At 52.1% G+C, this 57671-nt stretch carries 53 protein-coding genes and 1 pseudogene (2 of these 54 cut by a window edge); 42 read left to right on the top strand and 12 right to left on the bottom strand.

What is annotated here, in order from left to right:
- Positions 1–1012: the start of an ATP-binding protein gene (locus AB1I67_RS00750; RefSeq protein ID WP_367027908.1), read on the bottom strand. Its footprint begins 1160 nt before the window's first position; 1012 of the gene's 2172 nt are visible here — the first part of the coding sequence; its start codon is at positions 1010–1012; its stop codon lies beyond the left edge, outside the window.
- A gap of 89 nt (positions 1013–1101) precedes the next feature.
- On the opposite strand from AB1I67_RS00750, the gene AB1I67_RS00745 reads away from it, so the two are divergent.
- The 4 genes from AB1I67_RS00745 (at position 1102) to AB1I67_RS00730 (ending at position 3909) form a co-directional block, all read left to right on the top strand.
- Entirely contained in the window at positions 1102–1785 is a 684-nt protein-coding gene (locus AB1I67_RS00745; RefSeq protein WP_367027907.1) for a response regulator transcription factor, read from the top strand.
- 43 nt (positions 1786–1828) lie between these two features.
- The gene (locus AB1I67_RS00740) at positions 1829–2404 is read left to right on the top strand and encodes a hypothetical protein (RefSeq protein WP_367027906.1); all 576 of its coding nucleotides are present in this window, start codon (positions 1829–1831) and stop codon (positions 2402–2404) included.
- 106 nt (positions 2405–2510) lie between these two features.
- Positions 2511–3029, top strand: coding sequence for a peptidylprolyl isomerase (locus AB1I67_RS00735; protein WP_367027905.1), 519 nt, complete (start codon positions 2511–2513; stop codon positions 3027–3029).
- 1 nt (position 3030) lies between these two features.
- Positions 3031–3909: a GNAT family N-acetyltransferase gene (locus AB1I67_RS00730; RefSeq protein WP_367027904.1), complete on the top strand. Its 879-nt coding sequence runs from the start codon at positions 3031–3033 to the stop codon at positions 3907–3909.
- Here the strand turns inward: AB1I67_RS00730 and AB1I67_RS00725 are convergent.
- The gene (locus tag AB1I67_RS00725; protein WP_367027903.1) at positions 3845–4603 is read right to left on the bottom strand and encodes a hypothetical protein; all 759 of its coding nucleotides are present in this window, start codon (positions 4601–4603) and stop codon (positions 3845–3847) included. The two genes, AB1I67_RS00730 and AB1I67_RS00725, sit on opposite strands and share 65 nt — an antisense overlap.
- A 239-nt stretch (positions 4604–4842) precedes the next feature.
- On the opposite strand from AB1I67_RS00725, the gene AB1I67_RS00720 reads away from it, so the two are divergent.
- A complete protein-coding gene (locus AB1I67_RS00720) occupies positions 4843–5532 on the top strand; it encodes a YesL family protein (protein ID WP_367027902.1) in 690 nt (229 codons plus the stop codon).
- A 102-nt stretch (positions 5533–5634) separates the two neighbouring features.
- On the opposite strand, the gene AB1I67_RS00715 is transcribed toward AB1I67_RS00720, so the two are convergent.
- On the bottom strand, positions 5635–6309 hold the full coding sequence (locus tag AB1I67_RS00715; protein ID WP_367027901.1) for a GntR family transcriptional regulator: 675 nt from the start codon (positions 6307–6309) through the stop codon (positions 5635–5637).
- Positions 6287–7216, bottom strand: a complete 930-nt coding sequence (gene ispE, locus AB1I67_RS00710) for a 4-(cytidine 5'-diphospho)-2-C-methyl-D-erythritol kinase (protein ID WP_367027900.1) — start codon at positions 7214–7216, stop codon at positions 6287–6289. Before ispE ends, AB1I67_RS00715 begins: the two co-directional genes overlap by 23 nt.
- A 199-nt stretch (positions 7217–7415) precedes the next feature.
- Here ispE and AB1I67_RS00705 point away from each other — a divergent pair, with 199 nt between their 5' ends.
- From AB1I67_RS00705 to AB1I67_RS00695, 3 genes are read left to right on the top strand one after another with little or no spacing between them, the layout of a single operon-like run.
- On the top strand, positions 7416–8783 hold the full coding sequence (locus tag AB1I67_RS00705) for an MATE family efflux transporter (protein WP_367027899.1): 1368 nt from the start codon (positions 7416–7418) through the stop codon (positions 8781–8783).
- A gap of 22 nt (positions 8784–8805) precedes the next feature.
- Positions 8806–10746 (top strand): PrpR N-terminal domain-containing protein, encoded by a 1941-nt coding sequence (locus AB1I67_RS00700; protein WP_367027898.1) that lies wholly within the window; start codon positions 8806–8808, stop codon positions 10744–10746.
- Complete coding sequence (locus AB1I67_RS00695; RefSeq protein WP_367029128.1) at positions 10747–11109, top strand: GNAT family N-acetyltransferase; 363 nt, start codon at positions 10747–10749, stop codon at positions 11107–11109.
- Here AB1I67_RS00695 and AB1I67_RS00690 read toward each other — a convergent pair.
- Positions 11106–13052, bottom strand: coding sequence for a PrpR N-terminal domain-containing protein (locus AB1I67_RS00690; protein ID WP_367027897.1), 1947 nt, complete (start codon positions 13050–13052; stop codon positions 11106–11108). The genes AB1I67_RS00695 and AB1I67_RS00690 overlap by 4 nt on opposite strands.
- Before the next feature lie 221 nt (positions 13053–13273).
- Here AB1I67_RS00690 and AB1I67_RS00685 point away from each other — a divergent pair, with 221 nt between their 5' ends.
- The 10 genes and pseudogenes from AB1I67_RS00685 to AB1I67_RS00640 all read left to right on the top strand — a co-directional run bounded on the left by AB1I67_RS00685 (position 13274) and on the right by AB1I67_RS00640 (position 24720).
- A complete protein-coding gene (locus AB1I67_RS00685) occupies positions 13274–14551 on the top strand; it encodes an SLC13 family permease (protein WP_367027896.1) in 1278 nt (425 codons plus the stop codon).
- Positions 14552–14598: 47 nt separating this feature from the next.
- On the top strand, positions 14599–15567 hold the full coding sequence (locus AB1I67_RS00680; protein WP_367027895.1) for a mannonate dehydratase: 969 nt from the start codon (positions 14599–14601) through the stop codon (positions 15565–15567).
- 158 nt (positions 15568–15725) lie between these two features.
- Positions 15726–16658, top strand: coding sequence for a 2-hydroxy-3-oxopropionate reductase (garR, locus tag AB1I67_RS00675; RefSeq protein ID WP_367029127.1), 933 nt, complete (start codon positions 15726–15728; stop codon positions 16656–16658).
- 34 nt (positions 16659–16692) lie between these two features.
- Complete coding sequence (locus AB1I67_RS00670; protein WP_367027894.1) at positions 16693–17592, top strand: dihydrodipicolinate synthase family protein; 900 nt, start codon at positions 16693–16695, stop codon at positions 17590–17592.
- Positions 17593–17742: 150 nt separating this feature from the next.
- Positions 17743–18896, top strand: a pseudogene (locus AB1I67_RS00665) (glycerate kinase).
- A gap of 64 nt (positions 18897–18960) precedes the next feature.
- Positions 18961–19815 (top strand): aldo/keto reductase, encoded by an 855-nt coding sequence (locus AB1I67_RS00660; RefSeq protein WP_367027893.1) that lies wholly within the window; start codon positions 18961–18963, stop codon positions 19813–19815.
- Positions 19816–19932: 117 nt separating this feature from the next.
- The gene (locus AB1I67_RS00655) at positions 19933–20907 is read left to right on the top strand and encodes a hydroxyacid dehydrogenase (RefSeq protein WP_367027892.1); all 975 of its coding nucleotides are present in this window, start codon (positions 19933–19935) and stop codon (positions 20905–20907) included.
- Positions 20908–20991: 84 nt separating this feature from the next.
- Positions 20992–21969: an AEC family transporter gene (locus tag AB1I67_RS00650; protein WP_367027891.1), complete on the top strand. Its 978-nt coding sequence runs from the start codon at positions 20992–20994 to the stop codon at positions 21967–21969.
- A gap of 802 nt (positions 21970–22771) precedes the next feature.
- Positions 22772–24025 carry an NAD(P)-dependent oxidoreductase gene (locus AB1I67_RS00645; protein ID WP_367027890.1) on the top strand — a complete coding sequence of 418 codons (1254 nt, stop codon included), beginning with the start codon at positions 22772–22774 and terminating at the stop codon, positions 24023–24025.
- A 14-nt stretch (positions 24026–24039) separates the two neighbouring features.
- A complete protein-coding gene (locus AB1I67_RS00640) occupies positions 24040–24720 on the top strand; it encodes a DUF554 domain-containing protein (RefSeq protein ID WP_367027889.1) in 681 nt (226 codons plus the stop codon).
- Positions 24721–24777: 57 nt separating this feature from the next.
- Here AB1I67_RS00640 and AB1I67_RS00635 read toward each other — a convergent pair whose 3' ends face one another.
- Positions 24778–25710 carry a LysR family transcriptional regulator gene (locus AB1I67_RS00635; protein ID WP_367027888.1) on the bottom strand — a complete coding sequence of 311 codons (933 nt, stop codon included), beginning with the start codon at positions 25708–25710 and terminating at the stop codon, positions 24778–24780.
- Positions 25711–25910: 200 nt separating this feature from the next.
- Here AB1I67_RS00635 and AB1I67_RS00630 point away from each other — a divergent pair, with 200 nt between their 5' ends.
- From AB1I67_RS00630 to AB1I67_RS00620, 3 genes are read left to right on the top strand one after another with little or no spacing between them, the layout of a single operon-like run.
- Positions 25911–27242: an enolase C-terminal domain-like protein gene (locus AB1I67_RS00630; protein WP_367027887.1), complete on the top strand. Its 1332-nt coding sequence runs from the start codon at positions 25911–25913 to the stop codon at positions 27240–27242.
- Positions 27243–27270: 28 nt separating this feature from the next.
- Positions 27271–28647, top strand: coding sequence for a gluconate:H+ symporter (locus tag AB1I67_RS00625; protein WP_367027886.1), 1377 nt, complete (start codon positions 27271–27273; stop codon positions 28645–28647).
- A gap of 41 nt (positions 28648–28688) precedes the next feature.
- Positions 28689–29777 (top strand): iron-containing alcohol dehydrogenase family protein, encoded by a 1089-nt coding sequence (locus AB1I67_RS00620; RefSeq protein ID WP_367027885.1) that lies wholly within the window; start codon positions 28689–28691, stop codon positions 29775–29777.
- 286 nt (positions 29778–30063) lie between these two features.
- On the opposite strand, the gene AB1I67_RS00615 is transcribed toward AB1I67_RS00620, so the two are convergent.
- Complete coding sequence (locus tag AB1I67_RS00615; RefSeq protein WP_367027884.1) at positions 30064–31977, bottom strand: LysR family transcriptional regulator; 1914 nt, start codon at positions 31975–31977, stop codon at positions 30064–30066.
- Positions 31978–32213: 236 nt separating this feature from the next.
- Between AB1I67_RS00615 and AB1I67_RS00610 the strand changes: the two genes are divergently transcribed.
- From AB1I67_RS00610 to AB1I67_RS00580, 7 genes are all read left to right on the top strand, one after another.
- Positions 32214–33293, top strand: coding sequence for a tripartite tricarboxylate transporter substrate binding protein (locus tag AB1I67_RS00610; protein WP_367027883.1), 1080 nt, complete (start codon positions 32214–32216; stop codon positions 33291–33293).
- 82 nt (positions 33294–33375) lie between these two features.
- Positions 33376–33843, top strand: coding sequence for a tripartite tricarboxylate transporter TctB family protein (locus AB1I67_RS00605; RefSeq protein WP_367027882.1), 468 nt, complete (start codon positions 33376–33378; stop codon positions 33841–33843).
- Positions 33844–33863: 20 nt separating this feature from the next.
- Complete coding sequence (locus AB1I67_RS00600; protein WP_367027881.1) at positions 33864–35387, top strand: tripartite tricarboxylate transporter permease; 1524 nt, start codon at positions 33864–33866, stop codon at positions 35385–35387.
- Positions 35380–36513, top strand: a complete 1134-nt coding sequence (locus AB1I67_RS00595) for an alpha/beta hydrolase family protein (RefSeq protein ID WP_367027880.1) — start codon at positions 35380–35382, stop codon at positions 36511–36513. The genes AB1I67_RS00600 and AB1I67_RS00595 overlap by 8 nt, the downstream gene beginning before the upstream one ends.
- Complete coding sequence (locus tag AB1I67_RS00590; protein WP_367027879.1) at positions 36506–38581, top strand: glycoside hydrolase family 28 protein; 2076 nt, start codon at positions 36506–36508, stop codon at positions 38579–38581. The genes AB1I67_RS00595 and AB1I67_RS00590 overlap by 8 nt, the downstream gene beginning before the upstream one ends.
- Positions 38582–38666: 85 nt before the next feature.
- Entirely contained in the window at positions 38667–39803 is a 1137-nt protein-coding gene (locus AB1I67_RS00585; RefSeq protein ID WP_367029126.1) for a glycoside hydrolase family 88 protein, read from the top strand.
- A complete protein-coding gene (locus AB1I67_RS00580; RefSeq protein ID WP_367027878.1) occupies positions 39791–40636 on the top strand; it encodes a sugar phosphate isomerase/epimerase family protein in 846 nt (281 codons plus the stop codon). The genes AB1I67_RS00585 and AB1I67_RS00580 overlap by 13 nt, the downstream gene beginning before the upstream one ends.
- Positions 40637–40667: 31 nt before the next feature.
- On the opposite strand, the gene AB1I67_RS00575 is transcribed toward AB1I67_RS00580, so the two are convergent.
- Complete coding sequence (locus tag AB1I67_RS00575; protein WP_367027877.1) at positions 40668–41570, bottom strand: LysR family transcriptional regulator; 903 nt, start codon at positions 41568–41570, stop codon at positions 40668–40670.
- 160 nt (positions 41571–41730) lie between these two features.
- Between AB1I67_RS00575 and garD the strand changes: the two genes are divergently transcribed.
- The gene (gene garD, locus AB1I67_RS00570; protein ID WP_367027876.1) at positions 41731–43245 is read left to right on the top strand and encodes a galactarate dehydratase; all 1515 of its coding nucleotides are present in this window, start codon (positions 41731–41733) and stop codon (positions 43243–43245) included.
- A gap of 597 nt (positions 43246–43842) precedes the next feature.
- Here the strand turns inward: garD and AB1I67_RS00565 are convergent.
- Positions 43843–44064 (bottom strand): TetR-like C-terminal domain-containing protein, encoded by a 222-nt coding sequence (locus AB1I67_RS00565; protein ID WP_367029125.1) that lies wholly within the window; start codon positions 44062–44064, stop codon positions 43843–43845.
- Here AB1I67_RS00565 and AB1I67_RS00560 point away from each other — a divergent pair.
- From AB1I67_RS00560 to AB1I67_RS00545, 4 genes are all read left to right on the top strand, one after another.
- The gene (locus AB1I67_RS00560) at positions 43978–44256 is read left to right on the top strand and encodes a hypothetical protein (protein WP_367027875.1); all 279 of its coding nucleotides are present in this window, start codon (positions 43978–43980) and stop codon (positions 44254–44256) included. The two genes, AB1I67_RS00565 and AB1I67_RS00560, sit on opposite strands and share 87 nt — an antisense overlap.
- A gap of 372 nt (positions 44257–44628) precedes the next feature.
- The gene (locus AB1I67_RS00555) at positions 44629–45531 is read left to right on the top strand and encodes a hypothetical protein (RefSeq protein ID WP_367027874.1); all 903 of its coding nucleotides are present in this window, start codon (positions 44629–44631) and stop codon (positions 45529–45531) included.
- Positions 45532–46080: 549 nt separating this feature from the next.
- Complete coding sequence (locus AB1I67_RS00550) at positions 46081–46509, top strand: hypothetical protein (protein WP_367027873.1); 429 nt, start codon at positions 46081–46083, stop codon at positions 46507–46509.
- A gap of 100 nt (positions 46510–46609) precedes the next feature.
- Entirely contained in the window at positions 46610–47035 is a 426-nt protein-coding gene (locus tag AB1I67_RS00545; protein WP_367027872.1) for a bacteriohemerythrin, read from the top strand.
- Positions 47036–47116: 81 nt separating this feature from the next.
- Here the strand turns inward: AB1I67_RS00545 and AB1I67_RS00540 are convergent, their stop codons facing one another.
- Entirely contained in the window at positions 47117–48058 is a 942-nt protein-coding gene (locus AB1I67_RS00540) for a LysR family transcriptional regulator (RefSeq protein WP_367027871.1), read from the bottom strand.
- Positions 48059–48272: 214 nt separating this feature from the next.
- Here AB1I67_RS00540 and AB1I67_RS00535 point away from each other — a divergent pair, with 214 nt between their 5' ends.
- The 5 genes from AB1I67_RS00535 to AB1I67_RS00515 are packed head-to-tail and all read left to right on the top strand — an operon-like array spanning position 48273 to position 52131.
- A complete protein-coding gene (locus AB1I67_RS00535) occupies positions 48273–48539 on the top strand; it encodes a hypothetical protein (protein ID WP_367027870.1) in 267 nt (88 codons plus the stop codon).
- Positions 48511–49260: a tripartite tricarboxylate transporter substrate-binding protein gene (locus AB1I67_RS00530; protein WP_367027869.1), complete on the top strand. Its 750-nt coding sequence runs from the start codon at positions 48511–48513 to the stop codon at positions 49258–49260. The genes AB1I67_RS00535 and AB1I67_RS00530 overlap by 29 nt, the downstream gene beginning before the upstream one ends.
- An 18-nt stretch (positions 49261–49278) precedes the next feature.
- Positions 49279–49743: a tripartite tricarboxylate transporter TctB family protein gene (locus AB1I67_RS00525; RefSeq protein ID WP_367027868.1), complete on the top strand. Its 465-nt coding sequence runs from the start codon at positions 49279–49281 to the stop codon at positions 49741–49743.
- A gap of 45 nt (positions 49744–49788) precedes the next feature.
- The gene (locus tag AB1I67_RS00520) at positions 49789–51276 is read left to right on the top strand and encodes a tripartite tricarboxylate transporter permease (RefSeq protein WP_367027867.1); all 1488 of its coding nucleotides are present in this window, start codon (positions 49789–49791) and stop codon (positions 51274–51276) included.
- A gap of 18 nt (positions 51277–51294) precedes the next feature.
- Positions 51295–52131, top strand: a complete 837-nt coding sequence (locus AB1I67_RS00515) for an MBL fold metallo-hydrolase (RefSeq protein WP_367027866.1) — start codon at positions 51295–51297, stop codon at positions 52129–52131.
- 66 nt (positions 52132–52197) lie between these two features.
- Here AB1I67_RS00515 and AB1I67_RS00510 read toward each other — a convergent pair whose 3' ends face one another.
- Complete coding sequence (locus tag AB1I67_RS00510) at positions 52198–53124, bottom strand: LysR family transcriptional regulator (protein ID WP_367027865.1); 927 nt, start codon at positions 53122–53124, stop codon at positions 52198–52200.
- 158 nt (positions 53125–53282) lie between these two features.
- Here AB1I67_RS00510 and AB1I67_RS00505 point away from each other — a divergent pair, with 158 nt between their 5' ends.
- Genes AB1I67_RS00505 through AB1I67_RS00490 form a run of 4 tightly spaced genes read left to right on the top strand, consistent with a single transcriptional unit; the run spans position 53283 to position 57349 of the window.
- Positions 53283–53777 carry a TRAP transporter small permease gene (locus AB1I67_RS00505; protein ID WP_367027864.1) on the top strand — a complete coding sequence of 165 codons (495 nt, stop codon included), beginning with the start codon at positions 53283–53285 and terminating at the stop codon, positions 53775–53777.
- Complete coding sequence (locus AB1I67_RS00500; RefSeq protein ID WP_367027863.1) at positions 53777–55078, top strand: TRAP transporter large permease; 1302 nt, start codon at positions 53777–53779, stop codon at positions 55076–55078. Before AB1I67_RS00505 ends, AB1I67_RS00500 begins: the two co-directional genes overlap by 1 nt.
- Before the next feature lie 43 nt (positions 55079–55121).
- Complete coding sequence (locus tag AB1I67_RS00495) at positions 55122–56207, top strand: TRAP transporter substrate-binding protein (RefSeq protein ID WP_367027862.1); 1086 nt, start codon at positions 55122–55124, stop codon at positions 56205–56207.
- Positions 56208–56218: 11 nt separating this feature from the next.
- Positions 56219–57349 (top strand): metallo-dependent hydrolase, encoded by a 1131-nt coding sequence (locus AB1I67_RS00490; RefSeq protein ID WP_367027861.1) that lies wholly within the window; start codon positions 56219–56221, stop codon positions 57347–57349.
- An 88-nt stretch (positions 57350–57437) separates the two neighbouring features.
- Here the strand turns inward: AB1I67_RS00490 and AB1I67_RS00485 are convergent, their stop codons facing one another.
- Positions 57438–57671: the final stretch of a LysR family transcriptional regulator gene (locus AB1I67_RS00485; protein WP_367027860.1), read on the bottom strand. 675 nt of this gene lie beyond the right edge of the window; only the last 234 of its 909 coding nucleotides appear in the window; its start codon lies off the right edge, out of view — the gene reads right to left on this strand; the stop codon is at positions 57438–57440.

The raw sequence follows: 57671 nt of genomic DNA, 5'->3' as shown, positions 1-57671 counted from the left end.
GCTCAAGAATACCGTTCAGCTCTTTTAAGTAGGCGATCTCTTCTGTATCCTTCTGCCTCTGCAGCAGCATACGGACGTAAATTCCGGCGGCGCACATGACTGCGAGGAACATTAGAAGCAGAAGGAAAATGATATGACTGTATCCCTCGGCGATCGGCACAAAAATGTCATCGTAATCTGTGACGGCGCTGATGATCAGAAAATCATCCCCCACATTTGCGGGAGTGTACGCGGAAATCTTCTTTACCCGGGGGAGGTTTTCATCTGTCCACCAATAGGAGATGTATTCGGAGACGCCGGTATTGCCCTGGTACTGGTCCCTGAGCATATCTTCCAGACTGTCCAGATCAACGCTATGATACATTTCCTTTCGGTCATGCAGGGCGTTGATGCCCCATTGGCTCCTGGCCGGATGCATCAGAATGATACCGCTTGAGTTCTTAACCATGATATAGCCGTTTGTTCCCAACCGGATATCGGAGATCAGTTTGTTAAAATACCATGCGGCATCGATCACCTGGCTGACGCGCCCGCCGGTGGACAGGTCCGCGCCCAGCAGGAAATAGATTTGGCCGTCGTCTGCCTGGCACTGGGTCAATTGGATGCCGCCGCCCATGTCGATGGAACCGAATTCCCTGCGGACATGGAATCCGTCGGGCGGGGAGACGCTGGTCTCGTCGCTGCCGTCCAAAAGAAATCCTGTGACAAAATTTTCCTGCTCGTCAATGTATTTCTGGAAGATCTGGTCCCGGATCGTGTCCAGGGCAGGGTTTGCCGCAGCCTCTTCCGCTGCTATGCACTGCAGGCGCAGGTCGGATGCGTTCCGGTTCAGGAAGATCTCCATGGTCCGCGCCACGGTTTCGGAAGTCAGGAGCATCTGCTCCTTATGGCGGTCTATTACTGTCATTTTATAGTTATTCCAGCTGCTGATGCCGATGATAATAAGGCCGGTGTTGATCAACAGAAGAAGCAGGAGGACTGCCGCAACCGTTTTTTTGTCTTTTAATTTCATAATTTCCACCTATGGGTTTGACTTGTTTATTTCTACCGATTATAATACTATTGTAGAACGAAAAGCAGAGAATGCAAGGATAAAATACTATGGCTGATAAAGTTTTAATCGTGGACGATGACCCTGCTATCCGCAGAATGCTGGAAAAAGTAATGCGCAGCAATGAACTGGAGTGCGCTGCCGCCGCAAGTGGTCAGGAAGCGCTGAAGCTGCTGGACGCAGAACTGTTTGATATTATTCTGATGGATATTATGCTCGGGGATATGGAAGGCTTTGAGGTGATTAAAAAGCTGAGAGGACAGGGGATATCCACGCCGGTGATCATCATCAGCGGGCGGGATGAAGATTATGATACTTTGTACGGGCTGTCTCTGGGTGCGGATGATTATATTACAAAACCCTTTCGGCCTGTGATCATTGGGGCAAAGGTAAAAGCGCTGATCCGCAGGGATAAGACGCATATGATGGGAGTTGGGATGGTTTCATGCGGTTCCTTTGGATATGATACATCTGCCATGCGGTTTTATAAAAAAGGCGTGGAGCTTAACCTTTCTTCAAAAGAGGGCAGCCTGCTGCTCTTATTCCTCCAGAACCCGAACCAGGTGTTCTCAAAAGAAAACATCTATGAGCATGTTTGGGGGAATCTGGTGGCGGTGGACGATAATGCGATCATGGTTTATATTAACCGGGTGCGCAGCAAGATTGAGGAGGATCCGGCCCACCCGAAGCATGTGGTTACGGTGCGGGGGCTGGGTTACCGGTTTGTGCCGTAGTTACAATGGATCTGTAAAGCAAACGGACTGAGAAGGAGATAACATGATGAAGAAAAAAATAGGAATTGCAGTATCCGCATTAGCGCTCACCCTCTGTATGAGCATTCCGGCATTTGCGGGCCAATGGCAGCATAACACAGGCGGATGGAGGTACCAGAATGATGATGGAGGTTATCCGGCTGACACCTGGCAATGGATAGAGGGAAAGTGTTATTATTTCGGCGGCGATGGTTATATGCTGTCTGATACGGCTACTCCGGACGGACATACCGTAGATGCCACCGGAGCCTGGACTGTGGACGGTGTTGTGCAGACACAGCAGAATGCAGCAGTTGAAACAGCAAAAGCTGCCAGTTATGACGGGGTATTTGCAGGGCCGTTTTATAATGATGATGGGACAACTTATACCGGGTATATCACGGTTGAGACATCAGCCGATGGAAGCATCACTCTCACGAGTCAATTCGGCACCTTTCATTATCAGTATTCAGGACCGTTTTATGGAGAGGGCGGCGGAGAAGTGTATGCGATTGAAAACGAGGAGATGAAGGAGAGCGTTATATTCAGGGGATTTGATAAGTGTATCCTTGGCGGCTCGGAGTTTGTGCGTGTTCAATAATGCAAAGGTTTTTTCAGGAGAGGCCAATAGAACTTTGACATACACCTGAGCAGATGGTATAGTATAACATAGCAAAATGCAATCAAGCCGAAGGGAGAAAGATACAATGAAAAATCCAGAAATTACAATCACCATGGAAGACGGCAGCGTGATCCGCGCCGAGTTATACCCGGAGATCGCGCCGAACACCGTGAAGAATTTTATCAGCCTGGCGAAGAAGGGCTATTATGACGGCCTGATCTTCCACAGAGTCATCGAAGGGTTCATGATCCAGGGCGGTTGCCCGCAGGGAACCGGCATGGGCGGCCCGGGCTACTCCATCAAGGGTGAGTTTTCCCAGAATGGATTTACCAATAACTTAAAGCATGGGCCGGGCGTGCTGTCCATGGCGCGTTCTATGATGCCGGATTCCGCAGGTTCCCAGTTCTTTATCATGCACAAGAATTCCCCGCACTTAGACGGCGCTTATGCGGCGTTCGGAAAAGTGGTGGACGGCATGGATGTGGTGAACACGATCGCACAGACCCGCACCGACTACAACGACAGGCCGCTGAAGGAACAGAAGATAAAGAGCGTCACGGTGGATACTTTTGGCGAGGAATACGGCGAGCCGGAGAAGTGCTAGTATGACGGAAGAACGGGATGTCCTTGTAGAAGGCAATTTATACTGCGTGGTTATCTCGGATGAACAGGAGGCTCTCCTTGCCGCGAAAGCGGCTGGGAGGGCCTTTGTCGGTGTGTGGAAGGGCTGTAGCGGAACGGAAGCAGTCGGAACGGAAGCAGCCGGAACGAAAGCAGTCGGAGCGCATACGGTTGGATCGGATGCCGCCGACAGCCGGGAATGGCTGTGGAAAGCAGACTATCTGATCGGTTCGCCGGAGCAGGCGGACGAACGCTTTTTGGAGCGGGTGGTGCGCCGCAAGCTGGGCCTGCCCTGGGTGATCGCGGAGTCGGACCGGATCTGTGTCCGGGAATTTACGCCGGAGGATGCGGTGCAGCTGGCACAGCTGCCGGAAAACGAACTGGTGGGAACTGCGGAAACTCTTTTTTCTGAGCCGGACAGGTTCCATGCGTATATCGAAAATCAGTATGGTCTCTATGAGTACGGGATGTGGGCGGTTGTGAGAAGAGCGGATAGAAAGCTTGTGGGGATAGCCGGGGTGTCGGACTGTGATACCGGAAGCCGGGGGCGGGAGGATGCAGAGCTGCAGCTGGAGCTGGGGTACCACATATTTGATCCGTACCGTCGGCAGGGCTTCGCAGAGGAAGCCTGCCGTCTGATCCTTAACTATGTGGAGCAGGAATATGCCTGTCCTGTTTATGCCGTAGTGGAGGCGGGAAATATTGCCTCAGCCCGGCTGCTTGACAAGCTGGGATTCTGCCTGTGCGGCAGTCAGAAGGCTTCATTGCCGGACAGAGCGGGAGACAGAAGGGAACCGGTCACGGCTCAAAAATATAGCGGATCAGCGCCTCGGCGGTATCGATATGTTCGGTATTGGCAATGATCCCCAGAAGCGGCGTGTCCTGCGCCAGATTGGATTCTTCTGCAAATCCGGTGCCGCTTAAGTCGATGGCGCAGGGATATTCCGTGCCATCCTCGCCTTTGGCATAATAGAGCCTGTCCTCTGCAAGGGCCAGCAGCTCCGGGGAAAGACTGGTTTCCAGATCCATAAACGCATTCAGAGAAGCATAGTGGTCGGTGCTTTCCTGGTCGCCAATGAGGACGTCCAGTTCCTGGGAGGCCACCAGAGCGGTTATTTTTGCCATGGATGCGTAGCTGTAATCGGTTGCGCTGTCGTCAAATGAGATGAAGGCGGACTCTGTGGTAACGGAATGTTTCTGATCCAGCTCAAGGTAAGCTGCAAAATCCTGTTCCAGGGGAGCGGCGTTGACCCCTTCTGTGCCGCGGCTGTTTAAATAAACACAGTAAAGGACTGTGTCAAAGGTGCTGCGGTAAATGGCGGCGCCGATATTGCAGACCAGCACCACTGCCACGATGACAGCAAGGATATGGAACTTATAATAGGCCCAGATATACCATGCCCGGTCTTTCCCGGACATGGATCTCAGCTTTTCTTTTTCACTCCTGGGCGCTTTGGGCAGGGGCGCCTCGGGTAAGGGAGCCTGCGGCTGGCTGCCGGCGGTCCCGGTTTCCTGCGGATTGGTCTGATGCTTCATAGATTCTTCTGTGATCTTCATATCATATAGTCCTTTGTTTGATGGATTTGGTATTCCTATTCTACCACATCCACCGGTCCGGGACTATAAAATATTTCTGAAATCTGCCGCACCTGAAATATGCTCCGGAATTCCTGAAAACTTCCGGTAAAGGAACAAAGCAAATTGCATTTTGACAAAATATTCGCTATAATGGTTCATAAGGCGAAAGCAGGCCCTGCACAGGGGCGAGAATACAGCGTGGAATTGGGGGAAGGATAATGCTTTCTGGAATTTTTAATTATGACAATCCGGTTTGGCGGTTTATTGGTAAGTTTTTTGATGTGATGATCCTGAATTTGTTGTGGGTGCTGTGCAGCATCCCGATCGTTACGATGGGCGCGTCCACTACAGCGGTCTATTATGTGACGCTGAAGCTGGTTCGGGATGAAGAAGGCTCTACGGTAAAGTCCTTTTTTAAATCCTTCAAGGAGAATTTTAAACAGGCCACAGTGATCTGGCTGATCCTGCTGGCTGCCGGGGCGGTGATCGGGTTTGACCTGTATTTCTTCCTGATGATGCAGACGGAGAGCTCCACCTTCCGAACGGTGATGCTGGCGTTGTTTATGGGATTTGCCATCGTGTACCTGGGGATCAGCCTGTTTGTGTTCCCATTGCAGTCGAGGTTCTACAATCCGGTCAAGAAGACCCTGTTCAATGCGCTTTTCATGTCCATCCGCCATTTTTTCCAGACTCTGGGCATCCTGGCGATCGATGTAGGGCTGATCGCGCTGGCGCTGTTTGTGCTGCCGATGCTGCAGGCAGTGTTCTTCCTGTTTGGGTTCCCGCTTCTGGCGTTTTTCAATTCCTATGTGTTTGTGGGGATTTTTGAAAAATATATGCCGAAAGAGCCGGACCCGGAAGAGGAAGGGGACCCTGGACCTGAAAGCAATCAATGCGGCAAGCAGTAAATAAAGCAAACGAGAATCCCCCGGCTGCCGGGTCTGCACTCTCAGAGAGAAATGCGGATCAGACAGCCGGGGGATTTATAGTTTGGCTCGTTTACAGAGAATTTACTGCTGTTCCTTGATATTTTTGGAGACGGTGATCTCCTGATTATCGATGTGTTCCCGGATGGCTGTTTTGGCCTCCGCCACATGACGGTTTTTGATGGCTTTCAGGATGTGGTCGTGTTCTACCACCAGGATCTGGCGTTTGTCGGCGTCCTTGATATATTCCAGCCGGTAACGGTACATCTGCTCCCGCAGGTTATTTAAGATCTGGACCAGACGGTTGTTGCCGGTGCCGTTGTAAATGATATCGTGATAGTGCTCATCGCTCTCAGCGATCGTCATGGCGTCCGCAGTCTGCACGGCATGACGGAATGCCTCCTGGGTCTCCTCCAGCTCCCGGATGTCACTGTCGGTCATGCGCTGGCAGGCAAGCTCGATAGCCAGTTCTTCGAGGGAACGCCGTACCTCCAGAACATCCCGCAGGCTCTTTTCGGAGATCTTTGCCACCTCGGCGCCCTTGCGCGGGATCATTAGGACAAGCCCTTCCAGCTCCAGTTTGCGGATGGCCTCACGGATGGGGGTGCGGCTGACGCCCAGCCGGTCAGCCAGCTGGATCTCCATCAGGCGCTCGCCCGGTTCCAGCTCTCCCTTTAAGATGGCCTGGCGCAGGGTGTTGAAAACCACATCCCGCAGCGGCAGATATTCGTTCATGTTAACCTTCAGTTCGTGTTCCATGTATATTCTCCTTCTGATTTTCTTTCTGGTTATAGAAATTCGTTAAGTACACCTGCTTGGCAAGATTTGAGGCGGAGCCATAGCGAAGCTCCTCGTAGGCGTCCTGCGCCGCTTTCGGGCTGGTGAACAGTCCGAATACGGTAGGGCCGCTGCCGCTCATCAGGGAGCCGATGGCTCCGTATTCCAGCATTTTTTCCTTAAGCTCCCGGATCACGGGATATTCCTTTATGGTGACTGTCTCCAGAACATTCCCCAGATTGTCCGCGATCCCGTAGATATCATTCTTCCGGATGGAGTCAATGATGGCGTCGATGTCCGGGTGCTGCCCGGGAAGCAGGTCATTGGCATGCAGGTTCTCATATACAAATTTGGTGGAAACGTTGATGGCTGGTTTGGCGATCAGCACCTGGCACTGGGGAACCGGCGGCAGAGGAGTCAAAACCTCGCCGATGCCTTCCGACAGAGCCGTCCCGCGCAGGATGCAGTAGGGAACATCCGCGCCTATTTTGACACCGCGCTCCATGAGCTGCGGGATCGTCAGACCCAGGCGGAACATCTTGTTGACGCCGAACAGGACGGCGGCTGCGTCGCTGCTCCCACCGGCCATTCCGGCTGCTACGGGGATAAATTTCTTAAGCTTGATGGTCACGCCGTCAGTCACTCCAAACTCGTCCATCAAAAGTTTGGCGGCTTTGTATACCAGGTTGTTTTCGTTGGTGGGAAGGTAGTAGAGATTGGTCTCCACCTGGATGCCGGGCTCTTCCTTCCATATGATGTCCACCCGGTCGAAGATCCCAACGGTCTGCATGATCATGCGGACCTCGTGGTAGCCGTCCTCCCTCCTGCGCAGAACGTCCAGGCCTAAGTTGATCTTTCCGTAGGCTTTCAGTCCGAGATGTTTGATCATAGTAGTTCTCCTTTGTGCGAGCTGAAAATGCATTGTATTTTTAAATTATTTTGTATACAGTATATTATAAAGGGGGCGGGAGAAATGTGCAAGTGATTTTTACATAACTTGTTTTACCAGATTCTCTGTGCTACAATAAAAGGAAGTGTGTGCAGACGATTGAGGACTGCCGCATTTTTCGTGAAGGAGGAAATCTGAAATGGCAGATAATCAAAAGACAATCCTGTTTGAGGAGATGCCGATACCGAAAGCGGTCATGCAGCTGTCGATCCCTACCGTGCTCAGTTCATTGGTCATGGTGATCTACAATCTGGCGGACACTTATTTTGTAGGAATGCTGAATGACCCGGTGCAGAATGCGGCGGTGACGCTGGCGGCTCCGGTGCTTTTGGCGTTCAATGCAGTCAACAACCTGTTTGGCGTGGGAAGCTCCAGTATGATGAGCCGTGCCTTGGGACGCAAAGATTACGATGCGGTCAGCAAAAGTTCGGCGTTTGGATTCTACTGTGCGCTGTTTTCAGGTCTGCTGTTCTCTTTTTTGTGTATATCTTTCCGCAGCCCGCTGCTGACTGTGCTGGGGGCGGATGCCAATACGGCGGAGGCGACCCTGGGATATCTGCGCTGGACCGTGATGTGCGGGGCGGCCCCGGCTATTTTAAATGTGGTGATGGCCTATATGGTGCGGGCGGAGGGCGCGTCCCTCCATGCCAGTGTTGGAACCATGAGCGGCTGTCTTTTAAATATCATACTGGACCCGATCTTTATCCTGCCATGGGGCTTTAACATGGGCGCGGCAGGGGCAGGTCTGGCTACCTTCCTGTCCAACTGTGTGGCCTGCTGTTATTTCTTCGTGCTGCTGTATGTGCGCAGAAAGAGCACGGTAGTCTGCATTTCTCCAAAGAAATTCGGGTTCCAGAGGGGAATCGTTCTTGGAATCTGCGGCGTGGGGATTCCTGCGGCGATCCAGAACCTGCTCAATGTGACAGGTATGACGATCTTAAACAATTTCACATCGCCGTTTGGCGCTCATGCGGTGGCGGCTATGGGGATCGCCCAGAAGGTCAATATGGTGCCGTTACAGGTAGCTATGGGATTCTCCCAGGGGATCATGCCGCTCATCAGTTATAACTATGCCAGCGGGAACCGGAAGCGGATGAAGGATTCTATTATGTTTACGATCAAGACGATCGTGCCGCTTATGATCGCAGTGCTTTTGCTGTTCAGCGTGGGCGCGGGCACGGTCATCCATGCATTTATGAGAAATGAGAGCATTATCGAATATGGGACCAGGTTCCTGCGGGGATTCTGCCTCTGCCTGCCGTTCCTCTGCATGGATTTCATCGCAGTGGGCGTGTTCCAGGCGGTGGGCCATGGGAAATCGGCTCTTGCTTTTGCGATCCTGCGGAAGATCCTTTTGGAGATCCCGGCGCTGTATGTGCTGAATTTCCTGTTCCCGCTTTACGGGCTTCCATATGCTCAGTTTGTGGCGGAGTTTGTGCTGTCGATCGCGGCGGTGGTAATGCTGAACCGGATCTTTAAGTCGGGGGAAGCGCCTGCGGCACGGTAAGATACAGAAAGGAATGCGGTCTATGGGGAAAATCGCGCTTTTGGTGTCCAGGGAGGAAATGCTCCATCAGGCACACAATATTTTGCAGGAAAAGAAGTTTCAGATCCAGGAAATGCGTGTGATCGAGACGGAACATACCGTGATGGAGGCGCGCCGGTCGATTGCGGACGGCGCGTCCATCATCATTGCCCGCGGGCTTCAGGCATCCCTGATCAAACAGTATACGGACATCCCGGTGGTGGAGATCGTGCTGACGGCCCAGGAGATGGCTCTTTTGGTCATGCGCGCAAAGCAGATCGCGGCGAAGGCAAGACCGGTGGTCGCAGTGGTGGGATTTAAGAACATGTTCTGCGACATGTCTTTTTTTGATGAGCTCTATGAGATTGAACTGCGGACATACTACGCCAGTCAGGGCGCCGGACTCTCTGAAGCGGCGCGCCGGGCGGTGGAGGACCGGGTGGATGTGATCATTGGCGGGGATACGGCGGTCTCTGTGGCTACGGAAGCGGGGGTGCCGTCCCTGTTCCTTTCTATGACGGAGGATTCCATGCGCCAGGCATTTTCCATGGCAGAGAGCATGGAGTATGCCATGAGCGTGGAGAAGAAGACTGCGGCGCAGATGGAGACGCTTCTTGATTATTCGTTCAGCGGGGTGATCCGGCTGGATGGTGAGGGGCAGGTGACGGCGGTCAATCCGATGATGGAGGACATGATCGGACGCGGACAGGCGGAGCTTAAGGGTAAGGATATCCGGAGTATTGCGCCGATGATGGGAAGCGAGGCGCTCCACCGGGTATTTGACGAGGGAAAAGAGTATTCCCTGTTCCTGGAGTGGAACCAGACGCCGGTATTTGCGGTGATCGCTCCGGTGCTGATCGAGGGGCGGGTGGACGGAGCGATCATCACCTGTCACAAGATGCGAAAGAAGGCTGCGGCTTCGGGGAAAACCGGACAGTCCGGACAATCCGGACGGGATATCGGGCGGGGATCCGGGCGCGGCGCGGATGCCAGAGGTCTTCCCCCGCTGATGCGGTTCGAGGATATTTTACAGAATTCAAAGGCCATGCAGGAGTGCGTGAGGATGGCAAGTCTCTATGCATTGTCGGAGCAGCCGGTCGTCCTTAAGGGGGAACCGGGCACGGAGAAACGGATGCTGGCGGAGAGTATCCACAACAGCAGCAGCCGGGGCAACGGGCCGTTTTTGGATGTGCCCTGTGAAGGTCTCTCGGAGGATGAGCAGAGGAACATGATCTTCGGCGAGCGGGGAGCGGTGCTTCAGGCCCAGGGCGGCACGCTGCTGTTGCGGGATGTGGAGGAGCTGACGGCAGCCAACCAGTACCGCCTGTATCAGCTGATCCGTTTCCGGGTCTGCCATGGTGCGGATATCGCAAGGCTCAGGAAGGTGGACGTGCGGGTGATGGTGACGGTGCGCAGCCCGCTGATCCGGCTTATGGATCAGGGGAAGATCAGCCAGGATCTCTACTATCTTCTGTCGGGGCTGGAGCTGTCCGTGCCGCCGCTCAGGGAGCGGAGTGAGGACTTGCAGCAGAAGCTTGAGGATACGCTGAGGGACTGCTGTGAGCGGTACGGGCGTTACCATGTACTGACGGCGGGAGCGAAGGAGCTGCTTCTTTCCTATCCATGGTATGGCAATCTGTTTCAGATTGAAAGCTTTTGCGAGCGTCTGATCCTGACGGCAGGGAAACGGTCTATTGATGAGATTGTTGTGAGAAAACTTTTGGAGGAGCTGTATCCGGAACTGAATGGGGAGGCGAAAAGCAGGAGGTCTGGTGAAGACTCAGATAAAGAGATTACCTGGGATTATGCCGAACAGGAAGCAGAGCGGATCATCGAGGTTCTGAAAAAGCACGGCGGAAGCCGGGAGAAGTCGGCAAAGGAGCTGGGGATCAGCAAGGCGACGTTATGGAGGCGGATGAAAAAGTATGGGATCGAGTTATCATAAATTCACCGCGGCGGGACCGGAGGATACAGCCGGTCTGCGTTCTCTGGCAAACCATGCGGAAGCGCCTGGGGGTACGATCCGGAGGCGTTCTGGGGGCTTAAGCGGGATGGGGACGGCTGGGAACTGGAGTATTTCTATGTGGCTGAAGCTGCTTTGGGCAAGGGCCTGGGGCGGCAGATGTGGGACCATCTGAACGCCTGGTGCAGGGAAAACCAGGTCAGCGCCTTTCATTTTGTCACCAGCCCCCAGGCGGTGGGATTTTATGAAAAAATGGGGGCAGTGCAGGATGGAGTGACCCGGTCTTCGATCGATGGGCGGTTGATCCCGCATTTCCGGAGCATTGTTCCGATGATGGGGAATTAGTTAGAACATGTTTTACCTTCCGTCTTGGAGATACGGTATTTTTTCATCTGCCTCCAGAGTGTCGTGGTGCTGATACCCAGTTCCGCAGCGGCAGCAGACCGGTTTCCTCCGTTTTTGCGCAGCGCTTCCGTGATGCGGGCGGCCTGTTCGGCCTCCGGGAGATAGAAAGCGGGCGGAGCACAGGCCAGGTTTTCTTGCTTCTGCCCAGTATCGCTCTGTGTAATGTCGTGGAGCCAGATTCCGATATCTGCGGAATCAACCATATATTTTTGGCAGTTGACGAAAATGCGTTTGCAAACGGTCTTGAGTTCGGTCAGATTGCCCGGCCATGAATAGGAGAGCAGGGCATCCTGGGCGCTTTTTGTAAACTTGATATAGCGGCCGTAGCGTTTTTGCAGGGAACCTATGTAAAAATCTGTCCATCCCATGATGTCTTCACGGCGATTTTTCAGGGGAGGAAGTTCCAGGCACATGACGGACAGGGCGTAATAGGTGTCACTGCGGAACTGGCCGTTTTGGACCAGTTCTTTAAGATCCCGGCTGCTGGAAGCAATGATGCGGATACACCGGTGACGGGCAGGCATATCGGAATGGATCGTGTCGGCGGCATATCTCTGCATCAGCATAAGGAGACGGTACTGTTCTAACGGGGTGAGCAGAGAGACCTCGTGCAGATACAGGGTAAATGGGGTTCCCATATCAAATGCGGCGTCAGTGGCCTGGCCCTCCTCATCCCCGGGGGAGAGCAGCAGCTGAAAGCTGGCCCTGGTTTCTGTTCCGCAGTTATAGCGCAGAAACGGAGCCTGATGAAAATCCCCGGCATTGTGGATGCACTCTGCGATGATCTGTTTTTCGGTTCCGTCCGGTCCGGTGATCAGTACTGGAAATGGAAACCTGGAAAAATGCCTGGCCTGCCTGATCAATTCCTGCATGACCGGGCTGCGGGCGATCACTGCGTCAAATGTGTGAGTAGCCCGGAATCCGCAGTCTAACAGCTTCTGTGTCAGCGGGTGATGCTGAGCGGCGGTAACCGGCAGCATTTCATGAAAGCTCAGGATGGCGCCGGAAGCACGGTTGTCCACCAGTACTGGTGCGATACTGATCAAAAATTCTGAATTCTGAATGCGGACAGCGGCAGAGCGCACTTCTTTATGCCTGGTCAATGCTGTTTTCAGGAGTTGATTGCTTATGCCGGGCAAGATTCGCTGGACAGGAAGCCCTTTTAAGCTGCGGCTGTCCATCATGAGCAGATGTTCAACAAACTGATTGACACGGAGGATCGCCCCCTGCCCGTCTATTTCGATGATCCCGCTGGAAACGCGGTCAAGAAGCATGTTTAAGCTGGCGGCATGCTGTTTTTCCTGATCTAAGGCCTCACTCAGGAGGCTTGCCATGCGGCATGCTTCTAAAACGCTCTCTTCGCCGGAGAAGGTGCGGAGCGCAGTGATGTTCATGTCCTGGCAGTACTGGCAGACGACCCGCCCTCCGATGATGATATCAGCTCCGTCTCCGATCGCGTTTTGAGCGGCAGCCTCCATCTCTTCGGGTGCGTCAAACAGGAACAGCTTCAGATGAATCCGGTAAGCATCTTCAAATGCGGAGGTATTGATAGGAACAAACATGTTGCGGGGGCCGGTGAGTGCGATTGTGGGATATGCTTTACCGGAAAGCTTTTTCGCTTTTTGCAGCATCAACCCGATCTCAAATGTGGTGATCTTGATATCGATGACGGGTATTTGCAGTTTTTGGTGGATGTCGGCAGCATAACCGCCCCGGGATATAATGATGTCAGTGCCGTTCTGCGCAATGGTTTCGGCTATTTCCTGAAAATTACCCCGGTCTATGATCGATATGCCGATCAAGTCCAGATGGTACAGCTTCGCGGCATTCAGCGCAAGGGTGAGCATTGCGGAATCGGGGAGCAGAATTGTGATCTTTGCCATCGGTTTTTCTCCAGTTTTCTTTTTTGTTTGAAAATTTTTTCAAAAATCGAAATAAATTTTTAATTACATTTCAATTATATTACATAAAATGCAATTTTGCCATTAGGAATAAAAAAATTCCGCTTTTTTGTCGATTATATAAATTGTATTCCATAAGAAAATACGGTAAATTCTTATCAGACAACGGAGTGCACACCGAAAAGTCAATAAGGAGGTTTCGTATGGAATTATATATTGTACTGGCTATCATGGCATTTATGATTTTTGGTTTCATCCTGAATAAATGGCCTTTTGGTGTTACAACGATGGTTTGCTGTGTTCTGCTGGCTCTGTCAGGGGTATTTACCATACCGCAGGCGTTTTCCGGTCTTTCCAATAAGACCACGATCATGATCGCAGGTATGTTCGCCATTGTGGCGGCCTTTGGGAAGACAAGCCTGCTGACAAAGATCCAGGATCAAATGATCCATCTAAAAGGGAAAAGCGGTCTGGCTCTGCTGCTGGCAATGTATGGCGTCATCATACTGTTTGCCTGTTTCCTGCCCACAACGGCCAATATGACGATCATGCTGATGTTTTTGGTGGCACTTGGCAATACCGGCGATATCACGCCGTCCCGCATGACAATACCGATCCTTGCCATGATCAGTATCTGGGGAACAAAGCTGCCGCTTGGCATGGGAGCGACACAGTATGCAACATTAAATGCGTTTTATGAAGGCGTGGCAGCTTCAGAAAATCAGCTGCTGAGCATTCTCGATATGTTTAAGGTGTCCATTCTTCCGTGCGTATTAATGACGGTATATTGCCTGTTTGCCTATAAGTGGCTGCCCAATGACCCGTTTGACCAGACCAGGCTAAAGGAGCAGAAGAAAAAAGAAAAAATATCAAAGCGCGATGAAAATATGATCTATGCAGTGTTTTTGATCGTAGTCATCTCTCTGTTTTTCAACACACAGCTTGGTGATGTGATGTATCTGATGCCAGTGATGGGTGTGCTGGTACTGTATTTCACAAAGGCGATGAATCTGAAAGAGATTGTCGGAGCATTGACCGGAGACCCGGTGTGGATGATCGCGGGAGTTCTGGTAATGGCAGATGCACTGGGGGCGACCGGGGCAGGTGAAGCGATCGGCAATGTGATCCTGACCATCCTGGGCGGGAAGCCAAGCGGACTGTTTGTCATGTTTGTCTTTGCGGCGGTTTCCGTGGTCATGACGACATTTATGTCCAATTCAGCAACCAGGAATGTGCTGGTACCGATTGCGGCCAGTACCTGTATTGCGGCCGGCTGGGATCCAAGGGGCGTCGTGCTGATCGTTGCCTTCTGCGCCAATGTGGCAATCGCCTTTCCGTCCGGAAGCCCTGCCTGCGGAATTGCCTATGCAGCCTGTGGATATAAGCTGACGGATACGTTTAAGTTCACGATACCGTTTATCCTGATAGCTGTAATATCGATCGTGCTGAGTGCAAACCTGTGTTTCCCGATCGCGGGATAGTAGAAAAAAAGCAACCGCATGGTTGAGAAGTGAGGGAGAATATGTCTATGAAACCACAAATCCCGGTTCGTATCGTAGAATCGGATGATACCCTGTCTTTTATCAGGCAGATGGGAATTGAATATGTAAGCCTGTCGTTGAAACCGGAGGAACTGAATGCAGCGGATATCCGCGCCCAGCAGGAACGGCTGGCCAAATTCGGGCTGCATGTATCGGATGCAACATGCAATGAGCTTCAGAAAAATAAAAGTATCCATTTAAACCTGCCGGACCGGGACCGCCAGATTGACCGTTTTGTGCATATGCTGGAGGTCTTTGGGGAAACCCGGATCCCATTTACCTCCATTGCGTGGCAGCCCAATGGGATTCTCAGGACAGATCACAGGGTTGGAAAGCATACGCGGGGAGGTGTTTCTTCTTACTGCGACCAGAATGAGATTCTGAAAAGGCCCAATGCAGAGGATCGGGTCTACGGTGAGGAGGAGATCTGGGATAATTTTCAATATTTTCTTGATCAGGTGATACCGGCAGCGGAGGCGGCAGGCGTGCGTATGGCGCTGCATCCCAATGACCCGCCGCTGGCGTGTATGGCGGGAATCCCGAGCCTGATCTATAATACGGAGTGCTATCGCAGGGCGTTTCGGATGGCAAAAGGCAGCCATGCCCTGGGGATGAAGCTTTGTGTGGGATGCTGGCTTGAGGGAGGCGATGCATTTGGGGATCTGATGAGGGATATTCAGGAGTTCTGTGAAGATGACCGGATTCTCTGTGTGCATTTCCGGAATGTTGACAGCCCTCTGCCGGTATTTGAGGAAACGCTTGCGGAGGATGGGTATGCTGATATGTATGCGATCATGAAGCAGCTGATCAGATTCAACTGCAATGCCGTGATCTCCATCGATCATGGGTTTAAGCCCATGGAGGGGTTTGGCGGTCTGGCGGGATCGTTCTGTTATCCGACCGGATTTATGAAGGGGCTGATGTGGGCAGCTCAAAAGGAACTTGAAATAAAATAAGACAAAATGAAAGACAAGGTGAAATGATATTGAAACCTTGTCTTTTTTGTATAAAAACCGGCTCTGTATTTGGCAATCCCGCCGATTGTTATTGGCGGTGGATTTCCCTATAATGCAGACATAAGCAGCAACGAAGACGGCACAGGAGCCGGACCAGAATCCGGAGCATGTGCGGCAATGCAGAAAAGAAAGACGAGGTAAGAATGATGAAAGTTGGATTTATTGGATTAGGTATTATGGGAAGACCGATGGCAAAGAATCTGTGCAAGGCAGGCCATGAGCTGGTTGTTTTTGATTTTAATAAAGATGCGGTGGCGGACCTGGTATCCTGCGGCGCAACGGCATCAGACAGCGGCAAGGCAGTAGCTTCCCAGGTAGATGTAGTCATCACCATGGTTCCCAACTCTCCTCACGTGAGAGCGGCAGTTCTGGGCGAGAACGGTGTGGCAGAGGGCGCAAAGCCGGGCACCGTAGTGATCGACATGAGCTCCATCGACCCAACCGAGAGCAAGGCCATCGGTGCAGAGCTTGCGAAGCTGGGCATCGATATGATGGACTGTCCGGTATCCGGCGGCGAGCCGAAGGCCATCGACGGGACCCTGTCTGTTATGTGCGGCGGCAAGAGAGAGTTGTTTGACAAATACTATGACATGCTGATGGTGATGGCTGGTTCCGTTGTATATGTTGGCGAACTGGGTTCCGGCAACGTGGCAAAGCTTGCAAACCAGATGGTGGTTGCCATCAACATCGCGGCTGTATCTGAGGCGCTGACCTTCGCAAAGAAGGCAGGCACCGATCCGGAGCTGGTATACCAGGCGATCCGCGGCGGCCTGGCAGGTTCCACCGTTATGGATGCCAAGGCTCCAATGATGCTGGCAGGCAACTACAAGCCGGGCTTTCGGATCGAGCTGCACATCAAGGATCTGACCAACGCCCTGAATGCGGCCCATGCGATCAGCGCTCCTTCACCGCTGACTGCACAGCTGATGGAGATCATGCAGTTCTTAAGAGCCGACGGCTGCGACAAGGACGACCATGCGGGCATCGTGAAATATTACGAGAAGATCTCCGGCGCAAGCATTGTTAAATAAGATGGCGCAGAACAGACGCCGGAAGGAGCAGAGCATGAACACAGATTTTATTAAGGGCGTGGTCGTCCCGATTCTCACGCCGATCGATGAGAATGAGATGATCAACGAGAAGAAACTGAGAGAACAGGTTGACTATGTGATCGAAGGCGGTGTGCTGGGCATCCTTGCCTTCGGCAGCAACGGCGAGTTCTATGTGATCGAGGAAGATGAGATGGAGCGCGGTCTTAAGATCATGGTAGATCAGGCTGCGGGCCGTGTGCCGGTATACTTTGGCATCGGCGCCATCAGCACGAAGAAATGCTGCCGCCTGGCGAAGATGGCAGCGGCAAACGGTGCGGCGGGTATTTCCATCCTGCAGCCCATGTTTTTAAAACCGACGGAAACCGAGCTGTTTGAGCATTTTAAGGCGATCGCGGAGTCGGTGCCGGAAATTCCGGTACTCCTCTACAACAATCCGGGCCGTGTAAACTATACCATGTCCGCCAATCTGGTGGAGCGTCTCGCCCATGAGGTGGAGAACATTGTGGGCATGAAGGATACCAGCGGCGATATAACCCAGACCTCCGAGTTCATCCGCAGGACCAGGGATGTGAACTTCAAGGTGTTCGGCGGAAAAGACACCCTGCTGTACGCTTCCATGTGCCACGGCGCTGTGGGCGGTGTCTGCACGGCGGCAAACTTTATGCCGGAGCTGATCACTGACGTCTACAACAAGTTTGTGGCGGGGGATCTGCAGGGTTCCTTAGAGGCCCAGTTCAAGTTAAATCCGGTGCGCCTGTCCATGGACGGAGCCAGCTTCCCGGTAGCTGCAAAAGACATGGCAAATCTGCGGGGCCGCAATATCGGCGTGCCGTACAGACCTAATCTTGCCACCCCGGAAGGTCCGGTGTTAGACAAGATCAAAGCTGAGATGAAAAACGCAGGACTGATTTAGCCAGCTACAATTACTACCATATATCGTTATGCAATGGACCGGCATTCCTCCTAATTTTGCCGGTCCATTGTGCTACTTTTATTGTGCTGTTATTTATTGCGCTATCCATGTAAAAAAGATAAAATATGAAAAAGAGAGAAGGAGGGGCTTATGAAATTATTATTTGCTTCGGATTCATTTAAGGGGACCTTGTCATCGGAGCAGATCATCCGGCTGCTGACTGATTCCGCCAACCGGATCTTTCCGGGCTGTGAGACCGTGGGCGTACCTATTGCGGACGGCGGGGAAGGCACGGTGGATGCGGTGATCGCGGTGACGAAGGGATGTCTTCGCACGGTGAAGGTACACGGCCCGCTGATGGAGGAGGCCAGCGCTTCCTACGGGGTATTCCACGGGGACAGCGCTATCATTGAGATGGCGGCGGCATCGGGACTGCCCATGGTACCTGCACAGAAGCGCAATCCGCTTCATACGACTACGTTTGGGACCGGCGAGCTGATAAAGGATGCCCTGGACAACGGTTACCGCAGACTGTCCATCGCCATCGGCGGCAGCGCCACCAACGACGGCGGCATGGGAGCCATGCGGGCGCTGGGGATCAAGTTTATGGATCAGGATGGGAAGGAGCTTTCCGGTATCGGAGAGGATCTTGGGAAAGTTGCGGATATCGATGTGAGCGGTCTTCATCCTGCGGTAAAGGACGCCAGCATTACGGTGATGTGTGATGTGAACAACCCGCTGACGGGGCCGGACGGAGCCACCTACACCTTTGGAAAACAAAAAGGCGGCACACACGAGATCTTAGACGAGCTGGAAGCAGGGATGAAGCAGTACGCCGCGGTGATGCGGGATAAACTGGGCCTGGATGTGGAAAACCTGGCCGGAGCCGGGCAGCCGGTGGATTAGGAGCGGCGCTCTGCGGTTATCTGAACGCGGAGCTGAAGTCCGGTATTGAGACGGTACTGGATCTGATCGATTTTGACGGGCTTTTAGAGGGGACGGACCTGGTGGTGACCGGGGAAGGCCGGATCGACTGGCAGTCCGCCTTCGGAAAGGTGCCCAGCGGAGTGGGGATGCGCTGTAAGGCAAAGCAGATTCCTGCTGTGGCGATCGTGGGCGGCATGGGAAACGGAGCCGAAAAGATCTATGAATTTGGCGTGGACAGTATCGTCCCGACCATCAACGGGGCTATGGATATTGAGGAGGCTCTGGAGCGGGCGGAGGAGCTGTATATTTCCGCGGCGGACAGGGCTTTCCGTATGATCCGTGCCGGGATGCAGGTGGCGGGAGTGAAGCATTCCTGATTGGCAGATTGATTATCTGAGTGTTCTAATATTGTGTTAACGTTACAGGAAGGGAGCAGTGCATATGGAGAGATATGTTACATTGCCGGACGGGGCTTCGGTTCCGGCCATCGGACAGGGTACCTGGTTTTTGGGAGAGCAGAGATCACGGATGGAGCAGGAAAAAGAAGCCCTGACCGCCGGTGTGAAAGCAGGCATGACGCTGATCGATACGGCGGAGATGTATGGGAGCGGCAAGGCGGAGTCTTTGATCGGAAGGACCATTGCCGGGATGGACAGAAGCAGCCTGTTCCTGGTCTCGAAGGTATATCCTCACAACGCAGGGAGGAAAAATATCTTCAAAAGCTGTTTGGCGAGCCTGGAGCGGATGGGTACGGATTATCTGGATTTGTACCTGCTCCACTGGCGCGGCGGGATTCCTCTGGAAGAGACCGTGGAATGTATGGAGCAGCTTAAAAAAGAAGGGAAGATCCGGCGCTGGGGCGTGTCCAATTTTGATACCTCTGACATGGAGGAGCTGTGGAGTGTGCCGGGCGGCAAAAATTGTGCGGTCAATCAGGTCCTCTACCATGCGGCTTCCCGCGGGATCGAGTACGATCTTCTCCCCTGGATGCGGGAGCATCATGTGCCGCTGATGGCATACTGCCCGCTGGCCCAGGGCGGTGATCTTCGCAGAGGGCTTTATGAAAATGCGGTCTTGAAAAATATCGCTGCAGCCCATGGAGCAAGTATCTCCCAGGTACTGCTGGCTTTTGTTGTGCGCGACGGAAGTACCATCGCGATTCCGCGCAGCAGCAGGAAGGAACATACGCTGGATAATGCAGGTGCGGATGGGCTGGCGCTGACGGAGGCGGAGCTTTCAGCGATCGATCAGGAGTTCCCGGCGCCCAGGAACAAGGTTTATCTGGATATCGTGTAACTCTGAGTAATGGATGATCCCGGACAGTATGTAAGCTTGTACAGCGTATAACCTTGGATCGTAACAGGATCCGGATCAAGCGCCGGTCCATAAAATAGACAGGAAGGAGTGAGGAGCTTGGCGTACAGGATTTTGATCCCTCAGGATATTGCGGAGGAGGGAAAAGCATTTCTGCGGGAACGCGGTTATGAGATAAAATATGGAAATGGCTTTACAGAGCAGGACCTGATCCGGGATGTGGAGGATTGCGACGCGGTGCTTTTGCGGACGGCAGAATTCCCGCGTTCTGTGATGGAAGCGGGCAGGAACTTGAAGATCATCGCCAGGCATGGGGCGGGATATAACAATGTGGACCTGCAGGCGGCAGACGAACTTGGAATCCTGGTGACCAACACGCCCGACGCTACGACGGAAACTGTGGCGGAGTATGCGCTGGGGGGGATCCTGATGGCAGCAAAACGGATGGCAGAACACCGGGATAAGCTGAAGCAGGGTGATTTTCTCTATAAAAACAGCCACAAGGGGACGGATCTGATGGGAAAGACCCTGGGGATCGTCGGGATTGGACGCATCGGTATGGCAGTGGCAAAAAAAGCGCATTTTGGTTTTGACATGGATGTGATCGCATACAGTCCCCGCAAAAAGCAGGGGCAGATGCCAGAATATGTCCGGCTGGTTTCCTGGGAGACGCTGTTTGAACAGTCGGATTTTATCACCGTCCATGTGCCGTTGACCGCAGAGACTAAGGGATTTATCGGCAGGGAAGAATTTGGCCGGATGAAATCCTCCGCATATCTGATCAACTGCTCCCGTGGCGGCGTGGCAGATGAGGCGGAGTTGATAGAAGCGCTTGAGAAAAAGCAGATCGCGGGATTATTTACCGATGTGATGGATCAGGAACCGCCGGATGCCGATCATCCGTTTTTCCGGATGGATCAGGTGACGGTGATGCCCCACATGGCGTCCAATACGGAGGAGTGCATGGCGCGTATGGCGCTTCAGGCGGCAATGCAGATCGACCTGGTTCTTAGCGGGAGAAATCCGGACTGGGTGGTAAACCATCCGGAGGCCGGGAAATGTTTGCCTGGCTGAAGGCTGCTGTAAAGCGCACAAATGCAATGTAATTACTCAAAATCACTCAAAATCAGAGGAAAGACAAAAGGGCAGGAGCGTAAAATGGATATCAGTGGATTATGGACATTGCAGTGTATGATGTTTTTACTGGTGGCGGCCGGGGCATTACTCAAAAAGAAAGGAATCCTGAAAGAGGAGGGGAAATCAGTGCTGACGGATGCGGTGCTGTATTTTTTCCTTCCCTGCAATATCATCAATTCCTTCCGCATGGAATTTGATATCAGTATCCTGCGGAAATTTGCCGTGATCCTGATCGTTTCCGTGCTGGTGCAGGCGGTCAGCTACGGTCTCAGCAAATTGCTGTACAACCACAAATCCATGGAAGTCAAACGGGTCATGCAGTACTGCACGATCGTGTCTAATTCAGGTTTTCTGGGCCTTCCGATCGCGGAAGGCATCTATGGTGCGGAGGGCATGATGTACGCCTCGATCTTCATCATACCTATGCGGATCATGATGTGGTCTGCGGGGATTGCCTGTTTTACGGACAGCCCTGACTTTAGATCTGTAGTGAAAAAAATCGCAGTCCATCCATGCATCATTGCGGTCTATATCGGGTTGGGCCTGATGTTCTTCCAGGCGCCGCTTGCCGGGCTGTATGGTGGGATCATAAGCGGCTCCGCTCCTGCGGTCTCGGCAGTGGTGACAGTGATTGTGACCGCTCTCGATAAAGCAGTGCGCTCCGCTGGCGGATGCACCACGGCTCTGACAATGGTGCTGATCGGAATGATGCTGGCGGACGTAAAGGCAGGCAGTATGCTTGATAAAGACGCCATGTTCATCTCCGCCCTGCGCCTGGTCCTCCTTCCGGCGCTGGTGCTGGCAGGCTGCCGCCTTGCCGGGGTAAATCCGTTCCTGACCGGCGTCTGCGTCCTGATCACCGGAATGCCGGCTGGAAGTACGTCGGCGATCCTGGCGGCGAAGTATGGCTGTGATTATACCTTTGCGACGAAATGCATTGTGGTCTCGACTCTGCTTTCCATGTTGTCTATTCCTGTGTGGGGGATGGTTTTGGGGTGAGAGAAGAGGTACGCGCACCGTGGCGTTTTGCCGGGGGACGGCGGGGGTGGGAGTGTGGGACCGTCGAATGTTTGGATGGGAATGAAGAGATTCAAATATGTATTACGGATAAGAAATGAAAAAAGGAAGTTGGGTAATTGTAAAGCGAATATCCATATGCTAAAATAAATATCAGGAAAGCACTCACGACAGGAGTGGTAGCCTCCTAAATCTGTAGGCCCGGGTTACCGGAGTACATAGAAAGGAGGTAGCGCCCATGACAGCTTATGAGATTATTTCAATCTTTATAGGGATATTGGCATTATTGATGTCCTTTGGCAGCTTGATTGTAGCGATTATCGCCTTTCTCGATAAGAGAAATAAGCGAAAATAAAATGCCCACCCTGTCTGACCACAGGATGGGCGGCGTCCGTAAGGACGTGTAACCTTTAACTTTGGGAGCATCCACTTTTGGAGCGGGTGCTTTTTTTTACATTTTCATTATAATCAATTAATCCCAAAGATTCAAGTGTTTTTTGTTTTTAGATTGAGTGAGATTTTAGTTCATCATAAAAGGCATCAAGTAGTAACTCTTAATTTTTCTCGGTGAAGGTTTTTTCAGTGGCGGTCAGAGGACAGTCTTTGCAGATGCGGGGGATGCCGCCCTGTCTGCAAGGACGTACCCTCTGCCAAGATTGTATTTTATCAAAAAATTCTCGTTGCATTTTTAACTTTTCTTGTATACAAAATGCGCATGTAGTAAGATAGTGAAAAAGAAAATTTGACACAGTATAGCAGAATTTTGAAAAAGAGGGAGAGCGCGATGGCAGTACATGTAATTGATGAGGCAAACCGGTGTTTGAATTGTAAGAATCCCATGTGTATGAAGGGATGTCCGATCCACACACCGATTCCCATGGTGATCAAGGCATTTAAAGAAGGGAATCTGAACGGAGCAGGGGAGATGTTATTTGAAAATAACCCCATGTCCATGATCTGTTCTCTTGTGTGCAATCATGAGAATCAGTGCGAGGGCCACTGTATCCTGGGAAGGAAGGGCGAGCCGGTCCATATCAGCAGCATAGAAAATTATATCTCTGATACTTATTTTGACAAGATGCAGATTCCCTGTGAGCCGAAAAACGGCAAAAAGGTGGCGGTCATCGGCGCCGGTCCGGCGGGGATCACCATTGCGATCCTTTTGACGAAGAAAGGCTACAGCGTGACGATCTTCGATTCGCGGGATAAGATCGGTGGAGTCTTACAGTACGGGATTCCGGAGTTCAGGCTCCCCAAGACCATATTGGAGCGGTACAAGAAGAAGCTGCGCCAGATCGGGATCAAGATCCGTCCCAACACGACCATTGGCGGCGCGCTGGAGATCAAGGATCTGTTCCGGGATGGCTATCAGAGCATCTTTATCGGCACCGGCGTGTGGCGTCCGAAGACCCTGGGGGTGAAGGGGGAATCTTTGGGAAATGTACATTTTGCCATCGATTATCTGGCAAATCCCGACGCCTATGAGCTGGGTGAAACCCTGGCGATCATAGGGATGGGCAATTCCGCCATGGATGTGGCGCGCACGGCTCTGCGCAAGGGCGTACGGAAGGTGACGCTGTATGCCCGCGGACTAAACAGCACAGCCAGCGGACATGAGACCGCCTATGCGAAGCTGGATGGAGCGGAGCTGGAGTTTGGCAAACAGATCCTGGAGATCAACGACGACGGCCCGGTATTCCGGGAGATTTATTTTGATGAGGAGGGCAACAAGACCGGGGAGGCAGAGGAGCCGATGCAGGTCTATGCGGATTCCACGGTTATTTCCATCAGCCAGGGGCCAAAGAGCAAGCTGGTCAATACCACAGAAGGGCTTAAGGCGTCTAAGAATGGTCTTCTGATGACCAACAGCTTTGGTGAGACGACCCATCCGGGAATATTTGCGGCGGGTGACGTGGTGCTGGGGGCAAAGACTGTTGTGGAGGCCACGGCTTACTCCAAGCTGGTGGCAGAAGCCATGGATAAATACATGAGGGGCGAGCTGCCGGAGGAAGAAGGCGGGGAGACGGACAAAAGATAAGAGGAGTGTAGAGTATGCCATACGGAGTGATCGTAAACTGCGGCGCAGTGCTGCTTGGAGGATTTATCGGAGCATTTTTAAAGAGTCATTTTTCGGAGAAGCTTAAGGAGGCGCTGCCCAATGTGTTCGGGCTATCCGCCATCACCATGGGGATCACGCTGATCACGAAGATGGAGAGCCTTTCGGCAGTGATCCTGGCGATGATCATAGGGACGGTGATCGGGGAGCTTCTCATGCTGGAAGAACGGCTGCTGCATGGTCTAAAGGGACTGGAGGCAAAGCTGCCGTTCAGCCTGGATGAGAAGCAGCTGGACGTGCTGATCAGCATGATCATCCTGTTCTGCTTCAGCGGCACCGGGATCTTCGGCGCTATGAATTCGGCTATGACCGGGGACCACTCGATCCTGTATGCGAAGGCCATCATGGATTTCTTCACTGCGATCATATTTGGTACGACTGCCGGGTATCTGGTGGGCTTTGTGGCGGTGCCTCAGTTCGTGGTGGGACTGCTGTTATTCAGTGGTGCGACCTATATCCTGCCGATGGTAACCGATACCATGCTTAACAACTTTAAAGCCTGCGGTGGTATGATCACGCTGGCGGTGGGCCTAAAGATCGCGGGGATCAAGTATTCACGGGTGTTAAACATGCTTCCGGCGCTGGTGCTGGTATTTTTCTTCTCCCTGGTCTTATAAACGGTTCAGTAAATAAATTCATATCAAATCTGTATTTTCTGCCGCAGGGGCAGGCTGTCACTGGATGTACAGCCCGTTTTCTGCGGCAGAATTGCGGTAATGGTCCATGGCAAGAGCGATGAAGGTCTGGGCCGCCTTTGAAAGATAATGGCCCTTCTTATATGTGGCGCACAGCTCCCAGCGGGGGCGCTGCGGCAGATAGAAATACGCGATATCCTCCTGGTCCAGCGCATAATTTCCGGAAAGCAGGGAACATGCCATATGGTTCTTTACCAGGTTGCCCATGGTGCGGTTGCTGGCGGTCTCAAACAGCAGCCGGGGGGTGAAGCCCGCTTCTTCAAACAGCGGGTCAATCACGGAGCGCATGGTTGAATTCTTAAACATCAGAACGAAATACTCATCTTTGAAATCCCTCAGATCAGCAGTTGCAAATGGTTCCCCCGGCGGATTGGCATTCTGAGCCAGCGGATGGCCGCGCGGCACCGCCAGGAAGATGTCTTCGTAGTAAATATGGAGATACTCGTCGCCGGTCTTGTCTTTTTCGCAGAGGGTCACAAATCCCAGGTCAAGATATCCCCTGGATATCAGGGACTGCTGCCTGCGGACTCCGATCTCCTGCGGTTCTATGGTGATATACGGAAACCGCCGGTGAAATTCAGGATATATGCTCATCAACATGTTGATCCCACGCTCAGGAGTAAGGCCGATGGAGAGGCTTCCGGTCTTGTTGTCGGTGATGTCATGCAGGATATTGTAGGCTTCCTTTTTCAACTGAAGGATCTGACGTCCGTAGTCTACGTAGACTTTTCCGGCTTCCGTCAGGCGAAGATCATTTTTGCTCCGGTGGAACAGGGGCGTGCCAAGCTCCGCCTCCAGTTTTAATAGCTGCTGGTTCAGGCCCGACTGAGAAATAAACATCTTTTCCGCAGCTTTTGTGATACTGCATTCATCTGCAATCTGAACGATATATTCTATTTGCTTTAAATCCATACCGCACCTCTTTTCTTTAAATGATAAATCGTAACCGTTACAATAAATAAGTTTTGCTTAGTCATTAACTAAAAAGAAGTAATTTGACTTAGTTATATATATTTTATACAATATATTTAAGAAAAGGGCAATAAAAAATGCCCACAGATTTTTGCAAAAATTCTTTTCTAATAATAGTGATGAACAAAGAGGAGGACGAGATGATGTCACCGAGAATTGAGAAAATGGAAGTATGGCCGGTTGCGGGAAGCGACTGCATGGAGTTGAATTTGAGCGGCGCCCACGCTCCGTATTTTACCAGGAATGTGGTGATCCTGTACGCCGACAATGGAGAGACCGGCGTGGGAGAGGTGCCGGGAGGAGAAAAGATCACGAAGGCGCTGGAGGAATGTATCCCCCTTGTCGTAGGTACCCGGGTGGCAGAATACAAGAGTACGCTTTTAAAGGTGAAAGCGCATCTGGATGCGAAGGGCGAGGAGGATGTGCGGGGAAACCAGACCTTCGACCTGCGCACCGGCGTCCATGTGGTCACCGCGATCGAGGCTCCCTGCCTGGATCTTCTTGGAAAGCATCTGGGAGTCCCGGTCTGCGAACTGCTTGGAGACGGGCAGCAGAGGGACAAGGTCAGGATGCTGGGCTATCTGTTCTTTGTGGGCGACCGCAATAAGACGGATCTGCCATACGTATCGGAGCCGGATGCGGACTGCGACTGGTACCGGATCCGTCATGAGGAGGCTCTGACCGCCGAGAAGATCGTGGCATACGCAAAGGCAACCCATGAAAAATACGGATTCCAGGATTTCAAGCTGAAAGGCGGCGTGCTGGCGGGCAACGAGGAGATGGACGTGATACGGGCGCTCAAAAAAGAATTTCCGGATGCGCGGATCGACTTAGACCCCAATGGCGGCTGGCTGTTAAAGGAAGCGGTCGAGTATGTGAAAGGGATGGAAGGAATCCTGACCTACTGTGAAGACCCCTGCGGGGCTGAGGGAGTATATTCCGGCAGGGAGATCATGAGCGAGTTCCGCCGCCGTACCGGATTCCCCACGGCGACCAACATGATCGCCACAGACTGGCGCGAGGTTGGGCATTCCTTAGAATCCCAGGCGGTTGATATTATCCTTGCAGATCCTCATTTCTGGACCATGAGCGGTTCCGTGCGGGTTGCACAGATGTGCCATGATTTTGGATATACATGGGGTTCCCATTCCAACAATCACTTTGACATCTCCCTGGCTATGTTTACCCAGGTCGGCGCCGCAGTGCCGGGACAGTACAATGCGCTGGATACGCACTGGATCTGGCAGGAGGGCTTAGAGCGCCTGACAAAAGAGCCGCTGCAGATCGTGGACGGCTGTGTGGCAGTCCCGAAAAAACCTGGTCTGGGCGTGGAAGTGGATATCGAGCAGGTGAAAAAGGCAAACGAGGTGTACTTGAAGAATTGTCTGGGCGCCAGGAATGATGCCATGGGAATGCAGTATCTGATCCCGGGGTGGAAATTTGATCCGAAAAAGCCTTGCCTGGTCCGATAAGTGGACAAGCTGAGAAGGGAGAAAAGAAATGTCACATGAAGTACAGATGCTCCTGGGCCTGTTCCTGGGAATCGCGGTTATGATCATCCTGGTCATGAAGACCAAGACACATACATTTATTGCCCTGCTGCTGGCGGCGCTGATCGCCGGACTGGTCGGGAAGATGGCTCCGGCCGAGGTGATAAACGCCATCCAGGACGGATTTGGAAACACGCTGAAAAGTACGGGCATCATCATCGGCCTGGGCGTTATGATGGGCGGCATCCTGGAAAAATCAGGAGCTGCAGAACGGCTTGCCTATACGTTTATCAAGCTGATCGGAAAAGGAAAAGAAGAATGGGCTTTGGGCATCACCGGATGGATCGTATCGATCCCGGTATTTGCGGACTCGGCAGTGGTTATTTTTGCACCGCTTTGTAAAGCGCTCTCAAGGGTGACCGGCAAGTCCGTGATCGGCCTGGCGCTTGCCATGGCCTGCGGGCTGCAGTGCACGCACGCCATGGTTCCGCCAACACCCGGCCCGCTGACGGCGGCAGGAATGATGGGCGTCGATGTGGGGCAGATGATCCTGGTGGGTACCGCATTGTCAATCCCGATCTTTATCGCCTCGATTCTGTACTCCAAATGGATCGGCAGGAAGATCTATCAGATCCCGATGACAGACGGGACCTTTGACCGGAAAGAGTTTAAAAAAGAATACATAAAGACCATGGATCAGTTGGATACCATCATGAATGCCAAAGAGCTTCCGGGGCTTGGCAATTCCCTGTCCCCGATCATTGTCCCGCTTATCCTGATCTTCTGCAAAACAGCGCTCAGCCTGACTTCTATTGAGAGCGGACTGCTATTTGATGTGGTAACCCTGGTGGGTTCCCCCATCGTGGCGCTGGCTATCGGTACGACCCTTGCCGTATATGGGCTTGGGGCAAAGCTGGACCAGAAGGGCGTCATCGGAATCATGAACGAGAGCATCAAGGATACGGGTATCATCATGCTGATCACCGGCGCGGGCGGCGCCCTGGGTAATGTGGTGAAAGTCAGCGGTATCGGCGATGTGCTTGGTTCCATGGTGGTCGGCTGGCCGATCCCTGCGATCCTGATTCCGGTTATCATTGCGGCTCTCATGAGGATCGCGCTGGGTTCTGCAACCGTGGCGATCACCACGGCGGCATCCCTGACCGCGCCGTTGATCCCGATGCTTGGCTTAAGCCCGGTCCTGCTGGCGCAGGCGAGCTGTATCGGTGCGATCGCATTTGGCTATTTTAACGACAGTGGTTTCTGGGTATTCAACGGAATGTTCGGGCTTACGGAGATGAAGGACCAGTTGAAGTGTAAGACGGCGGTGTCCATGGTGATGGCGGGTGTCGGCGTTGCGGAGCTGCTGATCATAAACATGTTTATTTAACGGACTGACAAAATATTTTGCAGGATGAGGAGGGGCAGGAGATGGAAAAGATCATTTTGGACAGCGCGATCAAATTCGGAGCCGGACGGTACCGCCAGGACAAAGGGATCCTTGAAGAATGCGGCGGGGAGATAAAAAGGTTTGGAACGAAAGCCTGTGTCGTTGCGGGGCCGAGGGCGTTTGACGCGGTAAAGGACAGGCTTCTGCCCGGATTTGAGCGCGCGGGGCTGGACTATGTGGTGGAGATCTATGAAGGCCCGTGCAGCTATGAGGCGGCAGCAGAATATGCCGGGAAATGTCTGGCCGCAGGCTGCGATGAGGTAGTAGGGATCGGTGGCGGAAGGATCATGGACTTTTCCAAGGCGGTGGCGGAATACGCTCATCTGGGAACGGTCAACATCCCCACATCTATCTCCACCTGCGCCGCGTTTACCACCATGAGCGTCATGTATACGCCGGAGGGAGCAAAGAAGGACTGCTGGCGGTTTGAGCATGAGATCGATGCGGTCCTGGTGGACATGGAAGTGATTGCCCGGTGCCCGGTCCGCTATGCGGCGGCCGGTATCCTGGACGCGATGGCGAAACGCATTGAGATCCAGAACGGCAAGCCGGTCATGCGTCTGGAAGAAAATAAATTCGATCTGTTCACGGCATTTAAAATGGCGGAATATACCTATGAGGTGCTGGAAACATACGGACCGGAGGCAGTGGAGGATATCCGGAAGGGAAGACTGACGAAGGCGGTGGAGGATGTCACTTTTATCAGTATCGCAGTGACCGGCGTGATCGCCAATATCACCAAAAGCTTCAGACAATCGGCGCTGGGACATCTGCTGTACGACGGGATCCGCACTCATTTTACAAAAGAGGCAGCAGGCGCGCTTCACGGGGAGATCGTGGCGGTGGCGCTGTTTACACAATTGTACTATAATCAGCTCAGCCAGGAAAAAGACAGGCTGAAGGAGTTTATGAGGAATATGGATATGCCGCTGACCCTAAAGGAGCTGGGGGTAGAACCGTTTGAAGCAAACTTAAAGGTGCTGGAGGATTATCTGATCGATTCCCCCTATGTGGAGCCGTCGGAAGAAAGCTTAAAACGTCTGCATGGGGCGATGCGGCAGATGTGCTGAGCGGAGGCGGACGAAGGTGTGAGAAGGTGGACAAGTGTGAAAATCCACACCGTAACATAGCTTAATCAACATGGCAAAATCGGACACATACTTGAGGGGGTCGGAGAAATCCGACTCTCTTTGCATTTTAACACAAACGCCTCACCGCTGGCTTTATAATCAGTAGTGGGGCGTTTGTGCGTCCGGGCTTAGGCTTGGATTTCCTGATGATGGCCTCGTGAGTATCCTTGACATAATACTGTGGGATTTCACCCTTGTATTTTTCATGGAAGCAAAAGCCATGAATTCAGGGAGAGGCCAAAGCGCCTTCGTTTGAAAAATAGTTTTCGAACGTATCATTCAACAGTCGGGAAAGGTCCCTGGCGGACGGAGGCAGGTTGCGCCCCGGATGATGGACGAGCAGCAGATAATAGTTCTGCGCCGGTTCAAACGGACGGCTACGGGATAAGGCTTCCGGGGCCAGAAAGCGTGCGGGCAGGATGGTGTCGGCGGCTCCGTTTTGGGATAAAAGCCGGAGGATATCCGGCTGCGCTTCGCACACCATGGCCGCGGGCTGTTCTGACATTTCTTCCATCAGCCGATCCTGCTCCGTGCGCAGGGCGCTGCCGTTTGGCGCAAGCATTACCCGACTCGGCGCTGTTTTTAACGTTTCAGGCGGGCAATCGGAACCGGGGCAAAAGACCAGCTCGTCCTCGTCCAGAATCCGGCTGTCCAGGACAGGGTGATCCTCCTCACAGGAAAAATACAGTCCGAAATCGGCTGAGGCGTTTAGAAGCGCCTCCTGGGCGGCGTCACGGCTGCTTTCCACAACCGACAGGTTCACATCCGGATGCAGGCGCCTAAAATCTTTTGCCACGCTTGTTTTCAGGATATCGGTCAGACCGGGATCGCACTGTAAGTATATCCCGCCGCCGTGTCCGGTTTGGTACGCATCGATATGTCCGGACATTTCCATCTCCATCTGTAAGATATTGCGGGCGAAGTTGACAAAAACTTTGCCTGCGTTGGTTGGCTGTAAATGATTGTGCACACGGGTGAAAAGCTGGGTGCAGAGCATGCTTTCCACGTTGCGGAGATGGCGGGAGAGGGCGGGCTGGGGCAGGAAATATTTTTCTGCGGCTTTTGTAAGGCTTTTCTCATCCACGATGGCAATGATGTACTTTAAAAGCTGTGTGTTTAAATTGATCTCCGGAGCTGTGTGGTGGGCGGCGTGGGCGCGGGCGACCGCTTCCGTGGAAGAACGGGAGTCGGAATCCGGCGTCTGTTCATGGTCAACGATCTGGAGCAGTTCCTCTACCTCCGGAGAGGGGATGGCCTGATAACGGGAATCGGACAGCCGCTCCCGGATCAGAAGACCCGCAAGATAGCGCTCCGGTTCGGTCAGGGTGTGTCCGAATGGATACCGGATGTGGAGGGTCTGGTAGATCGGCGGTTCTAAGGAGCGGTACACCAGTTCCTCGCAGGGGAATACGTGGGCCTGGGAGACCAGCCCCGCTCCGACTGCCTGATGCAGCATGGAATCCACCAGGATCACGTCGTTGGACTCAAAAGTCACCACCGGGCTGAAACCGGCCTCCTCAAAGAGCTCCTCAGCCAGAATCCGGATGCTGTGGCGCGGCCCCTGAAGAACAAAGGGGGTGTCCTTTAGGTCGGAGAGCCGGATGCGCTCTGCCGTCGCCAACGGGTGGGAGACCGGCAGGGAGACCAAAAGCTCCTCGTATGCGATAGGCAGGTCCGTTACCCGGTCCGAATCCTTCCCGGAACCGATGGCAAGATCGATCTGTCCATGCAGGATGGCCCCCGGCTGTTCGCTGGCATACAGTTCCGTGAGGGATAAGTAAATATCGGGATAGCGGTGTGAGAACTGGTTGTAGATCCGGCTGTAAATAATAGCGCCGCGGTTGGGCGCGGTGCCGAGCCGGATGCGGGCGTGGTTTTTGTCGGTTATGGCCCGGAGGGTCTGAAGCATGCGCGTCTGTTCATCCAGGATCTTCTGGGCGCATTCGATCACATACCGGCCCACGGAGGTGGGGGTCAGCTGCCTGTGGTAGCGCAGGAAGATCAAAAATCCCAGGGAAGATTCGTATTCCGCCAGGAATTTGCTCAGGGCGGGCTGGGAGATCCCCAGTACCTGTGCGGCCCCGGAGAGACTGCCCAGGTCGCTAATCGTGACAAGATAGTAAAGCTGGCGTGTGGTCATGGCCGGTCTCCTTTCTGTCTGCTTTCTGTACGTCTCTTTTTCTCCATCATATCCTATTTCAAAATACTGTCAAGAACAAAATGCATTACTATAACTAAAATGATATGAAGCGCATAAGCAATTGAGTTTTGAAAAATCCCATAAAACAGGATATAATGCAAAATGTAAGAACAAAAAAACAAAGAAACAGACAGAAAATCGTCTGTAAAAAAGAAAAATACAAGGAGAAGAGCGTTATGAAAAAAAGGTATGGTTTTCTGGTTGCAGGGGTTATGACAGCGGCAGTACTTGGTATGACAGGCTGCGGAAGCAAGTCTGAGACGGCAGCTGCAACGGCAGCGGCAGGCGGAAATGAAGCGGCGGGAGCAAAGGAAGCGTCAGGGGAGGCCGCAGAGAGCATTGGATTTCCGAAGGGTGAGACGATCACTCTGGTGGTTCCGGGAAAAGCGGGCGGCGGTTCCGATCTGGGTATCCGTTATTACAGCGAGGGCTTAAACCGCATCTATGGCCTGAAGACCACCGTTACCAATTATGACAGCAATACCGTGGGACATCAGACCGTAGCCAATGCGAAACCGGACGGCACGACTCTGACCGTGGCGACCTCCGCGCTGAATATCCAGTATATTACCGGCAATGCGGAAGTGAATCCGATGAAGGATTTTACGCTCATCGCCTGTCTCCAGGACAACGGATTCTCTACACTGGCAGTCCCGGCAGATGCCCCTTATGATGATTTTGCAGGCTTTGTCGAGTATGCCAAGGCCCATCCGGGAGAGTTAAACGCAGGGATGCCCGCGGCGGGCGCCAACACCTTCCTGTTCGGCATGATCACTTCCAAGACCGGGATTGAGTTAAACTCCGTAGAATGTGCTTCTGAGTCGGATCGTTTGACTAACCTGGCAGGCGGGTTCATCGATATCGGCGTTGTGGGCGTGGGAAATGCGCTTGAATATGAAAAAGCGGGCAAGCTAAAGGTTATCGGCACCGTGTCCTCTGACGGGACCACCATTTCCGAATATCCGGAAGAACTGCCGGACAACTATAAGACCTTGCAGGAACAGGGCTTCAAGGATTGTGTCATGTCTGTATACCACTATCTGCTGGGGCCGGCAGGCATGGACGAGACCATGGTTGCAGAGATGAATGCGGCTATGAAAGCGGTCTGTGAGGACGAGACCGTAAGCGCGGGGATCGCCGGGATCGGCAATATTCCGGGCTGGCATGACCTGGCTGAATCCAAGGAGATCCATGACGGCGAGTATGCCCAGGTTGTGGAGATCGCAAAGACGCTTGACCTGTTTGTCCAGGAGTAATGAAATAGAGAAACGCTGAGATTTAACATGACTGTCCTGGGAGAACGCTCCCGGGACATTTTAAAAGAAAGGGGAATTACCTATGAAAATGCGTAGAGATACCATCACCGGAATCACCGGCCTGTTGGGATGCGCTTTCTTCCTGTTTGCAACCCAGTCCATCAAACAGCCGGCAAAGCTTTTAGAGCCAGGCCCGCGCCTGCTGCCCTATGTGGCGATCGCGCTTGTGGCGATGAGTTCCGTGGCGTTGATCATAAAAGGCGTAAAGGAGTGGATGAAAGAAGAAAAGCCGTACTTTCCGAAGGGCGGCGTGCTTAAGATCACCAGGAGCTACCTGATGCTGATCGTCTACGCGGTGGCTATGACCTGGTTGGGATTTTTGATCAGCACTCCGTTTGCAACCTTTGCATTTATCTATGACTTAAAGGGAGTCAGCAAGGTGAAGCCGGTCACGGCGGTTATCATTTCCGTGCTGGTGACTGCGGGTCTCTATGCCATGTTTGTGTACGGTTTCCAGGTGAAGCTGCCGGCCGGAATCCTGTTTGATTAAAAGAAAGGAGAGAAAAACAAATGACAGAATATATAAGTGCGCTTCTGGTCTGCTTACAGCCGATCAACCTGCTGCTGATCATTGCGATGGTCTGTCTGGGCATTGTGTTCGGAGCGATCCCGGGGCTTTCCGCAACGCTGGGGATTGCGCTTTTGCTGCCCGTGACCTTTGGTCTTTCCACAGAGACCTCGTTTGTACTGCTGCTTGCAATCTGGATCGGCGGCGTGTCGGGAACCTTTATTTCCGCGGTGCTTATCGGAATCCCGGGTTCCTCCTCGGCGATCGCGACCTGCTTCGACGGGTTTCCCATGACCAAGAACGGCCAGGCCAGCAAAGCTCTGGGCATTGGCATGACTGCGTCCTTTATCGGTACGGTGGGTTCGGTGGCTCTGGCGACGGTTCTTTCCCCGGTGATCGCAGAGTTTGCTTTGCACCTGGGACCGTGGGAGTATTTTTCCCTGTGCTTCTGCGCCATCACCCTGATCGCTTCCCTCTCTAAGGGAAATATCTTTAAAGGGATTATGGCGGCGGGCATCGGCCTTCTGCTGGGGTGTATCGGTATGGACCCGATCAATGGCTCCAACCGTTTTATCTTTGGAAATGTGTATTTAAGTTCCGGCATCAGCACGGTAGCCCAGATGCTGGGAATGTTCGCAATGTGCCAGATCATCCGGGATTCCGCCAAAGGCGAGGCGAAGATGCCGGAGGCCGACGTGGTGAATATGAAGGGGCTGGGCGTTGGCTTCCGGGATATCCTCCAGAATATAAAGACCATTGCGTTTGCCTTTGTTTCCGGCCTGTGGATCGGGTTTTTGCCGGGCATGGGCTCCGGGATCTCCAACATGGTTGCCTACGGCTATGCCAAGAGCATCAGCAAAGATCCGGAGAGCTTCGGGAAAGGCAATCCGGCGGGCGTCTGGGCCTCTGAGACCGCAAACAACGCGTCCCTGGGCGGAGCATTGATCCCGATGATGGCCCTGGGTATCCCGGGGGACGGGATCACGGCGATGCTGATCGCAGGACTTACGATCCACGGGCTTCAGGCGGGCCCCCTGTTCATGACGGAGCAGCCGGACCTGGCAATGCTGATCTTTGCCTGTGTAATGGTGGCGGCGATCGTGACCTATATCGTCCAGATCGTCACAAAACGCTGGTTCCCGTACATACTGAAGGTTCCGTACCATTACCTGTATACGGTGATCCTGGTTATCTGCTACATCGGAGGATACGGGATCTCCAACACCATGTTTAACATTTATGTGATGCTGGCTCTGTGCCTGCTGGCAATCTTTATGAGCATGAGCGGGCTTCCCACTTCACCGCTGGTGCTGGCGTTTATCCTGTCCAGCAAGCTGGAGCGGTATTTCCGTCAGGGGATCAGCTATGCGCATGGCAGTTACTCCGAGTTCTTTACCCGCCCGATCTCCTGCGCATTGCTGCTGGCTTCCGTGTTCTGCGTGATCTGGCCGGTTTTATCGGAGCACTTGAAGAACAAAAAAGAGGCCGCGTCCGCAGCGGCCGGGAGCGATAGTAACGATGACTGAGTTTGTCAGTGATTTAAGGGACAAGCCCCAGTTCCCGGAATTTCCTGAGGTCAGGATCAGCTATGGGAGCCTTCCTTCCATGCTGAGGAAATTCGACCGGTTTGCCCGCAAGGACTGCTTTGTGGGCAAAACCCGGGAAGAATTTGAACAGTGGAGGAGTAAAATGAGGACGCTCCTAAAAGATCTGTTGGGCTTTGAGAAGATGGAAACCTGCCCTTTAAGCCCGGTGCTTGAGGAGACGGTGATCCTGCCGGGCGGCGTCCGGAGAGAACATGTGAGGATCCAGGTGGAGCCGGATGTCTGGATGACTATGTACCTTCTGGTCCCTACGGGAGCCGGTCCGTCCTCCATGCCGTTTTTATGCCCGCCCGGACATAACGGCGCGGGGAAATATACGGTGGCGGGTCTGGGACAGTACCGCGCGGTACGGACAAAGATCCGGCAGTATGGTTATGACTACGGCTGTCAGCTTGCAAAACTGGGTTATGTGGCGGTCTGTGCGGACTGCCGGGGCTTTGGAGAACGCCGGGAAAATGCTGAGGACACACAGAACCCGGATACAGCCATGAGAGGGGACTGTTACCGTCTCGCGCACATGGGAGAGCCTCTGGGAATCCCGGTGGCCGGGATGTTTACCTGGGATCTGATGCGGGCCGTGGATTATCTTCTGGAGCAGGGAGAATGGGATACGTCTGCCATCGGCTGTCTCGGATTTTCCGGCGGCGGGATGCAGACGCTCTGGCTGGCGGCTCTGGACGACCGGATCCGTCTGGCAGTGGTCAGTGGATATCTGTACGGGTTTAAGGACGCGCTGCTGGCTCTGAATGAAAACTGCTCCTGCAACTATGTGCCTCATCTTTGGGAGCATCTGGATATGGGCGATATTGCAAGCCTGATCGCTCCAAGGCCGCTTCTTGTCCAGTCCTGCCGGGAAGACAGACTGAACGGGCCGCGGGGAATCGCCAATGTTATGGAACAGATGGAAACCGTACATGCGGCGTACCGTCTTTTGGGCGCGCCGGACCGGGTCCTGCATGAGATCTGTGAAGGACCTCACCGGTGGCACGGCGGGAATCTGAAAACGAATTTGGAACAGCTTATCGACGGGGAGGCTTTTCATGGATAAATTACAACTCAGGAAAACAATCCTGGAACAAATAGAACGGCCCCGGATTCCGGACCGGGAATTCCAGGCCCCGCTGCTTGGCGTGACGCCGGACCGTGACAGGGTGCAGACGGACGCCCTGCAAAATGCTATCGATCTGGTCAGCAGGGAGGGCGGCGGCAGGCTTGTGATTCCGGCCGGCAGATACCGCACCGGGGCTTTGCGGCTCAAGAGCGGGGTGGAGCTGCACCTTGAGAGCAGAGAGACGGTCATTCTGTTTGAGAATGAGAATCCGGAGGTTCATTATCCAGTGGTGTTTACACACTGGGAGGCGACGCCATGCTACAACTACAGCCCGCTTGTCTATGCCTGCGGCGTCCATGATATTGCGGTGACGGGGGAAGGGATACTGGACGGCGGGGCGGATGAGGCGCACTGGTGGGACTGGCATCATCAGGTGGAAAACGCCTGGTCGGATGACAGGCCAGATCTGCAGCTTGAGGACCGCAACAGGCTTCGGCGGATGAATCTGGAGGGTGTTCCGGTTAAGCAGCGGGTGTTCGGGCCGGGACATTACTTAAGGCCGAATTTTGTCCAGCTGATCCGCTGTGAGCGGGTGCTCCTTGAGGGCTTCACCCTGCGCCGCAGCCCCATGTGGCAGTTGAATCCGGTCATGTGCCGCAGCCTTACGGTGGACGGGGTCATGCTTTCCAGTCATGGAGCCAACAATGACGGCTGCGACCCGGAAAGCTGCAATGGGGTACATATCTTAAACTGCCGGTTTGACACCGGCGATGACTGTATCAGCTTAAAGTCCGGCCGGGACCGGGACGGGCGGATCGCTAACGTGCCCTGTGAGAATGTTCTGATCGAACAGAATGAATTTGCGGACGGTCATGGAGGGATCGCCCTTGGCAGCGAGATGAGCGGTGGGATCCGCCGTGTGCTGGCAGTCAACAACCGTTTCAGCAGCCCCAATCTGACCTATGCACTGCGCTTAAAGACCAACGCGCGCCGGGGCGGCCGGGTGGAGGATGTGATTCTGGCTGACAGTGTGATGGATCATGTCCACGGGGCGGCGGTCCACGGTACCATGCTGTACGAGGACGGAAGAAATGGGAGCGATCTGCCTGTATTCCACAACATAACGGTGGAAAATATCACCGCCCATGGAGGCGATTACGGAATCTTTTTGGAGGCGTTTGAGGAAGTCCCCATAACCGGGCTGAAGCTGTGCAATATCCGGATCGACGGAGTTGCGCGGCCTATGCGCGGCATGAACTGGAAGGAGCCGTTTATAGAGCGGGTGGTGATCAATGGAAAGCGTTTTCCTCGTCCGGATCATGTGAGGATACTGGGGGTGCCTGTGAGGGGACGGGCGGTGGAGGCTTCCGCCGAAAACTGCGGCGGCCAGGGACCCTGCCGTTTTTTGTGGCAGACCTCCGTGGACGGCGTGGAGTGGGAGGACAAAGGCGTGGGAGAGACATTTTTCATGAAAGAAAAGAGCCTTGCCGCTCATTATGTGAGGGTGACAGCTGAGGATGACAGCGGAAATACAGAAACCAGCAAAAGTTACAGGATTCTTGAAGAGACGGAGGCTGGTATTCTGGAGAATGAGGAGCGGCAGCGTCTGTTCTGCCGCGGGATGCTTTGCGGGCTGGAGCGGACGCCAGAGGACGCTCTGATCACCAGGGGACAGCTGGCAGAGATGATGGGGCCGCTGGCTCAGTCAGTGCCAACAGCCCTTGTGACGTTGGAAAAAGATGCCATGGCTGCTGCGATCCGAAATGGTTTTCTTGCGCCGGATGCAGAAAAAGGGGCATGGCCGGAGGGCTATGTGACCCGTCAGGAGATGGCGACGGTAGCTATGCAGGCGTGCGGTGTGAATTACCGGAACGCGTCCAGCACCATGCCGGACTGCGCCGATGTGTGCCAGGTGAGTAACAATTACGGCACCAATGTGGCACGCGCCCTGTACTTTGGATTTATGGAGCTGGACCCGGACGGCTGCTTCGCGCCGCGGCGTTTTGTGACTGTGGGAGAAGCCGTGTGGGTTTTAAACCGGGTGGCTGATTTTGCCGGGATCTGATGGGATTTGATGGGAACTGACGGAATCTGGTGGGACCTGGCAGCATCTGACGTTATGACAAGGATGATGAAGGAGAATGAATTTGATGTGGTTAGAGTATTTTTCACAATATATGAAAACAGCTTTTCCACGGTTCCTCAGCGAGAAGCCATGGAATTATAAGGATGACCTCTGCGTAATCGGGGCGGCGAAGCTGGCCGCGGCGACAAAGGACCCGGTCTGGAACCGTTATATTGCCGACAGCGGCAGATGGTTGGTGAAGGAGGATGGCTCCGTATCCAATTGGAATGAGGGTGAACACAATATTGATAAGGTCAGTTTTGGGAAATCCCTGCGGATCTTAAGGGACTTGACTGGAGATCTGCGTTACGGGGAAGGGGTTAAAAAGGCATATGAATTTTTAAAGGATTATCCGCGGACAGAGACGGGGAATTTCTGGCACAAGGATATCTATCCGGACCAGGTGTGGCTGGACGGCCTTTACATGGCGATGCCGTTTTATGCCAAATGCCTTGCAGAGAGCGGGGAGGATGGCTGGGACGATGTGCTGGACCAGTTTGAGAGTGCGCACCGTCTTCTGTGGAATGAGGAGAGCCGGTTATACCTTCACGGGTGTGACGTGAGCCGCAGGGCGGCCTGGGCGGACCCGGTGACTGGATGCAGCCCGGCAGTCTGGCTGCGGGCGGAAGGGTGGTTTTTGATGGCGCTGACCGATGTCTACGAGCTGGCAAAGGATCACACCCCGCGGGCAGCAAAACTGGCGGAGCTTCTAAAGAATGCTGTGGACGGTATCATGCAGTATCAGGATGAGACGGCCCATATGTTTTTCCAGGTAGTGGACCAGGCCGGATACCCAGGCAACTATCTGGAAACCTCCGGGAGCGCGATGGCAGCATATGCGATGATGAAGGGCGCGCGCCTGCACATGCTTCCGGATCCTTATGGGGAGCAGGGCAGCCGGGTTCTGGACGGCATCCGCGATATGTATCTGAGAAAGGAAGCGGACGGCTGGCATCTCTACGGGATCTGCGCCAGCGCAGGACTTGGCGAGGGGCCTGACCCTCACAACCGTAAGGACCGCAGCGGAAAGACGGAATACTACGTAAGCGAGCCGCAGATGACGGACAACCAGCACGGGACCGGAGCCTGTATGATGGCGGTCAGTGAACAGCTGCTCAGGGGCCGTCAGGATGGAAAGGGGGATGGAGCATGCTGCAATTAGGGCTTCGCCTCCATGACGCAGAACAGCTGCCGATAGAAGACCTGCTTCCGGTAGTGAAGGAAAAGGGCTACAGCTGTGTCCATCTTGCTCTTTCCAAAGCAATGAAGGAATATCCCTGCACTCCGTCTGCACTGACGCCCGGTTATGCCCACTATCTGAAGAATCTGTTTGCCCAACATGAAATGGATGTGGCTGTCCTGGGGAATTATTTAAACCTTGCCCATCCGGATCAGGGGGTGATCCGCCAGTCCCTGGAGAAGTATTACGCCCATATCCGGTTTGCCTCCCTGTTGGGCTGCGGCATGGTGGGGACTGAAACAGGCGCTCCCAATGCAGAATACCGGTATTGCCCGGAATGCAGGTCGGATGCGGCGCTGTCCGGTTTCATCCGGAATCTAAAGCCGGTGGTGCGCTGTGCGGAACAGTTCGGAGTGATCCTGGCGATCGAGCCGGTGGCCCGCCATATTGTCTGGAATGCGAAACGTGCACGGACGGTGCTTGATGAGATCGGCTCCCACAATCTCCAGATCCTGTTTGATCCGGTCAACATGTTGGATCTTGAAAATGTGGACCACAGGGAGGAAGTGTTTGCGGAAGCCATAGAGCTTTTAGGCCCGGACATCGCCATGGTGCACTTTAAGGATTTTGTCCGGGTGAAGGAAGGCTATGGCTTGAAAGCTGTTGGAGCGGGGACCGGGGAGATGGATTTTACGCCGGTCATGAAGTTTATTAAAAGGGAAAAACCCTTTATCTATGGCACCCTGGAAAATACCACCCCGGAGAACGCCGCATTCTGCGGGGCGAGGATGAGGGAATTATACGAGAGTGTATAAAAACCTGTCAAATGAGATAATCGGCATGGACCTATATCCAGAAATCCTTTGCCAGCTGAATGAAGGTCCTGGCGGCATTGCTCAGATAGGCGTTTTTCCGGTAGCTGGCGACAATGTCCCAGTGGGGATGCGACGGAAAGGAAAAACAGCAGGTGCCCTCCGGCGCATTTTTCACATAATGCCGGGGGATCACGCCGCAGCACAGGTGGGCCTGGATCATGGAGAGTATGGTGCTGTTGCTGGCGGTTTCAAACAGGATGTTCGGTGTGAAGCCGGAGCTTTTAAAGATCTCGTCGGTGATGGCGCGTATGGTGGATTCTTTGTACATCAGCACAAACGGTTCGTATTGCAGCAGGGACGGGTCTATGACCTTATACGGCTCGCCTGCAGGCGCAGCCATCCCTGCCAGCGGATGGATGCTGGGGATCACCAGGAAGATCTCCTCGCTTCCAAGCTTTATGTAGGCGTCGTTTGTCTTCTGGCGTTCTGACAGGGTCTGGAATCCGATATCTAAATCCCCCTGTGCAATGAGCGCCTGCTGTTTGTGGACACTCAGCTCATGCGGTTCCACGATCACGTTGGGGTAGATCTGGTGAAATGCCGGGTAGACGTGGGTGAACATCTCACTGCCGCGGCCCGGGGTAAAGGCGATGGAGAGCCGGCCTTTTTTGGTGGCGGCCATATCGCTGATGATATTGTAAGTCCGCTGCTTGATCCGCAGGATCTCCCTGGCATTTTCCAAGTAGACCTCCCCTATGGGGGTGGGGCTCCAGTCGGACTTGGTGCGGTGGAACAGCTGGGCGCCCAAGTCCTTTTCCAGCCGTAAAAGCTGCTGGTTGAGTGCTGACTGGGTTAAGTAAAGCTTTTCAGCCGCCCGGGTGATGCTGCGTTCGTCATCAATTTTTACAATATATTCGATCTGTTTTAAGTCCATGACGGGCCTCCTTTTCATGCGCTTCATGAGTATTATAGCGGCCCCATGAGAAAAGGACAATACTTAATAAAAATAAGTTTATAAAAAATATAATTAATTTCACTTATTATTTGCTGTGCAGTATAATGGAATCAGGAAATAACAAAATGAGGAGGATATCATGCCGCGACTTTATGTGAAAATCAAGGAACAGGACAACGTTGCGATCGCTGTCCAGGATATCAAGGCCGGAACGGAAGTGATGGAGGGCGTGACAGCGCGCCAGGACATCCCGCAGGCCCACAAGATCGCCCTCTGTGACATTCCAAAGGACGGAGAGATCATCCGCTACGGGGTGGTATTAGGCTATGCGATCGATCCGATCCAGAAAGGCGACTGGATCAATGAACATATGCTGGAGCTGCCGACCCCGCCGGACGTGGACAGCATGGAGTTTGCGACCAACATCGTGACGGAGCTGCCGACTCCGCCGGTGACCACCTGGGAGGGGTATGTGAATCCCAATGGTGGTCCTGCCGGGACCCGCAATATCCTGGGCATCAGCACTACGGTCCAGTGTGTGACCGGAGTGCTCAATGTGGCGGTGGAGCGGATGAAAAAGGAACTGCTGCCCAAGTACCCGAACGTGGATGACATTGTCCCGATCAACCATGCATATGGATGCGGCGTCGCCATCAATGCGCCGGAGGCGAAGGTCCCGATCCGCGCTCTGCGCAATCTGTCCAAGCATCCGAATTTTGGCGGTCAGATGATGGTGGTAGGACTGGGCTGTGAGAAATTTACGGTGGAAATGCTCTGCGACGAGGCGGACATTACCCCGGAAAATGTGATCATTTTACAGGAGAAAAAGGGATTTGACGATATGATCGATTCCCTGATGGAGATGGCGGAGAAAAAGCTTGCGATCTTAAATGAGCGGAAGCGTGAGACCCTGCCCCTGTCCGATCTGCTGATCGGCATGCAGTGCGGCGGCAGCGACGCATTTTCCGGCGTTTCTGCAAACCCGTCCGCCGGGTACGCGGCAGACATGCTGGTAAAGGGCGGAGCGACCGTGCTGTTTTCCGAGGTGACGGAGGTGCGCGACGGCGTGTACCTGCTGGCGCACCGCTGTATCAACGAGGAGGTGGGCAAAAAGCTGGCCGCCGAGATGAAGTGGTATGACAATTATCTGGAAAACGGACAGGTGGACCGCAGCGCCAACCCGACCCCGGGCAACAAGAAGGGCGGGCTGGCTAACATCGTGGAGAAAGCCATGGGTTCTATCGCCAAGTCCGGCACCTCCCCGATCGTGGAAGTGCTCTCCCCGGCGGAGAAGCCCAGCAAAAAAGGACTGATCTATGCGGCTACCCCGGCCAGCGATATCGTCTGCGGACCGTGCCAGCTGGCTTCCGGCATCGGCCTTCAGGTATTTATGACAGGACGGGGGACCCCTTACGGCCTGGCGATCGCGCCGGTCATCAAGGTCTGCTCCAGAAATGAGATGAAGAATATGTGGCAGGATCTGATCGATGTGAACGCCGGGCCGGTGGCGACCGGAGAGGCCACCATCGAGCAGATCGGGACGAAATTATTCCACGAGATCATCGATGTGGCAAGCGGGCGGAAGCAGTGCTTTGCGGAGAAGTATAAGCTGCACAATGATCTGTGCATCTTTAATCCGGCGCCTATCACCTGATGAGGGGATCGGCGGACGTGCGGGTGCTGTGATATTTGATGGGTAAGACAGAAAAGGATGGTCACGGGGGCTGTCCTTTTTCTGTATCATGGGGATGGGAAATCAGGTCCTGGACCGCAGTATGAAACAATAAGAAATAATGAGAGAAAATGACCTGTTTGACATTTCCCTGTGCACATATTAGAATGAAAAAAGCTGCCTGTATGTTTGTTCGTTTTAGACGGGTAAAGTATACAGTAGACTTTCTATCAGGTGGAGGCGTTGTATTGAAAAAATTAAGATTGTCCTTTCCTTTTTGGTTTCTGATGATATCTTTTTTCGAGATTTTTATGCACCAGATTGGACAAGATTCAAAAAGCATTGTACTGATTGGTCTCAATCCATTACTGGATATGATAGCTGATTCGCAGGGCTATTTATACAATTTGCTGGAATCTGGACGGCAAATTCCGTGTAATACAATTACTGGTCAAATATCGATCTATTGGTATCTGGGTTCCGTTTTGACCTTTCTGTTCTATGGTATTGTCCTGGAAGGGATAAGATCATTATTTCATAAATACAACCGGAAAAGCAGGGGGGACTGAAATAGTGCGTTCACCCTGCAAAGAATTCCTCGCGACCGCGGTACTCACTTTTTATGATCTCAAACATCTCCTCCGGCGTTTCCTGACAGCCGTTTTCCAGCCACATTTTTATGATCTTTGTAAGTCCGCTTTTGAAAAATTCCATATGATATTCGATAAAACGGTTTTCAAAATGCTGCTCTGCCAGATGGCGGTCATAGGTCATGATCCGGTAGTTTCCGTCATATCCCAGGCGGAAATAGGTCTGGTAAATGATCTGGTTATCCCGGATGTGACGAAACAGCTTGAGGTAATCATTGCTGTTGAACCCCTGGGTGATCTCGGCCTGGTACAGTTCGCCAAGGCTGTTTTCCAGCTTTTCCCGTATGGTATCGGCAAGATCGTAGATATCCGTGTAATTGGCATAGAAGGTGCTGCGGTTTAGACTGGAAATCTTGCAGATATCTGATACACTGATCTGCGCCAGTCCTTTTTCCTGGAGCAGTCCGACAAATGCACGCTCAATTTTTTCTATTCTATGTTAAAATGTGGTATTCAAGAAAAATGCAAAATCAAGAAAATGACGGTTGACATCAGCAGAGAAGTGCTTTATACTGTCACCATTATTAAAACTTTCGCGGGATTCTCGTCCCGCAGACAGTTCAGTAATTCTATTTATTTATGGCTTATCGCCGCAGATTTTCAAAATGCCGGAGTGTATCAGGATGGAGGGATGCCCTTATGATGGTTGCGTGATTTTCTGATTATAGGTTGTATTGGACGAGAAAAAACTTTATAATGGAGGTATCAGGTACATATGATGAATTTAACGGTAAACAGAAAACATAAGGAGAGACTGTTCTTACTGGTATTCCGGGAACGGCATGATCTGCTGAGCCTTTACAATGCCATAAATGGGACCCATTACACGGATCCGCAGAAGCTTGAGTTCACCACGATCGAGGACGCTATCTATATGGGGATCAAAAACGATATATCCTTTATGGTGGGGAATGTGCTCAATCTCTGGGAGCATCAAAGTTCTTACAATCCCAATATGCCGGTGCGCGGCCTGTCGTATTTTTCCAGGCTGTATCAGAAATACACGGACAGCCATGGGATCAATATCTATGGCAGCAGGCTGAAACCCCTTCCATTCCCACAGTATATTGTCTTTTACAATGGGCGGAAGGATGAGCCGGACCGGATGGAACTGCGGCTGTCGGATGCATTTATCCGGACACAGGCGGGAAACGGAGGAAACTCTGTTCAGGAGCAAAAGGAACCTTGCCTGGAAGTGAAAGCCATCATGCTGAACATCAATTACGGAAAGAACCGCGAGCTGATGGAGCAGTGCCGGAAATTAAAGGAGTACGCACAGTTTATTGAGCGGATCCGGGAGTATCAGGACAGTGGGCTGATGGTGGAAGAAGCAGTAAGGGCGGCAGTAGATTCCTGCATCGCACAGGGAATCTTAGCGGATGTTCTCTCCAAACATCGGGCGGAGGTGATAGATGTGTTTTTGACAGATTATGATGAAGAACTGCGTATGAAAGTGATTGGTAACGACCGGGTGGAGGAATATCTTACCGGTCTGGTCAGGAAAAAACTGGCAAAAGGTTTGTCTGAGCCAGAGATTGCGGATATGCTTGAGATCAACGTAGCGCAGGTGGAAGCGATTTGCAAAAATATCCGCGAACATTCGGAAGATTCAGACTGACATAAAGATGAAAAACTCAAGAAAATACTTGTTGACATCAGCAGAGAAGTGCTTTATACTGTCGCCATTATTCAAACTTTCGCGGGACTCTCGTCCCGCAGACAGTTCAGTAATTCTATTTATTATGGCTTATCGCCGCAGACTTTCAAAAATGCCGGAGTGTATCAGGATGGAGGGATGCCCTTATGATTATCGCGTGATTTTCTGATTATAGGTTGTATTGGACGTGAAAAAATTTTATAATGGAGGTATCAGGTACATATGATGAATTTAACGGTAAACAGAAAACATAAGGAGAGACTGTTCTTACTGGTATTCCGGGAACGGCATGATCTGCTGAGCCTTTACAATGCCAAAACGGGACCCACTACACGGACCCGCAGGAGCTTGAGTTCACCACGATCGAGGACGCTATCTATATGGGGATCAAAAACGATATATCCTTTATGGTGGGGAATGTGCTCAATCTTTGGGAGCATCAAAGCTCTTACAATCGAGGGAAACTCAGTTCAGGAGCAAAAGGAGCCTTGCCTGGAGGTGAAAGCCATCATGCTGAATATCAATTACGGAAAGAACCGTGAACTGATGGAGCAGTGCCGCAAATTAAAGGAGTACGCACAGTTTATTGAGCGGATCCGGGAGTATCAGGACAGTGGACTGACGGTGGAAGAAGCAGTAGGGGCGGCAGTAGATTCCTGCATCGCGCAGGGGATCTTAGCGGATATTCTCTCCAAACATCGGGCGGAGGTGATAGATGTGTTTTTGACGGATTATGATGAAGAACTGCGGATGAAGGTGATTGTCAATGACCAGGTGGAAGAGAAAGTGGAGGAAGCTTTGGAGGAATATCTGACCAATCAGATCAGAAAAAAACTGGCAAAAGGTTTGTCCGAGCCTGAGATCGCAGATATGCTTGAGATCGATGCTGCACAGGTGGAAGCAATCTGTAAAAATATTCGCGAACAGCAGGAAAAATAGCCAGACCTAAAGTTCTTGACTTTTCAATCTGTATCCTATAAAATTAAATTAGTATTAATAATTAATATTGATTTTGACAAGATATGGAAGGGAGACTGCTATGGAAGCTATATTTGATGATTCCTTATTGACAGGCGATAAGATGATAGACGACCAGCACCGGGAACTGATCAGCCGGATCAACAACCTGCTGCTGCTCTGCGAGAACGAGAAACCGGCTAAGCGGGAGGCGGTGGAGACCCTGGACTATCTGGCGGATTATACGGAGTTCCACTTTAAGGCGGAGGAAGAGCTTCAGGAGAAGATCGGCTATCCGGCTTTTGAGGAGCACAAAAAGAAGCATGAGGAGCTGCGACAGGTGGTGCGTGATCTGTACGACATGCTGGAAGAGCAGGAAGGCCCCAGCGAGGATTTTGTAAAGCAGGTCAACCGCAATGTGGTGGAGTGGCTGTACAACCATATCCGTGGGTTTGACCGTTCGGTAGCCGAGTACCGGTTCATGAGGGATAATGAAAACAGGATTTAAAGATCGTATTACTGATCACACTCCGGTGTCCTTGTGGGCCCGGAGTTTTTCATTTGATAAATCTTCACCGCATATAGTCTGTCATTCCTTTTTTGGCTGCATCGTTTCATGCAACATTCCCCTCATATATTCAATCCCCAAACCGATAAAATACTTTTCCGGCTTAGTCATATAGCATCCCTTTAAAAAGGCAACGCTGCGCATCCAGGTTTGTTGAGGATTCACCGAAAAGTATACGATAGGAGCCTGTGGATCCACATAAGACTGCGGAAAAAAGGCGGGAGCGATCTGCTTGGAAACCATATTGAAGGCAGTCCGGGTAGTGGTGGATTCAAACAGTATGTCCGGGTGAAAGCCTGCATGTATAAAAGCAAGGTCGATCATGTCCCGCATCTTGGTCTCTTTAGAGAGCAGGACAAATTTATCTTTTTTAAGCAGCTTTAAGTCTATAGGAGGGAAGGTCTCATAACTGCGGTCTCCTCCCATATAAGCGAGCGGATGGCTGGAAGGAAGACCAAGTACCATGCGTTCTGACTCCATATCGATGTAGTCCAGTTCGGGATGTTTCGTGTTGTCATAGTAGATAGCAAATGCAAAGGTCACTTCCCGCTGGAGCAAAAGCTGTTCCATCTTTTTGCCGCGCACTTCCTGGATCCGGAATGTAATATCCGGATATTTTTCGTGAAAAACGGGATAAATATGGGAAAACATCATGGCGCCCATCTCAGGCGTGAAGGCAACCGATATCTCTCCGATCTTCTCTTCAGAGATGTCATGAATGATCCGGTAGGTATCCTGCTTCATGCTTATCATCTGTTTGGCTGTATTCAGATAAATACGCCCTGCCAGAGTTGGGATCATGCTGTGTTTGCGGCGTTCAAACAGCGGGGTCCCCAGTTCCCGTTCCAGTTTAAGAAGCTGCTGGTTCAATGCGGACTGGGTGAGGAAAAGCTTTTCCGCCGCCCGGGAAATGCTCTGTTCCTGTTCGATCGTAATGATATTTTCAATCTGACGTAAATCCATATGACCTCCTACTGTTTGTACCAAATGCATAACGGTTGTGCCAAAACGACAGCCAGTTGCGTTTAAAGAAGCTTAAATATATTAAGAGAAAATATTAAAACTACTAAGTTGAATTAAGTATATAATGCCATTATAATAAAATCATCCAAAGAATTCAAGGTTGTTGAGAAACAAATGTAGCATTACCACAAATGTGAAAAAGGAGAGAAGCGGTATGAAGAAAAGGGTGTTGAGTGCAGTATTGGCGGGGGTTATGGCGGCGGCCATGTTGACTGGATGTTCCGGCGGCGGGTCAAAGAGCGGGCTTCCCAAGACGATTGAAGTGCAGGTTCCGGCGAAGGCAGGCGGCGGCACGGATGTGATGGCAAGAGCGTTAAGCACAAAGGTTTCCCAGGATGCAGGGATCAATATGACGGTGGTCAATAATACAGAACGGCGGCGGTGTGGTCGCCATGGAGACGGTGCGCACATCGAAAAATGACGGAAGCAAGCTTCTGCAGTTCCATACGACCATGCTGATCAAGACTGCGACCGGAGTCTATGATAAGAGCGCGGCGGATGATTTTAAGATCATCGGCGTATCCCAGGGTACAGACAAAGCGCAGTATACCTTTGTGGTATCGGCGGGCAGCGGCATTGCAACCCTGGAAGATTTTTTGAAGGCGGCAGAAAGCAAAGAAATGAAGCTGGGTGTGGAGACAGGCGGAACCAGCCATATCATGACCGGTATGTTCGTGAAAGCATCCGGGATCAACGCAAAATATGTGGAGGCAGGTTCCGATACGGAGAAGCTGACGGCCTTAGTGGGCGGGACCATTGACGGCGCTATGGTAAATGCAAACCAGGCGAAGCAGTATGTGGAGTCCGGCAAGGCAGTTGCCCTGGCGGTGGTCAGCAACGGCGACGAGGGAGCCAGAAGCACGGTTCTGCCGGACGTTCCTTCTTTTGAGGAGCAGGGCGTCGACTGTACCTTTGCCACCGTAAACCTGTTCTGCGGGCCTAAGGATATGAGCGAGGAGACAGCGAAGAAGCTGTATGATTATTATGCCGCAGCCGCAGCCAGCGAGGAAGTAAATAAGACCCTGGAACCGGCGGGTATGGCGATGGAATTCATGGCCTATGAGGAAGGGCCGAAGCTGGTGGCAGAGTTACAGGCAAACATCAATACTGTGGTAGAGGAACTCGGGTTAAAACAGAAGTAAACCAGTCTGGAGGAAGTTATGAAATTAAAACGAGACCAAATTACAGGCGCAGTCCTTGTGCTGCTGGGAATCATAGTGGCGGTCCTGGTCAGTCAGTTCAAGGTGCCGTTTGCGGCATCATACCCGGGACCCAAGGCCCTGCCGATGATCGCCGTAGCCGGATTCATTGTGTGCGGCGCAGGTATTTTTGTGGAGTCAACAAAAAGCCAGAAGGAGGAACCGGTATTTCTTGTGAAGGAAGGATGGCTCCGTGTCCTGGCCTCCATCGGACTGCTGGCTCTGTATATTCTTGGAATGAAGTATGTGGGCTATCTGGTGATGACGCCGGTGATCTGCTATGCGCTTACGACCTTATACGCGAAGGGCAGCAGTTCCACGCTGAAAGGCAGGCTGATCTACACGGTCCTGCTGACCGCGGCTATCTATGTCATCTATGTATTTGCCTTCGGTCTGGGCGTCCCTATGGGGGAACTGTTCGGCTGACCATGCGCTGATTTCAGGAAAATGTGATAGAGAGAGGAAAATCTTATGTTAGAGTATATTCCATATATCCTCCAGCAGGTGACGGTGCCGTTCAACCTGGTCCTTCTGCTGGCGGGAAATATCATCGGTATGATCTTCGGCGCGATCCCGGGACTCTCCGGAACGCTGGCGGTTATGCTGTTCATGCCCCTAACCTATTCCATGGACGCCGGCGGAGCCATCGTATTCCTCCTTGCCCTCTGGGTAGGCGGATGCTCCGGCGCATTCATCGGTTCGGTGCTCCTTGGCATTCCCGGCTCTGCTTCGGCAGTAGCCACCTGTTTTGACGGATATCCCATGAGTAAGGCGGGCAAAGCGGGAAAGGCGCTGGCAATTGGTATGGTCGCTTCCTTCATCGGCACCTTTTTCAGTGCCATCGCAGGCGCGCTTTTAAGCCAGAAGGTTGCCGACATCGCATTCATGCTGGGGCCGTGGGAGTATTTTGGACTGTGTTTTGTAGCCATTACCATGGTGCTTGCCATCTCAAAGGGCAATATGTTCAAAGGGCTTACATCTGCTTCCATTGGGCTTTTGCTTGCCTCTGTGGGATTTTCCCCCATCGATGCGGAGCCAAGGTTCGTATTTGACAATATGTACCTGATGGGCGGGCTGGGCATGACCGTGGTGCTGATCGGTGTGTTCGGCGTCAGCAGCATTGTGCTGGCTTATGGCAGAGGCTTTGATCCGCTGCCGGAGGTAGACACCAAGTCTATCAAGGGGATTGGGATTACCTTTAAAGAAATAAAAGAGAATATAGTAAATATTGTCCGCTCCTGGCTGGTAGGCCTTGGGATCGGGTTCCTTCCGGGGATGGGAGCCGGTCTCTCCAACCTGGTGGCTTATTCCATGGCGAAGAATGCATCAAAGACCCCGGAATCGTTTGGCAAAGGAAATCCGGAAGGACTGTGGGCGTCCGAATGCTCCAACAATGCGGCGATCGGCGGCTCCATGATCCCCATGGCTGCCCTTGGCATCCCCGGCGATTCCACCACCGCGCTGCTGATCGGCGCCCTGACGATCCATGGACTGGAGATGGGGCCGATGGTATTTCGAAACAGCGGCAATATCATTTATCTGATGTTTGCAGTGGTTGCTCTCTGTGCGGTCGTCTGCCTGGTGCTTCAGGCCCTGGGTATGCGTCTGTTCCCACAGATTTTAAAGGTGCCGTATCACTATATGTATCCGGCTCTGCTGATCATCTCCTTTATCAGCGCATATGTGGATTCCAGCAGCCTGTATAAATGCGGAATGATGCTGGTGTTTGCTGCTATCGGCATCCTGATGGCATACGGCGGGCTGCCTACCTCTCCCTTGATCCTCGCATTCATTCTGGGACCGACGCTGGAGAGCAACATGTTAAAAGCGTTCCAGAACACGGGGACGGCGGCGACATTCTTCACAAGACCGATTTCCTGTGTATTCATGATCATCGGGATTGGCTGTGTGTTTTCACCGATCATAAAGAGCGTGTTCGCGAAAGCCAAAAAGAGTTAAAGACGAGGAGGATATACTATGCCGTTTCATTGTACCCCTGCAATCCCGCATCCGGTGGAGACCCTGGCCTATGAGCCGTGGACCCTTGCTGTGGAACCGTTTCAGGTATCGCCGCAGACATGGTATGTGGCAGGGCAGACCTGGGTGGGCTGTTATCTGATCGATACGGGAGCCGGCCTGATCCTGATCGACACCGCCATACCGGAGAGCACGTATCTGATGGTGGATTCAATCTACAAACTGGGATATAAGCTGGATGACATCAAGCTGATCCTGATCAGCCATGCGCACTTTGACCACTGCGGGGCAGCCGCCCAGATGAAAGAACTGACCGGGGCAAAGCTTTATCTGTCCCATGAGGATCACGAATTTATGAAAGCCTGTCCGGAGGAGACCATGGTACTTGACAAGGACTCCCATCCGCAGATGTTTGAGCCGGACTGTTACTATGCGGACGATCAGCCGATCACCCTGGGCAATATCACCATACATACCATGCTGACGCCCGGCCATACCATCGGCTGCACCAGTTTTTTCTGGAGTGAGAAAAATCCGGTAAACGGTGAGATCTACCAGATCGCCATGCATGGAGGCGTGGGAGCTAATACCATGAATGATGAGTATTATGCTGACAGTAAATATTTAACACCCGCGCTCAGGGAGAGATTCCTGGATGATGCGGAGAAACTAAAGAAAATTCATGTGGATATCGCGCTGCCCAGCCATCCGAACCAGATCGAGATCATGGACCGTGCAGGAACCTATACCCATGAGACGCAGCCCTATCTGGACAGTACAGTCTGGAACCAGTTTGTGGATGAGCGGGTGCGGCAGGTGAAAGCCCTGATGAAATAGAGATGGAAGACAGATAGCCGGAGCTATGTGGGATGCATGGCTCCGGCTATCTGCCTGTGCCGGTCATTATTGGTTTTGTTCCAATGTTACCCCGTAAATCTGAGCCAATTGAATAAAAAATCGAGTCGCTTCGCTGAACTGCGTGTCCCTGCGGTGGACGAAATATACATTCCAGTTGGGGCGGGAGGAAAGATAAAACCAGGCGATTTCCTCACTGTTTTTATCAATTTCCGCACGCGACTGGGGGATGATGGTGCAGCACAGCCCAATGCGGACAAGCTTTACCAGAGCGTGATTCATGGCGGTTTCAATCTGGATCTTCGGTTGAAATCCGGCCTGTTTAAATACGGGATCCAGCACCCGGCGCATGGTGGAGCCGGAGAAGATCAGGGAGAATTTATCATCCCGAAACAAGCTTAAATCAATGACCGTAAGAGGTTCTCCCGGTTTCGAGGCATATTTTGCCATAGGATGGCTGCGGGAGATTCCAAGTACTAGATTTTCATTAAAAATTTTGATATATTCCATATCTGCTTTTTCTTTTTCATCCAGCATAACAATTCCCAGATCCAATTCCCCGTTGTGAATCATGGTGTGCTGTTGAGCCACAATGGCTTCCTGCAGAAAAAAGGTAATCCCGGGAAAATGGCGGTTAAATTCCGGAAAAACGGAGGTGAATAGGTCGATCCCATGTTCATGGGTAAGCCCGAGACGGATTTCGCCTGTGGTATTCCCTTTTAAATCATCTAGTTGCGTATAGGTGTTTTTGCGAATGTGAAGAATTTCTCTGGAGCCATTTACGTAGATAGCTCCCGCCTGCGTCATCCGCAGGCTATGTTTGTTTCGATAAAATAACTGTACTCCCAGCTCTTTTTCCAATTTGATCAGCTGCTGATTCAGACCGGATGGCGTGATGAAAAGGGATGCGGCGGCTTTGGAGATATTCCCATGATCAGCGATTGCTACCATATATTCCAGTTGTTTTAAGTCCATAGAGAGTTTTCCCTTTCTTTATGAGTGTTCTTATTATTAGTTTTACTTTAAACAGATATAATAATTAGTAACTGTACTTTCTACTATATCACAATTATAATGATTTTAAAGTACTAATTGAAAAACAATTAGGCAAAATTAACAAAAGGAGAAGAGAGATGAAGGTTATTAAATGGCTTGACAAGAACTTTGAGCTGATGATCCTGGCAGGGCTGTTGATCATCATGAGCGTTCTTGCATTTGGAAATGTAATTATGCGTTACTTTTTCCATCATGCGCTGAGCTGGTCCGATGAGGTTTGCTGCTATTGCCTTGCACTGTCGGCATTTTTCAGCCTTCCCTGTGCGGTGCGGATGAACTCTAGCATCAAGGTGGACACATTGACCATGATTTTGCCGAAAAAAGCACAGAAAATTCTGGGTGTGATCTGCAACGTGGGGATGGTCTTGTTTCTGGTATGGCTGATGCAGGGAACCACCGGTATTATCCGAAACGCTGCAAAAGTAGGACAGGCCAGCCCGGCGCTGCAGATCCCGCTGGAATGGTTGTACGCTGTGATGGCATTCACCGTGGCGCTTACAATTCTGCGGTATGTTGAGATGACGGTTCTGACATTGATGGGCAGGGATAAGAATGAGGAGGGGGAAGCATAATGGCAATCGGAGTATTCTTTATCATCATGGCAACTCTTCTGGTCATTGCAATGCCGGTGGGCGGTGTATTTGGTATTATGTCTATCCTGCCAAGCCTTATGAATCCGGATTTTGCATACAGCTCCGTGGATGTGGCGCGAAGTATGTTTGCAGGCATGAACAGTTTTACCCTTCTGGCAGTGCCGCTGTTTATGGTATCCGGCATGATTATGGCAGAGGGCGGTATATCTGAAAAGCTTTTTAACTTCTTTGCCTATTTTATCGGCAATAAAACTGCAGGTTTTCCCTGCGCTGTTATCGTAACATGCATGTTTTATGCGGCTATTTCCGGCTCGTCACCGGCAACGGTTTCTGCCGTGGGGGCCATGACGATTCCATTTCTGGTGAGCATGGGCTATGAAAAGATTTTCGCCGCCGCAATCGTAACGGTTGCAGGCGGGTTGGGCGTAATTATCCCGCCCAGTATTTCTTACATCGTGTATGCGGCTGCGGCGAATGCCTCGCCTTCCAGACTGTTTACCGCAGGGATAGTTCCTGGCATTCTGATCGGAGTTAGCCTGATGTTTTACAGCTGGATATATTGCAGGCGCCACGGCGAGGATAAAGAAAAGCTCCAGAAGAATTATGAGAAGATTCGTGCAAAAGGATTCCTGCCGTTATTAAAAGAATGTTTCTGGGCGCTGCTTACACCGGTAATTATTCTGGGAACCATTTATTCCGGAATCTGCAGTCCGACGGAGTCTGCGGTTATCAGTGTGTTCTACGGGCTGTTTGTGTGCATCTTTATTTATAAAAGCATCCGCATACGTGATTTGGGGCAGGTATTTATGAAAGGGGCAAAAACCTACGTCAATATCCTGTTTGTGATTGCAGCGGCAACCTCGTTTGCGCGATGCTTAACCATGCTGCGTTACCCACAGTCTATCAGCCAGTCGGTATTGTCTGTTTCCGACAATGCCATTGTGATCCTGCTGATTATGAATATGATTATGCTGGTGTGCGGTATGATTATCGACAATATACCGAATATTATGATTCTAACCCCGATTCTGGTGCCGATCGCGACGGCAGTGGGTGTGGATCCGGTTCACTTTGGTATTATCATGACCTGCAATCTGGCAATCGGCATGGTTACGCCGCCCATGGGTATCAATTTGTTTGTGGCATCCGGCATGACCAAGATTCCGGTATTGCGTTTGGCCAGGGCTACAGTTCCGTTTTTAATTGCATTTTTTATTTCATTGATGTTAATTACATTTGTTCCACAGCTCAGTATGTTCTTGCCCAGTATTTTGGGCTAAAAAGTCCTGGGCAGATATAAATAGAAAAGGAGAATATATGATTATGAAGAAAACATTATCAGTAATTTTGGCAGTAACTATGGCAGCATCCCTGACCGCTTGCGGATCTTCCTCTTCCGGGAGCGCAGACAGCCAGGCTCCGGCGGTAACCACAGCTGGGAAGGATGCATCAGATGGCGGTCAGACCGCATCCAGTGAGGATTATCCTGAATATCACTGGACCGCAGCAATGACCGTTGCAGAGACTACGATCAATTATATGATGGTAGAGAAATTTTCTGAGCTTTTGAATGAGCGCACCGGCGGCAAGGTTACAGTTGACATCTATCCGGGCGGTCAGTTGGGCAATACCACAGAGTTTACGGAGGCTGTAATTGGTGGTTCTATTGATATGGGGAGCGGCATGACCACAGACTTGGTTGATTTTATTCCCCAATATGCGATCTTTGACATGCCAAATCTCTTTGAAAATGTTGAGCAGATGAGAACGGTGTTGCAGGGTGATTTTACAGACAGAATGAACGAGTTTAATAATAAAGGCGGCATCCAGATGTTAGGCTATTCGGACGCGGGATTCCGTGAATTGACCAGCAACAAGGCGGTTCATTCCCTGGCAGATCTGTCTGGTCAGAAGATTCGTGTTATGACAAACCAATATCATATTGCATATTGGAATGCACTGGGAGCAGCAGCCACTCCCATGCAGTTTACGGAGGTTTTTATGGGCCTGCAGCAGGGCACCATCGACGGCGAGGAAAATCCTTACATGAATATTGTCGGAAATAACATGCAGGAAGTTCAAAAATACGTGATTGAGACAAACCATATCGGGCACATTATCACGTTCTTCATGAACAACGATTTGTACCAGAGCCTTCCGGAAAATGTGAAGACTTTAGTGGATGAATGTGCGGCAGAGGCAGTTGCGTATGCAAATGCACAGGCAGATGAGAGCATTGCTTCTTATAAAAAAACCTGCGAAGACGCGGGATGTGAGATCATCACCCTGGACGATGCAGTCATGGCAGAGTTGAAAGAAAAAGCAGCAGTTGTCTACGACATGGTAAAAGAGAACCTTGGCGAAGAACTTGTAAATGAACTGAATGCAGCAATCGAAGCAGCAAAATAAGGAGTGACAGCGTGAGTGCATGTTTGATAAAAGGCGGAAAAGTTTATAATCCGCAGCTTCACTGCTTTGAACTCCGGGATCTGGCTGTGCAGGACGGCGTACTTGCCGAGCGGCTGGAGGGGACGGATATTATCACGGTGGATGCATCTGACTGTATCGTGACCCCAGGACTGATTGACTACCATGTACATTATTTTAATCATGGTACAGAAAACGGGGTGAATCCGGATGTGGCATCATTCCCCTGTGGAATCACCACGGTGGTGGATGGCGGAAGCTGTGGGGCGGCAAATTATGAGTTATACAGAAAAAGTGTGATGGCATACAGCGATGTCCGGATTTTGAATGCTCTTTTGACAGCCAGCGGCGGACAGGGAACGGATCAGTATCCGGAAAATCTGGAGGCGCGGTATTTTGATACAGAGAAGATAAAAGCCTTGTTCAGAAAGTATCCCGACAATCTGGTTGGTTTGAAAACCAGGTTGTCTAAAGGGATTATTGAAGGAAAGGAAGCGGAGGAATCTCTGGAGGCAACTGTAGGTCTGGCAGAAAAGTTGAACTGCAATGTGATTGTACATATTACAAATCCATCCATTCCTCTGGAACATCTTGCTGCAAGACTGCGGCCAGGTGATGTGATCTGCCATGCCTATCAGTCCATAGGCGAGACGATTCTGGATAATGAGGGAAGGGTGAGGAGCGGATTGCAGAAGGCAAGGGGGCGCGGGGTGCTGTTTGATGCCAGTAACGGACGAAAAAACTATGACCTGGATGTCTGTAAAAAAGCGCTGGAGCAGGGATTTTACCCGGATATTATCAGTTCTGATATCAACAGCTCCTCATGTTACACGCAGCCGCTCCACAGCCTGCCACGGATCATGAGCCGGTATCTTGACATGGGCATGAGTCTGGAGCAGGTTCTGGACACAGTAACCCTAAATCCGGCGCGCGTGCTTGGAAGAATGGATCTGGTCTCTCTGGAGAGCAAAACCACTGCCGATCTTGCGATTTTTAAGTTAAAAAAAAGGAAAGTGGATCACAGGGATTTTGCCGGACATACATTTTGCGGAACACAGATTTTGGTTCCGCAATGGACAATGAAAGGCGGACGCGTCATGTACTGCCAGGCTGATTTTTGTTAGATAAAATTCTCCCATGCAGCGCCGGCTATTTTGCCGGCGCTGTACTTGTCTCATGTTCTATGATCTTAAAATACCTCGCCCCAGGCTGTCAGACATTGTTCCAGAATTCAGTAGCCAGACGGATAAACTCTTTGGCTGCGTTGCTTAGGTAAACACCTTTTTTGTAGCTGACGGCGATGTGCCAGCTGGGGTGGGACGGGAGGTGGTAGCAGGACATTCCTTCGGGATTCTGCTTGTAGTAATAGTAGGGGATGATGCCGCAGCAGAGCATGGAGCGGATCATCGTTACGATGGTCCCGGTGTTGCTGGTGTCAAAAAGTAC

This window comes from Clostridium sp. AN503, assembly GCF_040719375.1.
GTDB lineage: Bacteria > Bacillota > Clostridia > Lachnospirales > Lachnospiraceae > Brotaphodocola.
Note: the sequence above shows the minus strand (reverse complement) of the source record. Positions and strands in the feature narration are given on the sequence as shown.

Coding starts and splice junctions, on each gene's coding strand:
- AB1I67_RS00745 (WP_367027907.1), top strand. CDS start 1,102: ATGGCTGATAAAGTTTTAATCGTGGACGATGACCCTGCTATCCGCAGA.
- AB1I67_RS00740 (WP_367027906.1), top strand. CDS start 1,829: ATGATGAAGAAAAAAATAGGAATTGCAGTATCCGCATTAGCGCTCACC.
- AB1I67_RS00735 (WP_367027905.1), top strand. CDS start 2,511: ATGAAAAATCCAGAAATTACAATCACCATGGAAGACGGCAGCGTGATC.
- AB1I67_RS00730 (WP_367027904.1), top strand. CDS start 3,031: ATGACGGAAGAACGGGATGTCCTTGTAGAAGGCAATTTATACTGCGTG.
- AB1I67_RS00725 (WP_367027903.1), bottom strand. CDS start 4,603: ATGAAGATCACAGAAGAATCTATGAAGCATCAGACCAATCCGCAGGAA.
- AB1I67_RS00720 (WP_367027902.1), top strand. CDS start 4,843: ATGCTTTCTGGAATTTTTAATTATGACAATCCGGTTTGGCGGTTTATT.
- AB1I67_RS00715 (WP_367027901.1), bottom strand. CDS start 6,309: ATGGAACACGAACTGAAGGTTAACATGAACGAATATCTGCCGCTGCGG.
- ispE (WP_367027900.1), bottom strand. CDS start 7,216: ATGATCAAACATCTCGGACTGAAAGCCTACGGAAAGATCAACTTAGGC.
- AB1I67_RS00705 (WP_367027899.1), top strand. CDS start 7,416: ATGGCAGATAATCAAAAGACAATCCTGTTTGAGGAGATGCCGATACCG.
- AB1I67_RS00700 (WP_367027898.1), top strand. CDS start 8,806: ATGGGGAAAATCGCGCTTTTGGTGTCCAGGGAGGAAATGCTCCATCAG.
- AB1I67_RS00690 (WP_367027897.1), bottom strand. CDS start 13,052: ATGGCAAAGATCACAATTCTGCTCCCCGATTCCGCAATGCTCACCCTT.
- AB1I67_RS00685 (WP_367027896.1), top strand. CDS start 13,274: ATGGAATTATATATTGTACTGGCTATCATGGCATTTATGATTTTTGGT.
- AB1I67_RS00680 (WP_367027895.1), top strand. CDS start 14,599: ATGAAACCACAAATCCCGGTTCGTATCGTAGAATCGGATGATACCCTG.
- AB1I67_RS00670 (WP_367027894.1), top strand. CDS start 16,693: ATGAACACAGATTTTATTAAGGGCGTGGTCGTCCCGATTCTCACGCCG.
- AB1I67_RS00660 (WP_367027893.1), top strand. CDS start 18,961: ATGGAGAGATATGTTACATTGCCGGACGGGGCTTCGGTTCCGGCCATC.
- AB1I67_RS00650 (WP_367027891.1), top strand. CDS start 20,992: ATGGATATCAGTGGATTATGGACATTGCAGTGTATGATGTTTTTACTG.
- AB1I67_RS00645 (WP_367027890.1), top strand. CDS start 22,772: ATGGCAGTACATGTAATTGATGAGGCAAACCGGTGTTTGAATTGTAAG.
- AB1I67_RS00640 (WP_367027889.1), top strand. CDS start 24,040: ATGCCATACGGAGTGATCGTAAACTGCGGCGCAGTGCTGCTTGGAGGA.
- AB1I67_RS00635 (WP_367027888.1), bottom strand. CDS start 25,710: ATGGATTTAAAGCAAATAGAATATATCGTTCAGATTGCAGATGAATGC.
- AB1I67_RS00630 (WP_367027887.1), top strand. CDS start 25,911: ATGATGTCACCGAGAATTGAGAAAATGGAAGTATGGCCGGTTGCGGGA.
- AB1I67_RS00625 (WP_367027886.1), top strand. CDS start 27,271: ATGTCACATGAAGTACAGATGCTCCTGGGCCTGTTCCTGGGAATCGCG.
- AB1I67_RS00620 (WP_367027885.1), top strand. CDS start 28,689: ATGGAAAAGATCATTTTGGACAGCGCGATCAAATTCGGAGCCGGACGG.
- AB1I67_RS00615 (WP_367027884.1), bottom strand. CDS start 31,977: ATGACCACACGCCAGCTTTACTATCTTGTCACGATTAGCGACCTGGGC.
- AB1I67_RS00610 (WP_367027883.1), top strand. CDS start 32,214: ATGAAAAAAAGGTATGGTTTTCTGGTTGCAGGGGTTATGACAGCGGCA.
- AB1I67_RS00605 (WP_367027882.1), top strand. CDS start 33,376: ATGAAAATGCGTAGAGATACCATCACCGGAATCACCGGCCTGTTGGGA.
- AB1I67_RS00600 (WP_367027881.1), top strand. CDS start 33,864: ATGACAGAATATATAAGTGCGCTTCTGGTCTGCTTACAGCCGATCAAC.
- AB1I67_RS00595 (WP_367027880.1), top strand. CDS start 35,380: ATGACTGAGTTTGTCAGTGATTTAAGGGACAAGCCCCAGTTCCCGGAA.
- AB1I67_RS00590 (WP_367027879.1), top strand. CDS start 36,506: ATGGATAAATTACAACTCAGGAAAACAATCCTGGAACAAATAGAACGG.
- AB1I67_RS00585 (WP_367029126.1), top strand. CDS start 38,667: ATGTGGTTAGAGTATTTTTCACAATATATGAAAACAGCTTTTCCACGG.
- AB1I67_RS00580 (WP_367027878.1), top strand. CDS start 39,791: ATGCTGCAATTAGGGCTTCGCCTCCATGACGCAGAACAGCTGCCGATA.
- AB1I67_RS00575 (WP_367027877.1), bottom strand. CDS start 41,570: ATGGACTTAAAACAGATCGAATATATTGTAAAAATTGATGACGAACGC.
- garD (WP_367027876.1), top strand. CDS start 41,731: ATGCCGCGACTTTATGTGAAAATCAAGGAACAGGACAACGTTGCGATC.
- AB1I67_RS00560 (WP_367027875.1), top strand. CDS start 43,978: ATGATATTCGATAAAACGGTTTTCAAAATGCTGCTCTGCCAGATGGCG.
- AB1I67_RS00555 (WP_367027874.1), top strand. CDS start 44,629: ATGATGAATTTAACGGTAAACAGAAAACATAAGGAGAGACTGTTCTTA.
- AB1I67_RS00550 (WP_367027873.1), top strand. CDS start 46,081: ATGCTGAATATCAATTACGGAAAGAACCGTGAACTGATGGAGCAGTGC.
- AB1I67_RS00545 (WP_367027872.1), top strand. CDS start 46,610: ATGGAAGCTATATTTGATGATTCCTTATTGACAGGCGATAAGATGATA.
- AB1I67_RS00540 (WP_367027871.1), bottom strand. CDS start 48,058: ATGGATTTACGTCAGATTGAAAATATCATTACGATCGAACAGGAACAG.
- AB1I67_RS00535 (WP_367027870.1), top strand. CDS start 48,273: ATGAAGAAAAGGGTGTTGAGTGCAGTATTGGCGGGGGTTATGGCGGCG.
- AB1I67_RS00530 (WP_367027869.1), top strand. CDS start 48,511: ATGGAGACGGTGCGCACATCGAAAAATGACGGAAGCAAGCTTCTGCAG.
- AB1I67_RS00525 (WP_367027868.1), top strand. CDS start 49,279: ATGAAATTAAAACGAGACCAAATTACAGGCGCAGTCCTTGTGCTGCTG.
- AB1I67_RS00520 (WP_367027867.1), top strand. CDS start 49,789: ATGTTAGAGTATATTCCATATATCCTCCAGCAGGTGACGGTGCCGTTC.
- AB1I67_RS00515 (WP_367027866.1), top strand. CDS start 51,295: ATGCCGTTTCATTGTACCCCTGCAATCCCGCATCCGGTGGAGACCCTG.
- AB1I67_RS00510 (WP_367027865.1), bottom strand. CDS start 53,124: ATGGACTTAAAACAACTGGAATATATGGTAGCAATCGCTGATCATGGG.
- AB1I67_RS00505 (WP_367027864.1), top strand. CDS start 53,283: ATGAAGGTTATTAAATGGCTTGACAAGAACTTTGAGCTGATGATCCTG.
- AB1I67_RS00500 (WP_367027863.1), top strand. CDS start 53,777: ATGGCAATCGGAGTATTCTTTATCATCATGGCAACTCTTCTGGTCATT.
- AB1I67_RS00495 (WP_367027862.1), top strand. CDS start 55,122: ATGAAGAAAACATTATCAGTAATTTTGGCAGTAACTATGGCAGCATCC.